This is a genomic window from Pseudomonas sp. CFII64, assembly GCF_000416235.1.
Taxonomy (GTDB): domain Bacteria; phylum Pseudomonadota; class Gammaproteobacteria; order Pseudomonadales; family Pseudomonadaceae; genus Aquipseudomonas.
Map to the genome: position 1 here is coordinate 56,616 of NZ_ATLO01000015.1, position 47,086 is coordinate 103,701.

35 protein-coding genes (1 of these 35 running past the window's edge) are annotated in these 47,086 nt (G+C 59.8%); 19 read left to right on the forward strand and 16 right to left on the reverse strand.

Going from position 1 to position 47,086, the window contains the following annotated elements:
• Together CFII64_RS08675 and CFII64_RS08680 are read left to right on the forward strand one after the other, a co-directional pair.
• A protein-coding gene (locus tag CFII64_RS08675; protein WP_020290412.1) for a TrkH family potassium uptake protein crosses the window boundary here: on the forward strand, positions 1–236 show its 3' end. It extends 1,219 nt beyond the left edge of the window; the window shows 236 of its 1,455 coding nt (coding positions 1,220–1,455); its start codon lies off the left edge, out of view; the stop codon is at positions 234–236.
• A 197-nt stretch (positions 237–433) separates the two neighbouring features.
• Positions 434–745, forward strand: coding sequence for a DUF962 domain-containing protein (locus CFII64_RS08680; protein WP_020290413.1), 312 nt, complete (start codon positions 434–436; stop codon positions 743–745).
• Positions 746–755: 10 nt separating this feature from the next.
• Here CFII64_RS08680 and CFII64_RS08685 read toward each other — a convergent pair whose 3' ends face one another.
• From CFII64_RS08685 to recQ, 5 genes are all read right to left on the reverse strand, one after another.
• On the reverse strand, positions 756–1,583 hold the full coding sequence (locus CFII64_RS08685; protein WP_020290414.1) for a UDP-2,3-diacylglucosamine diphosphatase: 828 nt from the start codon (positions 1,581–1,583) through the stop codon (positions 756–758).
• Positions 1,584–1,698: 115 nt separating this feature from the next.
• On the reverse strand, positions 1,699–2,001 hold the full coding sequence (locus CFII64_RS08690) for a SelT/SelW/SelH family protein (protein WP_020290415.1): 303 nt from the start codon (positions 1,999–2,001) through the stop codon (positions 1,699–1,701).
• Between the two features lie 73 nt (positions 2,002–2,074).
• Positions 2,075–4,234 carry a FimV/HubP family polar landmark protein gene (locus CFII64_RS08695; RefSeq protein WP_020290416.1) on the reverse strand — a complete coding sequence of 720 codons (2,160 nt, stop codon included), beginning with the start codon at positions 4,232–4,234 and terminating at the stop codon, positions 2,075–2,077.
• A 106-nt stretch (positions 4,235–4,340) separates the two neighbouring features.
• Positions 4,341–4,775: a MarR family transcriptional regulator gene (locus tag CFII64_RS08700; protein ID WP_020290417.1), complete on the reverse strand. Its 435-nt coding sequence runs from the start codon at positions 4,773–4,775 to the stop codon at positions 4,341–4,343.
• Positions 4,776–4,892: 117 nt separating this feature from the next.
• The gene (gene recQ, locus CFII64_RS08705) at positions 4,893–7,019 is read right to left on the reverse strand and encodes a DNA helicase RecQ (protein ID WP_020290418.1); all 2,127 of its coding nucleotides are present in this window, start codon (positions 7,017–7,019) and stop codon (positions 4,893–4,895) included.
• A gap of 176 nt (positions 7,020–7,195) precedes the next feature.
• Between recQ and CFII64_RS08710 the strand changes: the two genes are divergently transcribed.
• Complete coding sequence (locus CFII64_RS08710) at positions 7,196–7,783, forward strand: YecA family protein (RefSeq protein WP_020290419.1); 588 nt, start codon at positions 7,196–7,198, stop codon at positions 7,781–7,783.
• A 10-nt stretch (positions 7,784–7,793) separates the two neighbouring features.
• The gene (locus CFII64_RS08715) at positions 7,794–8,189 is read left to right on the forward strand and encodes a YbaN family protein (protein WP_020290420.1); all 396 of its coding nucleotides are present in this window, start codon (positions 7,794–7,796) and stop codon (positions 8,187–8,189) included.
• 188 nt (positions 8,190–8,377) lie between these two features.
• Here the strand turns inward: CFII64_RS08715 and CFII64_RS08720 are convergent, their stop codons facing one another.
• A complete protein-coding gene (locus CFII64_RS08720; RefSeq protein ID WP_020290421.1) occupies positions 8,378–11,971 on the reverse strand; it encodes a retention module-containing protein in 3,594 nt (1,197 codons plus the stop codon).
• 418 nt (positions 11,972–12,389) lie between these two features.
• Between CFII64_RS08720 and CFII64_RS08725 the strand changes: the two genes are divergently transcribed.
• From CFII64_RS08725 to CFII64_RS08735, 3 genes are read left to right on the forward strand one after another with little or no spacing between them, the layout of a single operon-like run.
• Complete coding sequence (locus CFII64_RS08725) at positions 12,390–13,745, forward strand: TolC family outer membrane protein (RefSeq protein WP_020290422.1); 1,356 nt, start codon at positions 12,390–12,392, stop codon at positions 13,743–13,745.
• 24 nt (positions 13,746–13,769) lie between these two features.
• Positions 13,770–15,926: a type I secretion system permease/ATPase gene (locus CFII64_RS08730; protein WP_044901252.1), complete on the forward strand. Its 2,157-nt coding sequence runs from the start codon at positions 13,770–13,772 to the stop codon at positions 15,924–15,926.
• A gap of 12 nt (positions 15,927–15,938) precedes the next feature.
• Complete coding sequence (locus CFII64_RS08735; RefSeq protein WP_020290424.1) at positions 15,939–17,288, forward strand: HlyD family type I secretion periplasmic adaptor subunit; 1,350 nt, start codon at positions 15,939–15,941, stop codon at positions 17,286–17,288.
• A gap of 128 nt (positions 17,289–17,416) precedes the next feature.
• Here the strand turns inward: CFII64_RS08735 and pap are convergent, their stop codons facing one another.
• On the reverse strand, positions 17,417–18,913 hold the full coding sequence (gene pap, locus CFII64_RS08740) for a polyphosphate:AMP phosphotransferase (RefSeq protein WP_020290425.1): 1,497 nt from the start codon (positions 18,911–18,913) through the stop codon (positions 17,417–17,419).
• Between the two features lie 133 nt (positions 18,914–19,046).
• Positions 19,047–23,810 (reverse strand): NEL-type E3 ubiquitin ligase domain-containing protein, encoded by a 4,764-nt coding sequence (locus CFII64_RS08745; protein WP_020290426.1) that lies wholly within the window; start codon positions 23,808–23,810, stop codon positions 19,047–19,049.
• A 120-nt stretch (positions 23,811–23,930) separates the two neighbouring features.
• Here CFII64_RS08745 and mnmC point away from each other — a divergent pair, with 120 nt between their 5' ends.
• The 8 genes from mnmC (at position 23,931) to CFII64_RS08785 (ending at position 35,727) form a co-directional block, all read left to right on the forward strand.
• Positions 23,931–25,907: a bifunctional tRNA (5-methylaminomethyl-2-thiouridine)(34)-methyltransferase MnmD/FAD-dependent 5-carboxymethylaminomethyl-2-thiouridine(34) oxidoreductase MnmC gene (mnmC, locus tag CFII64_RS08750; protein ID WP_020290427.1), complete on the forward strand. Its 1,977-nt coding sequence runs from the start codon at positions 23,931–23,933 to the stop codon at positions 25,905–25,907.
• A 170-nt stretch (positions 25,908–26,077) separates the two neighbouring features.
• The gene (locus CFII64_RS08755) at positions 26,078–26,746 is read left to right on the forward strand and encodes an ABC transporter ATP-binding protein (RefSeq protein ID WP_020290428.1); all 669 of its coding nucleotides are present in this window, start codon (positions 26,078–26,080) and stop codon (positions 26,744–26,746) included.
• Between the two features lies 1 nt (position 26,747).
• The gene (locus CFII64_RS08760; RefSeq protein WP_020290429.1) at positions 26,748–29,228 is read left to right on the forward strand and encodes an FtsX-like permease family protein; all 2,481 of its coding nucleotides are present in this window, start codon (positions 26,748–26,750) and stop codon (positions 29,226–29,228) included.
• On the forward strand, positions 29,218–30,294 hold the full coding sequence (locus tag CFII64_RS08765; RefSeq protein ID WP_020290430.1) for a lipocalin-like domain-containing protein: 1,077 nt from the start codon (positions 29,218–29,220) through the stop codon (positions 30,292–30,294). The genes CFII64_RS08760 and CFII64_RS08765 overlap by 11 nt, the downstream gene beginning before the upstream one ends.
• Positions 30,295–30,445: 151 nt before the next feature.
• Positions 30,446–32,218 carry an N-acetylglutaminylglutamine amidotransferase gene (locus tag CFII64_RS08770; protein WP_020290431.1) on the forward strand — a complete coding sequence of 591 codons (1,773 nt, stop codon included), beginning with the start codon at positions 30,446–30,448 and terminating at the stop codon, positions 32,216–32,218.
• Positions 32,219–32,222: 4 nt separating this feature from the next.
• Positions 32,223–33,971 carry an N-acetylglutaminylglutamine synthetase gene (gene ngg / locus CFII64_RS08775; RefSeq protein WP_020290432.1) on the forward strand — a complete coding sequence of 583 codons (1,749 nt, stop codon included), beginning with the start codon at positions 32,223–32,225 and terminating at the stop codon, positions 33,969–33,971.
• Positions 33,972–34,106: 135 nt separating this feature from the next.
• Positions 34,107–35,309, forward strand: coding sequence for an osmoprotectant NAGGN system M42 family peptidase (locus CFII64_RS08780; protein WP_020290433.1), 1,203 nt, complete (start codon positions 34,107–34,109; stop codon positions 35,307–35,309).
• 190 nt (positions 35,310–35,499) lie between these two features.
• Positions 35,500–35,727, forward strand: coding sequence for a YheU family protein (locus tag CFII64_RS08785; protein WP_020290434.1), 228 nt, complete (start codon positions 35,500–35,502; stop codon positions 35,725–35,727).
• A 12-nt stretch (positions 35,728–35,739) separates the two neighbouring features.
• Here the strand turns inward: CFII64_RS08785 and csrA are convergent, their stop codons facing one another.
• From csrA to CFII64_RS08805, 4 genes are all read right to left on the reverse strand, one after another.
• Complete coding sequence (csrA, locus tag CFII64_RS08790; protein WP_020290435.1) at positions 35,740–35,946, reverse strand: carbon storage regulator CsrA; 207 nt, start codon at positions 35,944–35,946, stop codon at positions 35,740–35,742.
• 156 nt (positions 35,947–36,102) lie between these two features.
• Entirely contained in the window at positions 36,103–36,435 is a 333-nt protein-coding gene (locus CFII64_RS08795) for a YnfA family protein (RefSeq protein ID WP_020290436.1), read from the reverse strand.
• A 182-nt stretch (positions 36,436–36,617) separates the two neighbouring features.
• Positions 36,618–37,445: an SDR family oxidoreductase gene (locus tag CFII64_RS08800; protein WP_020290437.1), complete on the reverse strand. Its 828-nt coding sequence runs from the start codon at positions 37,443–37,445 to the stop codon at positions 36,618–36,620.
• Positions 37,446–37,550: 105 nt separating this feature from the next.
• The gene (locus CFII64_RS08805) at positions 37,551–37,928 is read right to left on the reverse strand and encodes a DUF2784 domain-containing protein (protein ID WP_020290438.1); all 378 of its coding nucleotides are present in this window, start codon (positions 37,926–37,928) and stop codon (positions 37,551–37,553) included.
• A gap of 232 nt (positions 37,929–38,160) precedes the next feature.
• Between CFII64_RS08805 and CFII64_RS08810 the strand changes: the two genes are divergently transcribed.
• On the forward strand, positions 38,161–38,319 hold the full coding sequence (locus CFII64_RS08810; protein ID WP_020290439.1) for a DUF3309 family protein: 159 nt from the start codon (positions 38,161–38,163) through the stop codon (positions 38,317–38,319).
• A 191-nt stretch (positions 38,320–38,510) separates the two neighbouring features.
• Here CFII64_RS08810 and CFII64_RS08815 read toward each other — a convergent pair whose 3' ends face one another.
• The 3 genes from CFII64_RS08815 to CFII64_RS08825 form a co-directional block, all read right to left on the reverse strand.
• Complete coding sequence (locus CFII64_RS08815) at positions 38,511–40,169, reverse strand: cation acetate symporter (protein ID WP_020290440.1); 1,659 nt, start codon at positions 40,167–40,169, stop codon at positions 38,511–38,513.
• Complete coding sequence (locus CFII64_RS08820) at positions 40,166–40,477, reverse strand: DUF485 domain-containing protein (RefSeq protein ID WP_003314526.1); 312 nt, start codon at positions 40,475–40,477, stop codon at positions 40,166–40,168. The genes CFII64_RS08815 and CFII64_RS08820 overlap by 4 nt, the downstream gene beginning before the upstream one ends.
• 280 nt (positions 40,478–40,757) lie before the next feature.
• Positions 40,758–41,606 (reverse strand): glycine betaine ABC transporter substrate-binding protein, encoded by an 849-nt coding sequence (locus tag CFII64_RS08825; protein ID WP_020290441.1) that lies wholly within the window; start codon positions 41,604–41,606, stop codon positions 40,758–40,760.
• Between the two features lie 389 nt (positions 41,607–41,995).
• On the opposite strand from CFII64_RS08825, the gene CFII64_RS08830 reads away from it, so the two are divergent.
• Complete coding sequence (locus CFII64_RS08830) at positions 41,996–43,585, forward strand: beta (1-6) glucans synthase (protein WP_052026598.1); 1,590 nt, start codon at positions 41,996–41,998, stop codon at positions 43,583–43,585.
• Positions 43,586–44,187: 602 nt separating this feature from the next.
• On the opposite strand, the gene CFII64_RS08835 is transcribed toward CFII64_RS08830, so the two are convergent.
• Positions 44,188–44,559, reverse strand: coding sequence for a hypothetical protein (locus tag CFII64_RS08835; protein WP_020290443.1), 372 nt, complete (start codon positions 44,557–44,559; stop codon positions 44,188–44,190).
• A gap of 238 nt (positions 44,560–44,797) precedes the next feature.
• On the opposite strand from CFII64_RS08835, the gene CFII64_RS08840 reads away from it, so the two are divergent.
• Positions 44,798–46,096, forward strand: coding sequence for a lipoprotein (locus CFII64_RS08840; protein ID WP_020290444.1), 1,299 nt, complete (start codon positions 44,798–44,800; stop codon positions 46,094–46,096).
• Entirely contained in the window at positions 46,089–46,901 is an 813-nt protein-coding gene (locus CFII64_RS08845; RefSeq protein WP_020290445.1) for a VacJ family lipoprotein, read from the forward strand. Before CFII64_RS08840 ends, CFII64_RS08845 begins: the two co-directional genes overlap by 8 nt.
• Positions 46,902–47,086: the final 185 nt, after the last annotated feature.

Consider the following 47,086-nt stretch of genomic DNA (forward strand, 5'->3'; position numbering starts at 1 on the left):
GCCTGATCGCGCTGGCGCTGTCGTTGCTGGGGCTGGACTGGATGACCGCCCTGACCGGCGCCGCGAGTACCGTATCAGGCGTCGGGCCGGGACTGGGCGAAACCATTGGCCCGGCGGGCAACTTCGCCAGCCTGCCGGATGCCGCAAAATGGATTCTGTCCCTGGGCATGCTGCTCGGCAGGCTGGAGATCATCACAGTGCTGGTGCTGTGCATCCCGGCATTCTGGCGTCATTGAGGTCCGCTTCGAAGGCTATTGCCGTCAGATGCAAAAAGGCGTTTATTGTCACTGTCGATCCACAGGAAGGTGTCCATCGCCTTCCCGGACAAGTCCGGTCCTACCGGGTCTTGGATTAGGTAGGAGGGGACTTGTCCCCGAAGAGGCCAGTACGTCCGACTCAGACCGAACCGCAAACAAGATCAGGAATGGCAAGCATGGAAAACACCAAACAGTTCACCCGTTTTGCCGATTTCTATCCGTACTATTTGCTTGAGCACCGCGACAGTACTTGCCGTCGCCTGCACTTCATCGGCACCAGCCTGGTGATTTTCCTGCTGGCGTTCGCCGTGGGCGCTGGTCATTGGGGATTATTGTGGCTGGTGCCTGTGGCCGGTTACGGATTCGCCTGGGCAGGTCACTTTTTCTTCGAAAAGAACCGCCCCGCCACCTTCCAGCATCCCTTCTACAGTCTGCTGGGAGATTTCGTCATGTACCGGGACATGGTGCTGGGCAAAGTGCCGTTTTAGCCAAAAAGCATCAGACCGCCGGTTCGCTGGCCGAAGCCTGTTCTTCGGTCGGCAGTACCTTCGCCGGCAGGTGCGCATCAGCCAGGCGGAACAACTCGATCGAGCCGTCCAGGTGCTCGATCAGCGCTGAACACGATTCAACCCAATCCCCGCAGTTCATGTATTCCACGCCGCCGACCTGGCGAATTTCCGCATGATGGATGTGTCCGCATACGACGCCATCCAGCCCACGCTTGACGCACTCGTGAGCGATGGCTTCTTCGAAGTCGCTGATGAAGCTGACAGCGGTCTTGACCTTGTGCTTGAGGTACGCCGACAGCGACCAGTAGCCATAACCGTATTTGGCCCGCCAGTGATTCAGCCAGCGGTTGAGGGTCAGCGTGAACTCATAAGCCGAGTCGCCCAGAAACGCCAACCAGCGGTGGTAGCGAGTGATGACGTCGAACTGATCACCATGAATCACCAGCAACCGGCGACCGTCGGCAGTGACGTGCTCGGCTTCATCCACCAACTGGATATTGCCCAGGATCAGCTTCGAGTAGCGGCGCAGGAATTCGTCGTGATTGCCGGTGACGTAAATCACCTCGGTGCCGCGCTTGCTCATGGTCAACAGGCGGCGGATCACATTGGTGTGCGCCTGTGGCCAATACATGCCACTGCGCAGCTTCCAGCCATCGATGATGTCGCCGACCAGATAGACCTTGTCGGCCTGATAGCGCTTGAGAAAGGCCGACAGATGTTCGGCCTGGCAATCGCGCGTGCCCAGATGCACATCGGAAATCCACAAGGTGCGGACGCGTTGCTTACGGCTGGGTCTAGCAAGCTGAGCGCTGCTCATGGTCAACCTCCGGCAGGGTTTTAAGGATCATGCGCCGGTTCGGTTAATCGATTGTGACTGCATCGTGGCAGTGTTGTGACAGCGCGACCCCCCCATTATCCGACGGTCTTGCGGCTCATGGAGTGACCGGGCTGCCCGGCTTGTCGTTGTGACCGAGATTGCGTTGCGGATCGATCTGGTCGCGGACCCGCTGCTTGAGAATCTTCGCCTCAGGGAAGCCGCCGTCAACCTTGCGCTCCCAAATCTGCACCTCGTCGCAGGTAATCCGGAATACCCCGCCAGTACCAGGCTGCAGAGAAACCTTGCCGAGATCGTCGGAGAACGTGCTGAGTAACTCCTGAGCGAGCCAGGCCGCACGCAGCAGCCACTGGCATTGGGTGCAGTAGGTAATGACAATTTCAGGTTTGACGGCTGACATGAATGCAAACTCCAGAACGTTGTCAGGTTTTCGCGAAGCTGCAATCGGGCGCTGCGTTGCCGCAGCGCTGATTTCAACTGATGCTGGTCAACAACTCCCGAGCCATTTGTTGATGCTCCTCGTCGGCATCTTCCATGACTTCCAGCAACAACTCCCTGGCAGACTCGAAGTCGCCGTCGTCGATCAACACTTGCGCCTGGTTGATCTTGCTCAACGGGGCTTCGTCCATATCGAGCAGGTCAAATTCCGATGAGTCGTCCATGAAGCCATCCAGGAACGCATCGTCCAGGGAATCATTGTTGGATTGCACGATGGGTTCAGCATCGTCGAAGTCACTCAGGAACTGGTCATCCTGGATCTCGAACACTTCCGGCAACTCCGTCAGGTTGGACGAAAAAGCCAGATCTTCCTCAATGACCGGCTCCTCGACCTCGGGTTTGCCGCGCAAGGGTTTCGGGCTGTCGAACGGATCGACCAGATCCCATTCGGCATCCATGGACAAGTCGTCAAGGTTCAGCTGGAATTCGTCGCCAGATTCCGGATTCAGCGCCGCTGCGGCGGTTTCGTCCAGTTGCGCGGGCTCAGGTTCAGCCAGCGGGATAGCCGCCACTGTCGCCGGTACGATCAGCGGTGCAGCAGACGCTTCCACGGATTTGAGCTGTGGATAACGGTTGCGCAGGTCCGCCAGGGTTTGCGGGTCGACGCCGTGCTCCAGCGCACTTTGCTCTTCACTGGCAAAGCCTGGCGCATCACCCTGCTCCGCCAGCAGTTCAAGAATTTTGAGGCGAATATCGGTGCGCTGTGGATCACGCTGCAGAGCGCCGCGCAAAATCCCCAGGGCTTCGGCAAATCGACCATAAGCGATGTAAATGCTCACACCATCCAGCGCATCGGGCGCCGCGTTGGCCTTGGGCGCAGCGGCAATCGGCCGAGGGGCGTTCTGGGAAATCTCCGGCTGGACAACTCGCGAGGCCATGACCGGCGCGTCATAAACCGAAGTCTCCGGGGCCTGCGCAGGTTTGATCAGCGGCGAATCTGCAGGGATTGCGCCCGCTAGATGTTGCTGCTTGCGCCGATTGCGCCGTACCGAGTAAGCCAGGGCGAGCAGCAACAACAGAACCAGGATTGCCCCCGGCAGCATCAGCGATGACAGCAATGAATCCTCTTCAGGCTCAACCACCACAGGCGGCGTAGTGCTTACGGGTAAAGGCGCGATGACCGGTGCGCTTGGCGCCGGTGCCGTGGCTCTTTCGGAGAGCTGGGTTTGCAGACCGACGATCTGCCGATCCTTGCCGGTCATTTGTTCTTGCAGCGCCGCGATCTGGCCTTTCAAATCATCCAGATTTTTGTTCAACAGTTGATTTTCAACGGCAGCGGTAGCCAGTTGTTCCGCGCTGCGTTGCACATCGGCAGGCAACGCGGCGGCATTGGCTGGCGCGGCGGGAACAGCTGCCGGCGCTGCATTGCGAGCGCTGGGCACCACGGCGGCGTCGGGCAGTAACAGGTTTTGCCCGACTTTCAGGACGCTGCCTTTACCGTTGGCGAACGCTTGCGGGTTCAACGCCTGGATGCCATCGGCCATTCGCGCCGCCGAAGCATTTGCACCATTGCCCTGCACGCGGCGGGCAATCGAATCCAGCGTATCGCCGCTGGCAACGGCGTAACGCTTGTCCTGAGAAGTCGCGGGGGGCGCGATCGGCATACGTGACTCAGGGGCTGCCTGCACCGCCGAATCTCTGCTCCGGCCGCTTGTCGCGGCCAGACCTGCCGGCGAGGTCGCCGGGTCGAGTAGCACGGTGTATTCATGCAGCAGATTGCCGTTCGGACGGACCACTTGCACAAGGAAATTCAGATAGGGTTCGGTGACCGGCTTGGTGGAAACCACGCGTATCACGCCGCGATTGCCTTTGATAATCGGGGTAAAGCGCAGATCGTTATAGAAGAAAACCCGCTCGACGCCGGCCTTGGCGAAATCTTCCACCGAGCCCAGCCTCGCAATGATGTCCTCGGCGCTCAACCCGCCGGTTTCGACCAGTTCGATGTCGGCATTCAACGGCTGATTCAGCGCGGAATGCAGGGTGATGTCACCCATTCCCAATGCCGATGCAATGGACGCATGCAGCATCGAGACCGATGAAATGGCCGCCAGCAAGGCGGTTTGGCGCAGCGTTTTGCCCATGTGACTGGCGTGACGACGATAGCCCAGCGCAGCAGCCTGAAAACTCTTCAGCATACAGACCCTTATGGAAACCAAAGCAGGCTTCTCGGCATGTTCAATATAAAGCGCAGACTTCATCGCCTGATGAGCACAAGTATGAGCGAGAAGCCGCTCGCCCGCCTCAGGATCTTTCGAGGTTAGCCTGAATTTGCGCATGAACACGCATGCAGGTGCGCAGATCTTCTTCGTCGATACCGTTGAACACCTCGATACGCAGCGCCGTGGCGATGGCTTCGATTTTTTCAATCAGCGGCAGGGCGGTGTCGCAGAGGACGATTTTCTTCGCGCGTCGATCTTCCAGTACCGCCTGACGTTGCACCAACCCTTGGGTTTCCAGGCTGTCGAGCAAACGTGCCAGGGTTGGGCCTTCAACCGCAACGCTTTGCGCCAGCTCGCGCTGCGTAGGTGGTTCCTTGAAGCGGGCCAGATGCAGCAACACCAGCCACCGGGCCTGGGACAGCCCCATGTCAGCCAATCGTCGGTCAAGCTCGGCTCGCCACCCGCGGGTGATTTGCGCAAGTTGCATACCGAAACGATGTTCATCAGTCATTGGCATAGAAAACTCATGGTTGAAACTAATTATTAGCCAGCTAACCATGGACCCCGGACGGTGGCAAGTTTCCTGCTGTGTCCTTTGGTCGCAGTACTGTCAACGCCTGGGCTGCAGCGAATCTCAGACTTCGAATTCGGACTGCAACGCAGCGCGCACGCAATACAACACACCTTCGGGAACGCGCCCGCTGAACTGTTCGGCAATGGCCGCAACCGGCGGCAGTTCGCCCTCGCCATCCAGGAAGGCATCCTGAACTTCACCCAGCAGGTCTTCCGGCAGATCAAGGGCCTGTTCAAGGGATAACTGCTGCTTGCCGATGGCCTCGGCAAGCATGGTGTAGACGTTTTTCTCCGAACATTGCAGCTGACCGGCAATCTGCATCGGGGTCATCCCGGCCCGGGCCAGACTGATCAGTTCATGACGCACGTCGGCAACCACTTTCGGCGCCTCGGCGGTGCCGCTCAGCACCTCAAGGAACGCCTGACCATAGCGCTCCAGCTTGCGCGCGCCGACGCCGCTGACCTGCGCCATGTCCGACAAGGTGTCGGGTTTGCTGCGCAGCATCTCCAGCAAGGTGGAATCCGGGAAAATTACATAAGGCGGCACGCCGTGTTCTTCGGCCAGCTTGCGACGCAAGGCGCGCAAGGCTTCCCATTGCTCGCGCTCTTCGCCACGCACCAGTTGACTGGCCGGGCTGGAGCCGCCTTTGGCAGTGGTTTGCGGTTTCAGGTCGCGACGCAACTCAAGGCTGACTTCGCCGCGCAATAAAGGCCGACAGGTATCACTCAGGCGCAAGCCGCCGTAGCCTTCCAGATCGATATCCGCCAGCCCGCGCGCGACCAGTTGCCGGAACAACGAACGCCACTCGCCTTCGGAGCGATCCTTGCCGACGCCAAACACGGCCAGGTGCTGATGGCCGAAGCTCTGCACCTTGTCGTTGGACTTGCCCAGCAGCACGTCGACCAGATGCCCGACGCCGTAGCGCTGCCCGGTGCGATAGATCGCGGAAAGCGCCTGTCGTGCCGGTTCGGTGGCGTCCCAGGTCTGCACGCCATCCACGCAGTTGTCGCAATGCCCGCAAGGTTCGGGCATGTCTTCGTCGAAGTAGGCCAGCAGGGTCTGACGACGGCAGCGGGTTTCTTCGCACAAGGCCAGCATGGCATCGAGCTTGTGTTGTTCCAGACGCTTGTGCCGTTCATCGCCTTCGGAGTTTTGCAGCATCTGCTTGAGCATCACCACGTCTTGCAAACCGTAGGTCATCCAGGCATCGGCCGGCAAACCGTCGCGGCCGGCGCGCCCGGTTTCCTGGTAGTACGCCTCCAGCGACTTGGGCAAATCCATGTGCGCGACGAAGCGAACGTTGGGTTTGTCGATGCCCATGCCGAAAGCAATGGTCGCCACCATGATCAAGCCTTCCTCATTAAGGAAGCGTTTCTGGTTGGCAGACCGGGTTTCAGACGGCAGACCCGCGTGATAAGGCAGCGCCGGATATTTGTTGTCGCAGAGAAACGCGGCAACTTCGTCGACTTTCTTGCGCGACAGGCAATAAACGATGCCCGCGTCGCTGCGCCGTTCGGAGAGAAACGCCAGCAACTGCTTGCGTTGCTGCTCCTTGGGCACGATGCGGTAAAAAATATTCGGCCGGTCGAAACTGGACAGAAACCGCTCGGCATTCTGCAAATGCAGGCGCGTAACGATCTCTTCACGGGTCCGTTTGTCGGCGGTGGCGGTCAGGGCGATGCGCGGAACGTCGGGAAACAGTTCGGCCAACTGGCCGAGTTTCAGGTATTCAGGCCGGAAATCATGGCCCCATTGGGATACGCAGTGGGCTTCATCGATGGCGAACAGGCCGATCTGCAGGTTTTGCAAAAACGCCAACATGCGCGGCTGGACCAGACGTTCCGGGGCCAGATAGAGCATTTTGACCTCGCCCAGACGAATCCGGTTGGCCAGGTCACGTTGCTGTTCGGCGCTGAGGGTCGAGTTCAACGCCGCGGCGGACACCCCCAATTCCTCAAGCGTCGCCACCTGGTCGTCCATCAAGGCGATCAACGGTGATACCACGACTGTCAGGCCGTCGCGCAACAGTCCGGGAACCTGGAAGCACAAGGACTTGCCGCCGCCGGTGGGCATCAGCACCAAGGCGTCGCCGCCGTTGGCCACGCGTTCAATAATGGCACCCTGGCGACCACGAAAGCTGTCATAGCCGAAGATGTCTTTAAGTACGCGTTGTGCCTGTTCGAGCATAAAAACCCCAGATTGTCCTGCTGCACTGCAAAGCGCGGCAGTATACCCGACCGCATAAAGGCAAAGGACAGCGGCGACACGAGCGGTCGAAATTAACCTCAAACGGCCTCGCCGCTGGCGCCCACGGCTCTCAGAGCCTAGAATTCAGCATCGTTTATTTCCAAGGTAGTCTTTCAATGTCCTTCGCTGAGCAACTAAACCGCCTGCAAGCCTTCCTCGATGCCGATGAGCTGCATGACGAGGCGCTGGACTACGTGGCCGCTCACGGCTACATGACCGCCCTGTCCATCTGTGCCGAAACCGTTCCCGAGCGTGAATGGATCGATGCCTTGTTCTCCGAGCCGCCGCATTACGAAAGTGACGCCCAGCGCGAAGAAATCGAAGCCACGCTGATCCAGTTGCAGGCGCACATCGCCCGCCAGCTGGCATCCGACGAGGAATTCGAGCTGCCCTGCGATCTCGATCTGGGCGACGAGCCTGACGATTCCGATCTGCGCGGCTGGTGCATCGGCTTCATGGAAGGCGTGTTCCTGCGTGAAAACGCCTGGTTCGAAAGTGCCGAAGAAGAAGTCAGCGAAATGCTGCTGCCGATCATGGTCGGCTCGGGCCTGTTCGACGAGCAGCCTGAGTTCGCGGACATCGCCCAGGATGCCAACCTGATGGACGACATGATCGTGCAGATCCCGGAAGCCCTGACCGCGCTGTACCTGCTGTGCCAGGCGCCGGACGAGAAACCGGCGATCCTCAAGCCTCGCCACCACTGAGTCGGCGCCTATGGCGCAAGATTCACCCCGCACGAGTCGTAACCGGTTCGTGCGTTATGCCCTTCAAGCCATCGGCTGGGTGAGCGTGACGCTGGGTGTGATCGGCATATTCCTGCCCATCCTGCCCACCACGCCATTTCTGCTGCTGGCCGCCGCCTGCTTCGCCCGAAGCTCGCCGCGCTTCTATCACTGGCTGGTCAATCACAAACGACTCGGCCCGTGGATCCGCGATTACCTCGAAGGCAACGGCATCCCCCTCAGAGCCAAGGTCTACGCCATCGGCCTGATGTGGATCAGCATCGGTTTTTCCTGCTACCTGATCGCCCTGCCCTGGGCCCGTGGCTTCATGCTGACCAGCGCGGTGCTGGTGACAATTTATATCGTGCGGCTGAAGACGCGGGAATAAAGCACCGTAGGTTCGGATTTCCAACACATGGAGTGCGGTGAGCCAATTAAAGATCCCAGGCTCGCAATATCCTGCCTTTGTGGGAGAGGACTTGTCCTCGATGGCCAGCCCAGACGACCTTGATCCACCTGAACTACCTGCAGTGCTGAATTTACCGCCTTCGAGGACAAGTCCTCTCCCACAAGGCGTTAGACCGTATCCGTCTTCATTGAATGATCCCCCAGCATTCCGGTAATGATCGACGCGGTGTCTGCGCCGCCAGCAATCATGCCGCCAGAGCCGGGTGTCACGCCGTACTGGGTTGCCAGATCGACCCCCGCCAGATCAATGGTCTGGGTCGGCGCCGCGCCTGCTCCGGGTCCCACCTCGATGCTCGACACCAGATCCGCGCCGCTGCCGGTCACCTTGAAATGCAGATAATCCTCCAGTGAATCCCCGGTAGCGGTTATGCCCTGCAGCAATTGCGAAAGGTCCAGTGTGTCGCTGCCGATGGAGAAATCCGTGATTTGATCATGACCGCTGTCACCCGCCAGCCATTGAAAGGTGTCGGCACCCAGCCCACCGGTCAGCGTGTCGTCACCGGCAGCTCCGATCAGCACGTCGTTGCCCTGCCCGCCGTTGATCACGTTGGCTTCCCAGTCGCCGGTCAGATGATCGTCATGGTTAGATCCGATGAGGTTCTGGATGTTGATCAAGGTGTCGGTGCCTGCGCCGCCAGTGTCCTGCGGTTCTGTCGAGGCGCTGGTGACGGTGACGCCGGAAGTCGCCAAAGCATAACTGGCGGTATTGTTGCCCGCACCGCCATCCATCACGTCGTTGCCCGGCCCGCTGAACAGCACGTCATTACCGTTATCGCCGTACAGGTCGTTATTCCCGGCACCGCCGTAGAGCACATCGTTGCCGTCGCCGCCCGACACGCTGTCATCGCCCGCGCCGCCAATCAGCACGTCGTCGCCTTGGGTGCCCTGCAGAGTGCAACCTTCCTGATAATCAATGCTGACCACCGCCGAGTCGCTGCCGCCATGGGCATCGTTGACGGTGTAGAGGCTTTCGTAAGTGGGCGTGGTATCGACACCGCTGTAGTCGATGGACAGGTTCAGCGTGTAGTGCTCGCCGGTATCGCTGACACCGGGATCGGGTTGGTTGACCAGCAGGATGCGATAAACCCCGTCTTCAGTGGCGGTGAATGTGCCGTCGGCTTCCAGTGACTGAAACGCGCCCTGGTCCAGCTGCCAGAGCACGCCAATCGAATCGTTGGCGTTATGCACATCAACCAATACCGATTCACCGGCCTTCAACTCGACGCTGTATTGATCGTGAGCATTGGCCGGCGCACCGCTGAAAGCGCCCAGGTATCCGGTCAGGACCACCATGGCGGTGATCGCGCTGTTGCTGAAAAAGTCGCTGCGTTCCAGGGTTTTCAGTTGGTTGCTGACCTTGTCGCGGGTGCCGTCGAAGTCGATGGTCTTCAGGTGACTGGCGGAGAAATCTTCACCCCGCGCCTGCCAGCCGGTGTTGAACACTGTCGGCGTGGCGCTCAACGGGTCGCCGTTGGCGGAAACGTCATTGGCCAACAGCAGCGCCGCAGGCACTTCGATGCTGGACGACAGCACGTTGGTGATCACGTGGTCGGCCACGGCGGTCGGACCTTGATCCGCAACCGGGCTGCCGGGAACATGAATCAGCAGATTGGCACCGGCCAGGTCGCCGTCGTTATCGCTGATGACATAGCTGATCTGTTCGGTCAGCGCCGCACCGCCCACAGCACTCGCCGGGGTGTACGTGAACGCCCCGCTGAGCACATTGACCACCAGCGTCCCGCCGTGATCGCTGACGACGGTGAGGTTGCCGGTCGTGGCGTTGAAACTGCCGTGATCCGTGCCTTGTGCGGTCACCGCGCCGGTTTTTGGATCGTAGGAATAGACCGTTTGGTCGACGGTGATCGACTGGATAAATCCACCGTCGGCACCGAATGCGCCACCGCTCAGCAGGCTGCCGCTGGTGCCACCTTGGACTGTACCGGTGAGCACCGCGCTCAACTGGCCGAGATCGGTGACGATGACCGCGCCACCAGTCCCTTGGGCATTGTTGTTATGGGCGATAGGGTCAAGATAAGTCCCGCTGATGTCGGTGCCCAGGCCAATGGCGTATGCATCAATGCCATGGCTGTCGAGAAAGCTCACCCACGCGTCATGCTCGCCGGGGTCGATGCCGTCGCCCTGTTGCGGGTTGGGCTGGCTATTGGGGTTGGTGTGGGTTGGCGACAAAGTTGGATTGCCGTCCGAGAAGAAGTAGGCAAGGTTCTGCGCTCCGGCGAGGCTGCCCTCGGTGACAAACGCGGCTTGCGCGCCCGCCAGCGCCGCATCGTAGTTGGTGCCATTGCCTGCATCCAACGCGTTGATCAGGCTCTTGGCCGTGGCGACGTCAACCCAGACATCACTTAATACACCGGCCTGGCTGTTGAACGAGACGATCTGCACTTTCACGTCGCCCATGGCGGCGTAGTTGTCCAGCAATTCACTGATGGCCTGCTTGGCCAACTCCAGGCGGGACAAGCCGTTGACCCCGGACGGGTCTTTCATGCTCTCGGAATTATCGATAATCAGCAGCAGGTTGGTGCAGACCGGCTCGGTGGTGACGGCAACTTCAATGTTCGCGGCCTGGGGCAAATCATCGACGATGGTGATGTCCAGCGTGCTGGTCGCCGAATCGTTATCAACGTCGGTGGCAATCACAGTGATCTGCTCGCCGGTGGTGTTGGCGCCCTCCCCGTCGGGATGCGGCGTCGAGCCGTTCAAGGTGTAGCTGTAGCGCACCTCTCCGGTGTCGGGGTCATAACCGATGACGCTGAAGGTGTTACCCAACGCGGTGGTGACGGGTTGCGAAAAATCAGCGACCACACCGCCACTGACCACGACAATGCCGCCCACGGTCAGGTTCTGCAGCCCATCCACGGCCGTCACCTTGAAACTGCCGGTCTGCGTCAGAGTATCGCCATCACTGGCCGAGCCCGACGGCAGGTTCGCTTCATTGAGGGTCAGGGCACCGCCGGAAAGCTCGACGCCGTGGTCGGCTGGCGGTTCTACCGGGGGCTCAACCGGTGGTTCGGGCGGGGTAACCGGCGGTTCTGTTGGCGGTTCAACCGGTGGCTCGGTCGGGGGCGTCACCACGGGCGGTTCGATGGGCGGCTCTACCGGCGGCTCAGGAGGTTGAGCAGGCGGCTCGATGATCGGCGGCACGACCACCGACGGCGCATCAGGCGAACCGTTGCGAAAGCCTTCGATGCGGCCCTCGGGAAACTCCGGCACATCGGTGAATCCGGCCGTCGGGAAGCCGATCACCGGGGTCACCACGCCACCGGTTTCCGTCAACAGCACAGCCGAATGACCGCCACCCAACGCGCCGGGCGTACCGCCGGGATTGTCGGGACCGGTAGCCGGCGCGTCCGCGACCTGCGTCGGGTCGGCACCGGCGGCAATGGCTTGCTGCAACTGCTGGACTTCGGCGAGCTGGGCGATGGTCGGCGTTATCGGGTCCGCAGTGTCGACATGGGTGGCGTGATTGGCAAGGATCTGCGCCGTCAGCGGCAACTGGCTGTCGCGCCCAAGCGTCAGCTCGCCACCGGCTGCCAGATGCACCGCCACCGCACCATTGGCGCCGGTCTGCAGTTGCTCCCCCGCAAACAGCCGATCGCCTGGCTGCAAGACGCGTCGTGTGCCGTCCTCCGCGACGGCAAAAACTTCCCCTACCACTTGTCGCACCGTACCGATGAGCCTGGCCATATTCCCTCCATTAATCACAACAATCAGGTCCGTAAACCTTACAAATTCGCTTGAAAATGCTTCTGGCACGTTACGAAAACTGGCTTGAATTTCCATATCGACAAAATACTGACACTCGTAAAATTCAGATATTTGCTTTAAAAATCAGCCAATTCCAGCCAGTCAAAATATCGCCATTAATCCGTAATTCTTAATTTAGGCACCTTAAGCACCTGTATTTACTGGATCAAGCCAACCAACAATCGCTGCTCTTTGAAAAAACGCATAAGTTTTTTTTGGCATAAGGCTTATGAAAAAAACGTCTTGGCAACGCCCAAAGTTGTTCTTAGCTGTGATGTTACAAACCTGATACGGTTTCCATCGCAGAAAACGCCATTTTAATGGCGAAACGAACATTACTACTTAGGGAGAAGTACTCATGCGCGATTTGACCCCGCTCTACAGTGCAGTCGTGTTGGCGGTGGCCTGTGCCCAAGCGCAAGCCATGTCCTTGACCGATGCGATCCAAAGCACCATCAACAATCACCCGGAAATCCACGCCAGCAAGAACAATCGACTGTCTGCCGATGAGGATGTGAACGTCGCCAAGGGCGGGTACTTGCCCACCGTGGATCTGATCGCCGCGTATGGTCGCCAGCGTGTCGACAATCCAACCACCCGCGCGCTGTACGGCCACGAAGACAAATCGCTGAACTACACCCAGTCGGAGCTGCGCCTGCGCCAGTTGTTGTTCGATGGTTTCAATACCCCCAATGAAGTCGGACGCACCAAAGCGGTGGTCAACTCCCGCGCCTATTACGTACAAGGCACTTCGGAAAGCCTCGCCCTGCGCGCGATCGAGGTGTATCTGGAAGTCCTCAAGCGCCGGGAACTGCTGACCCTGGCCAAGAACAACCTGCAAGCCCACTTGCGCATCAACGATCAGATCGGCTTGCGCAGCGACCGCGGCGTCGGGACCACCGCCGACCGTGACCAGTCGCGAGCGCGCCGGGCATTGGCCGAAAACAATTTCTATACCGCGCAAGTCGACCTCGCCGACGCCGAAGCGAACTTCTTCAGTGCCGTGGGACGCGTGCCGGACGAGCTGGAATCCCCGCCGTCGATCAAGGGTGAAGTGCCGCTGAGCCTGAGCGATGCGCAGAAAAGCATGCTGGTCAACAACCCGTACCTGAAGTCGGCTCAGGCCGATGTGCAGGCCGCCGAGAAACAATACGAGATCGCCAAGTCGCCGTTCTACCCACGCTTTGACGCCGAACTGGCCGTCGGCGCCAACGACAACCTGCAAGGCGAGGAAGGCCACGACAACGAATGGCGCGCCGCCGTGGTGATGAATTACAACCTGTTCAACGGCAACCGCGACAAGGCGCGCATGCGTTCCGATTCCTACAAGACCGGCCAGGCCATGGATATCCGCAACAACGCCCTGCGCATGCTCAACGAGAACATGTCACTGGCCTGGAACGCCATGAACAACGCCCGCCAGCAAACCCCGGTAGCACGTGAGTACGCCGAGACCACCACCCGGGTTCGTGCCGCTTATCAGGATCAGTTCGGCCTCGGGCAACGCACCTTGCTTGATCTGCTGGACAGTGAAAACGAGCTGTACAACGCCAGCCGCCGCTACACCGAAGTGCGCTACACCGAAGAGTTCGCCATGTACCGGGTGCTGGCCACCGAAGGCGAATTACTGCGCAAGCAGCGTGTGGTGCTGCCCGCTGAAGCGTTGGCGCTGACGGAAGTCAAAAGCGAAGCCCGCCTGCCCGAATTGAAATAGTGCATCCGCCCAGGGAGTACGCCCGTGACAAGCATGGAATTGCCGCACCCACTCGACCCTCGTTCAAGCTTTGACGACCCGTTGCTCGACGGCTTGTTGATCCTGTGCAAGCTGCACGACTGCACGGCAAGCCGCTCCAGCCTCAGCGCCGGCCTGCCGCTGGCGCAACAGCGTCTGAGCGCGGATTTACTCCCGCGCGCCGCTGCCCGGGCGGGCTTGCAGGCGCGCTGGTTGCGCCGCGAGCTGAACACCATCGACCCCTTGAGCCTGCCGGTCCTGTTGTTGTTCGAAGGGCAGAGCTGCGCGGTATTGCGCAGCTGGGGCGAAGACGGCCGAGCGCTGATCCTGCCGTGCGAGAGTGATGGCGGTGAGCAATGGGTCACCCGTGACGAACTAGGCCAACGCTACAGCGGCCAGGCGTTGTTCGCCCGCCCGCGCCATGAGCTGGAAGACCTGCGTGCGCCGCTGGTGCCACGGGTCAAGGCGTGGTTTCGCGACACCCTGAAACTGTCGCGCTGGCTCTACAGCGATGCGATTCTCGCCAGCCTGTTGATCAACGTGCTGGGCCTGATGGTGCCGCTGTTCGTCATGCAAACCTATGATCGCGTGGTGCCCAATCAGGCCTTGTCGACACTGTGGGTGTTGGCCATCGGCTTGTTGGTCGGCACGCTGTTCGAACTGGCGTTGCGCTTGATTCGCGCGCATTTGCTGGATCAGGCGGGCCGCAAAACCGACGTAATCCTGTCCGCGACGCTGTTCGAACGCATCACCGGCATGGCCATGAAAGCGCGCCCCGCCACGGTCGGCGGTTTCGCCCAGAGCATTCACGATTTTCAAGGTCTGCGGGAATTTCTCACTGCTGTCACCTTGACCAGCATGATCGACCTGCCCTTCGCCGCGTTGATGCTGGTGGTGATCGGCCTGCTCGGCGGCTGGCTGGTGTTGATTCCGTTGCTGGCCTTTCCGCTGACGATTCTGTTTGCCTGGCTGATCCAGATTCGCCTGCGCGACACCGTGCAAAAAAGCCTGAGCCTGGGTGCCGAACGCCAGGCGCTGCTGATCGAAACCCTCGGCGGCCTGGAAACCCTCAAGGCCTGCGGCGCCGAAGGCCAGCGCCAGCATCAGTGGGAAACCACCCACGGCGCGCTCACCCAACTGGACAGCCACGCCCGCAATCTTGCTGCGCTGGCCAGCAATGGCACGCTGTTCGTGCAGCAGTTTTCCGGCATGGCGACCATCGTCGCCGGGGTGTACAGCATCGTCGCCGGTAACCTCAGCGTCGGTGCGCTGGTGGCGACGTATATGCTCGGCAGCCGGGTCCTGGCGCCGCTGGGGCAGATCGCCGGATTGATCACGCGCTACCAGCAAGCGCAACTGACCATGAAAAGCACCGACGCGTTGATGTCCCTGCCTCAGGAACGTGACGCCGCCCAGCGCTCCCTGGAACGCACGCCATTGCTGGGCGCCATCAGTTTCAGCCAGGTGAGTTTTAGCTATGGCAAGCAAGGCCCGCAAGCGCTGTCCGGCATCAGCTTCAAGGTCCGGCCGGGTGAGCGGATCGGCATTATTGGCCGCAGCGGTTCGGGAAAAAGCACCCTGGCGCGGCTGATGATGGGTTTCTATGAACCGGACGAGGGCCAGTTGTTACTCGACAATCTGGACCTGCGCCAACTGGACATCGCCGACCTGCGCCAACAGATCGGTTATGTCGCCCACGACCTGCCGCTGCTGGCCGGTAGCCTGCGCGACAACCTGACGCTGGGCGCGCGCTACATCAGTGATTCACGAATGCTGGAAGTCGCCCGCATCACCGGCGTCGACGAGCTGGCCCTGCGTCACCCGCAAGGTTTCGACCGGCCGGTAGGCGAGCGCGGCCAGCTGCTTTCCGGCGGTCAGCGTCAGGCGGTGCTGTTGGCCAGGGCATTGCTGCTGGACCCGCCGATCATGCTGCTGGATGAACCCACCAGCCACATGGACAACGGCAGCGAAGACGTCCTGCGCCAGCATCTGTACGAATTGATGCCCGGCAAAACCCTGCTGTTGGTCACTCACCGCATGTCGATGCTGACGCTGGTCGACCGGCTGGTGGTGATAGACAGCGGCAGGATCGTCGCCGATGGCCCCAAGGACGCGGTCATCGAAGCATTGCGCAAAGGCCAGATCGGCTCAGCCTCGGTTTAAGGAGCAGCACTTATGTCAACCATTCAAACCCCGCGTTATTTCAACCCGCGCCTGCGCGATGACCTTGAGTTCATGCCTTACCGGGCCGGCGCCTTGAATCAGGATGCATCGAGGACTTCCCGGGTGACCGTCTGGGTCATTGCCGCGCTGATGGTCACTGCGCTGGTCTGGGCAAAATTCGCCGTCCTCGAAGAAGTGACCATGGGCGAAGGCAAGGCGATTCCGTCGAGCAAAGTGCAGGTCATCCAGAACCTGGAAGGCGGCATCGTCACCGAGATTTTTGTCCGCGAAGGGCAGATGGTGAACAAGGGCGAAACCCTGCTGCGCCTGGATGACACGCGCTTTCGTTCGAACAAGGGGGAGAGCGAAGTGGACCGCTACACCTTGACCGCCCAGGTTGAACGCCTGTCCGCCGAGGCAGAAGGCCGGCCTTTCAAACTTTCCGATGAGGTCATCGCCAAGGCGCCACAGGTGGCGGCGGACGAACTGGCGCTGTATCAATCCCGGCAACGCCGTCTGGCCAGCGAGCAACGTACGCTCAACGAACAGTTGCGCCAGAAAACCCAGGAACTGGCGGAGTTTCGTTCCAAGCAGGATCAATACCGCAACAGCCTTGGCCTGGTTCAGGAGGAGTTGAACATGTCCGCGCCGCTGGTGGGGTCTGGCGCGGTTTCGCCGGTGGAAATCCTGCGCCTGAAACGCAGCGCCGTGGAAATTCGCGGTTCCATGAACGCCACGACCCTGGCCATTCCGCGCGCAGAATCGGCGATCAACGAGATCAAGAGCAAGGTCCAGGAATCGGAATTCGCCTTTCGCTCCGACGCGTCAAAGGAGCTCAATGAAAAACGCGCAGAATTGTCCAAGATCAGCGCCAACAGCATCGCCATCGACGACCGCGTGACGCGCACCACGGTGGTCTCTCCGGTGCATGGCATCGTCAAGATGCTCAAGGTCAACACCATCGGCGGCGTCGTCCAGCCAGGCAGCGATCTGGTCGAAATTGTACCGTTGGAAGACAACCTGTTGATCGAAGCCAAGGTCCGTCCGCAAGATGTGGCTTTTCTGCATCCCGGCCAGAAAGCCATGGTCAAGTTCAGCGCCTATGACTACACCATTTATGGCGGCCTGCCGGCCAAACTGGAACTGATCGGCGCCGACACCATTACCGACGACAAGGGCAACAGCTTCTACCTGATCCAGGTGCGCACCGATCGCAATCACCTGGGCAACGACGCCAAACCGCTGCTGATCATCCCCGGCATGATCGCCACCGTGGATATCATCACTGGCGAGAAAAGCGTGATGGATTACCTGCTCAAACCGGTCCTCAAAGCCCGGACCGAAGCGCTGCGGGAGCGGTGAGGAAGATCTCCAGCGCCGGGTTTGTGGGAGCGAGCTTGCTCGTGAAGGGTTTCAGGCGCTGCAGATGGGCGCCCGAGCCGACGCCCTCCCGGCTGAAGCCGGTCCTACGGGATCGCAGCCTGCTCTGGTTATTTCTTCTTGTCCCGCGCAAACGCCGCTTCCAGCGCCTCATTCAGGGTGCGTAACACTTTGACCCGGGCCCAGCGTTTGTCGTTGGCTTCGATCAAGGTCCAGGGGGCGATTTCGGTGCTGGTGCGGTCGACCATGTCGCAGACCGCATCGCGGTATTGCGGCCATTTCTTGCGATTGCGCCAGTCGTCGTCGGTGATCTTGTAACGCTTGAAGGGGATTTTCTCCCTGGCCTGGAAACGCTCAAGCTGGGTTTTTTCGTCAATGGCCAGCCAGAATTTGACCACCACAATCCCGGCGTCGGTGAGCTGTTCTTCAAAGTCGTTGATTTCGCCGTAGGCCCTTAGCCAGTCCGCTTCGCTGCAAAACCCTTCCACGCGCTCGACCAACACCCGACCATACCAGGAGCGGTCGAAAATGGTGAATTTGGGCTTTGCCGGAATCTGCCGCCAGAAACGCCATAGATAAGGCTGCGCCAGCTCATCCTCGGTAGGCGCAGCAATGGGCACGATGTTGTACTGACGCGGGTCAAGCGCCGCCGCGACCCGGCGAATCGCCCCGCCTTTGCCCGCAGCGTCGTTGCCCTCGAACACCGCCACCAGCGCATGTTTGCGCATGCGCTTGTCACGGATGTTGCCGGACAGCCGCGCCTGCTCGGTGATCAACTGTTCTTCGTAATCGTCCTTGCTCAGGTTCAACGTCATGTCGAGGCTGCTCAACAAGGTGATATCGCCATGACCGGGCGGCAGAGGCGGCACGGTGACGACCGTTGATTCGGCTTGCGGCGTTTTCAATGCTGCCTGCAAACCTTCAAGCAACAAACGGCCGACCGTCAGGCTGCGGTAGTACGGGTCGACGCCCTCGATCACATGCCAAGGCGCGTAGTCGCGACTGGTGCGCCGCAGCACACGCTCACCGAAGCGCACGAATTTGTCGTAGGTCTTGGATTGCTGCCAGTCCAGCGGGCTGATCCGCCAGCTGTGCAGCGGATCATCCTTGAGTTGTTTGAGGCGCGATTTCATTTGCTTCTTGGACAGATGAAACCAGAACTTGAAAATCACCGCGCCTTCATCGCAGAGCATTTTTTCCAGACGTTCGGAGCCATTGATCGCCTGATCCAGCACCGCGTCCTTGAACAACCCATGCACGCGACCTTGAAGCATCTGGCTGTACCAGTTGCCGAAGAAAATCCCCATGCGACCCTTGGCCGGCAACTGGCGCCAATACCGCCAGGCCGTGGGATGGGCCAATTCCTCATCGGTTTGCTGATCAAAGGTCCGCACTTCGATAAAGCGCGGGTCCATCCATTCATTCAGCAGCTTGACCGTTTCACCTTTGCCCGCGCCTTCGATGCCGTTGATCAGCACGATAATCTGGCGACCTGCCTGCTCGTGGAGATCAAACTGAGCGTCGAGCAATGCTTCACGCAAGGCGGGTACTTCGGCGTCGTAGGTTTCTTTGGCGATGACGTGACCGATTTCAGCGGATTCGAACATGAGCGGCTCTCTTGAGAAGGTCTGCGGCTAATGTAGACCAGCTTGATGTGCTGGCGATCCTCGTGGATCAATTAAAAGGCCCGTCGTTTTGAATGACGGGCCTGTGCTGCAACAAACGCTGGGCCGCGCGCGCTTACCCGTTTTTACGCAGGGTGTCGGTGATGTGCGCCAACAGGGCTTTCTGTGCAGCGGTCAGCCTGGCGATCAATGCCCGGCCCTGACGGTCGAACTCATCATGGTCCACAGGCGGATTGCCACGTAGCGCCACCAAGTCGCTGTTGGCCGCCGCCAGGGCGGCGGGGTCGTTTGCGGCATGCGCGGCATTGAGTCGCTCATAAAGGGCGCTGTGGCGACGAAGGTTTTCGGTCATGTCGATTGGCGGATGTTCCAGCAGGGCTTCCTGCTCGGCCCTTATGGGTGCGGTCACACGCTGCAGATCAGCTTGATATTCAACCTGCAGACGCTCGCTCCAGCGGCGGTCCGCCAGGGCGTATTCAAGAAACTCCACCCCCGCTTCGCGCTGCCTGATGACTCGCGCGGCATCGAGAATGTTGCGGTGTTCCACGGCAGCGACACGGTCCCAGACCATGCCGACGGGTTGTCCCGGCAGGTTCAGCTCGGTGGCCAGACCAATGCGATAGGCCATGCGCACTTCGGCATGATCAACACGTGCCCCACGCGCTTCGCGAGAGGCAATCTCGACATCGGCAATGACCTGAACTTCATTGAGGCGAAACAGGCTGCGAATCACGCTTAACAACGCCTGGGTCCGCTGCGCCTCAGGCACATTCTGCAATGCGGCCTCGGCATACACCGCGACCTGGACATCGCTGAAGATCAACCGAGCTCCGTCCTGGCAGGTCTGATCAGCACCGAACAGCCGATCATTGGCCATGATTTCCAGGTCAGCGCGCAGCTGGTGATTATTCCCGGCGGCTTCAAGCACGCGCATGACATCGCTGGCGAGTTCTGCATGGACCCGTATGAAATCGCGGCTTTCCCTCAGCCTTTGCAGCAATATCAACAGATTCGGCGCGTCACCGGTCTGTTCCACGCGCTCCCAGGCGGCACGGATTCTGGAGTTGAATTCAGGGCGGCCTTCTACGATCCAGATATCCACGCTCGGGACCGGCACAGGAGGAACCGAATGGTCAACGTTATGGCTGTGCCAGGCGACCTCTTCGTCCGATGAATAGTCTTCGCTTTCAGCTTCCGAGGTGGTCGGGGTACGCGCCATGTTGCTAATGCTGTCAGGGTAGCCGTATTCCAGCTCATACATATTGCTGTTGCGCTGGTTCATCCAGCATTCGAGCAGCTCAGCATGATCGAAGGGATTTTCACTGCCGTAGACCGTCATCAGGAACCGGGGGCCCTGCTCGTTATCAATCAGAAACCGCGGCAAGTGGACAATCTGGTTACGGCTGATATCCAGCACCTCCAGAGGAAGATCGTCGGTCCACACCGGCCATTGTGTGAGTTGCATGTTGGCCATATACAGCCGTCGGGCGTGAAGGCCAGCGGTATGCGTCAACTCACCCAGCGTATTGCCGGAGATGTCCAGCATGGAAAGTTCCGGCAGGCTCATGAACACGTCCATCGCGGCTTGATCGATGATCAGCCCGGTATCCTCGAAGGACAGCTCGCTCAATCGAGGCAATGCGCTTAATCCCTGCGGCACATGGCTCAACCCGGGACCGAGTATGTCCAGCCGCGTCACGCGACTGAAGCGTTGCAAAAACCGGCTCATCTGTTGGTCGGTAGCGGTGATGTTATCCAGCGTGATTCTGCTGATCGCTTCGTAGTGCCCGGGAAGGTCCGGCAAGTCTTCCAGCAAAGCCAGATCCACCGATTCCAGCACCAATCCGCGGACGTTAAAAAGCGAGCCCATGTGACTGCTGCGCCAGGCGTTACCGACAGCCTGAGCGATTGAGCGCCGCGCTGCCGCCTGCGCTGCGCCGCCGGCTTCCACCCAGCCTTCCAGCGTCGAACGCAGCACGTCAAATGCCTGCTGGTCTTCCAGCGTGGCGCGCATCAAAGCCTGCACGTCATAACCGTTGTCGACCAGCCTGCCGGAAACGTAGCGCTCCATATCAGCGATCTCGGGATACAAAATGCGCATGGTTGCCTCCAGCTCCCGTACTGCGAGGTCGTATCGCTCGACCGCTTGCAAATCCGCAGGAAGCCGGCCGCGACCGCTCATTTCATAACCGATCCGGCCATCGTCCAGTCGTTTCGGCCAGCGCGCGCCGGGCTTGAGCGCCCACTGCTCCAGTATTTTGGAGATACGCGGACGGTCTTCGAAAGCGGCACCAATAATGCGACTGCGCAATGCCGGCGCATTGCCGATGGCGTCGGGAAACCCTATGGCATGCCGCGACGCCTCAGGCAACGCTTGCAGGGCGGCGGCAAAGAAATTGTCCTGCCCCGCGCTGCCTGGACTCAGTTCAATGCCTTCGCTATCGACCGCCTGGAAGACCAGGCCACGTTTAATGAGTATCCCGCGCTGCGGCGCCTGCGGGTTGCCAAGAGACGCCAGCACGGGACCGCCCAGCGCAGCGTCATGCACTTCCACTCGCAAGTCGCCCGGCCAGCCTGGCAAGTCTCCCAGCAAGGCCAGGGCCACCTTGAGCGTGTCGGGGTTATCCGCCCTGGAGGTCAGACAAAAACCTTCCAGCGCACGATCAAGCCGAGTTTCCTGGATATAACCTCGTGCCCTGCCCGCGATTTCCAAAGGCAAGCGCTGGCCAGCCCTCATGCTGGCGATTTGTTCGGCCGTGGCCTGAGACAGCAGTTCCCCAGCGGTCGTCGACGGCAGCGACGGGAAGTCGTGTTTGATCAGGCTGACCAACGGGTCGCTGCTCACGTCCAGGCGCTGGTACAGCAGATCGAACAACCACGCGGAACGACCTTCGGCGAAGCGGGCGATTTTCGCTGCCAGATTCTCCGGTGTGCGGGGCAGCGAACGGCCAAAGAGGCGATTTTGCCCACCCTCACCCAACCCTTCGATGATCGCTTGCAGGAGCTGGCCATCGGCGATCTGGCCTTGAGTCAGCTGCAACGGCTCAAGGCTCGGCACACGATTGGGATGGGCCAGCGGTAGAGTGCTCGCGCCATATTCAGCGATTTTCAGCCCTTGGCTATCGAGCACATGAATAGGCCGTCCAACAGGCCAGCCCGGCAATGCAACCAATAGTTCCAGCTGCAACTGCGCGTCGGCCGAGGCGTAAGCGCCGACATCATTGATGCGCCGGTGAAACGTAAGGACGTCCTTGTCCAGTGCTGCCCGCTGGATGATATCGGCCGCGCCCGGCAAAGGTGCGTCGGTCAGCCGAGTCGCGTGGCCGAAGGGCGTCAGCTCCGGCGGCGCCAAACGTATCTCGCCACCTGGCAGTCGGGTCGGGACCATTTTCTCGATAAAGGACGAAGGCTTGAGGAGCGGCATTTCGGGTGCTTGCCCAGCCTTGACCAGCGCGCCAAACGCAGCCATGAACGCGAGGTTTTCCGCGACGCTGCCCAAATGTTCCAAGGCCTCCTCCATGTCGGAGTGATGCCAGGCGTCGATTCCCTGAAAGGTTTCAGTCAGCAATTGCGCACCGGCCACGACCATCATCGCTTCGCCCAGCAACGGCACGAACAGCGCCGCAAGGTTCACCACGTTCAGGCCCACGGAGAGATATCCCGACAATCGGGCCCGACGCGACGCTTCATCTTCATCGCCGGTCGGCACTGCCAGCACACGGGAATCGTCCTTGATGCGCAGCATATTCTGGAAATAAAAATGGCTGAACAGGTCGTAAGGCATTTCGTCGAGTGCAATGTCCAGATCAAAATCGCTGTCGACTTCGCGAACATGCATCAGGCGCGGAATAAGGGCGTTGTCATCGGGATCAAAGCGCAATCGGCCCGGCGCGACGCGATCAGCCACCTTGCTGTAGAACGCCGCCTTGCTGCGTTGCGCGATAAAACGGTTCATGAAGCGTTTGCAATAAGTCGGCGTAAACCTGCGATTCAACAGCCTCTTCAACTCATCGAATGAGCTGAACTCCTTCAGGCTCTGGCCCAAACCGTCAGGGATGTAGATCACGCAGGTTTTTGCACCCTTGATGGTAAAAATCAGAATGTCACGCACGCTAAAGCCGCAGATTGTCAGGCAGCCGTAATCCAGTGTGCCGCTTCTGGCGCGCTCGGGAAGCGCCAGCAGGTGCTTATAGAATGTTTCGGAAATGTCTTTGCGCAGGTAGGCAATGTGCGCCTGAACCTTCAACGCGTTGAGCGCCTTGCGGCCGCACAGATCGGTGATCTGTGCGCTGCTTTGCATGTCACTCCTCTCTGAATCGCCGGTTGACGGGCCAAGCACTCGGTCCAGATGCCGCTGATATTGGCGGCCCAGGTCCAGCTGGCGACAGACACGCATGAATCTGGCCGGGTCGATATTCATCGGATGGCGCGGGTACTCGTCGTAACTGCCGTAACGCTGGTCGGTGACCGGCCTGACCTCGACAATCCGCATGCGCCCTGATTTATGCGGCGCATCGACTTCTTCCTGATGGAAATTCTGTAGCGCTGCGTGCAGCAATGTTTGCAGGCAAACCTCAGGCGGTGCGAGTTGCGGCTGACCAAAGGCGCCGCGCTGGTAGATGTCTTTGAAAACGTAAGCGTTGTCGACGTCCAGTCCCGGACCAAACTCATCGTCCAATGCCTGCTTCAACAGCGGTCGGGCAAATTCGTCCAGCGCCTGGATTCGCGCCAGCGTCAGGCCCCATTCCTCGCGAAGCTGCTGACCGCTGACCATGTCGCGATTCAACGTTTGCCGGCTTGGCGCAGCGGCTTCTACATACCATGCAGGCAGCGTTTCGCTGATCAGTCCTTGGTGGGGATGGGCAATAATCGAGGTCATGCTCAATGTCCTTGTCGAGAAGAAAAGAAGTGAGAGCTGACCAGCCAATGCGCGGTGTCAGGGTATAAATAATTATTTGTCGTTAATATGACGCCCCCCTGCGCACAGGCCCGACCGAACATGACTGTTACCCGCCACGCCCAGATTGACTGGGATGAACAAGGCAATCCCCACTCGCGGGAATTTTGCGACGTGTATTTCTCCACTGAATCCGGCCTGGCGGAGACCCGGCATGTGTTCCTGGTGCAGAACGATCTGGCCAATCGCTTCACGGCGTTGCCCGAACATGGTCGCTTGGTCATTGGCGAAACCGGATTCGGCACGGGTTTGAATTTTCTCTGCGCGTGGCAGCTGTTCGAGGAATGCGCGACAGCCAGCGCTCGCCTGCATTTCGTCAGCGTCGAGAAATTCCCGTTGAGCCTCGTCGACCTGCAACGTTCCCTGGCGCTGTGGCCGGAACTGGCGGCATTCGCCGAACAGTTGCTCGCGCAGTACGTAGCGGTGCATGAAGGGTTCCAACGTTTTGTATTCGACGGCGGGCGCGTCACCCTGACCTTGCTGATCGGTGATGCGCTGGAGATGCTGCCGCAGCTGGACGGGCAGATCGACGCCTGGTTTCTCGACGGTTTTGCCCCGGCGAAAAACCCGGAAATGTGGACCCCGCAGCTGTTCGCCGAACTGGCCCGGCTGGCTGCGCCGGACTCGACCATCGGCACTTTCACCAGCACCGGCTGGGTTCGTCGCGCCCTGAACGCCGCAGGCTTCAAGATGAAACGCGTGCCCGGCATCGGCCATAAATGGGAGGTGCTGCGCGGCGTGTTTGTCGGCTGGCCCGAGGAGGCTCCAGCGATCCCTGCCGCAAAACCCTGGTTCGCCCGACCCGCGAAATATGCAGGTCAGCGCAAGGCGCTGGTGATCGGCGCGGGCATGGCCGGTTGCACCACCGCCGCCAGCCTTGCCGCGCGGGGGTGGCAAGTCAGCCTGCTGGAGCGGCATGCCGAGGTCGCGCAGGAAGCTTCGGGCATGCCCCAAGGCGTGTTGTATCTGAAACTGTCCGCTCACGGCACGGCGCTTTCACAATTGATCCTCAGCGGATTCGGCTACACGCGCCGCGCCCTTGAACGCCTGCAGCGCGGCATCGACTGGGACGGCTGCGGCGTGCTGCAACTGGCGTTCAACGGCAAGGAAGCGCAGCGTCAGGCGCAACTGGCCGAGGCATTCGACCCCGAGCTGTTGCAGCTTGTGGATAAGTCCGAAGCCGAAGCCCGCAGCGGCATCACGCTGACCAGCGGCGGGCTGTTTTTCCCGGAAGGCGGCTGGGTTCATCCGCCAGCGCTGTGCCGGGCCCATGCAGCGCATGCGAATATCGAGCTGCACCTGCATCGCGAGGTCGTCGAACTGCGCCGGAATGGCGATCAATGGCAGGCATGGGATGGCGATAAGCTGCTGGCCACTGCGCCGGTGGTGATTCTGGCAGGCGCGGCCGATATCAAGCGCTTCCCGGCCAGCGCCGATCTGCCGCTCAAACGCATTCGCGGACAAATCACCCGTTTACCGCAGACCGAGGCGAGCCAGACGTTGCGCACGGTGGTCTGCGCCGAAGGCTACGTCGCCCCGCCACGCCTGGGTGAGCATACGCTGGGCGCCAGTTTCGACTTCAAGAATGACGATTTGAGCATCACTACGGCTGATCACTTGGGCAATCTGCACTATATGCAGGAAATATCCGACGATCTGCTTGAGCGGCTCGGCGCACCGAGCCTGGCGCCAGAAGACCTGCAAGGCCGCGCGGCCTTTCGCTGCACCAGCCCGGATTACCTGCCCATCGTCGGACCGCTGGCGGACAAGGAAGCGTTCACCCAGACCTACGCGGCGCTGAGCAAAGACGCACGTCAGGTGCCGGACGCGCCCTGCCCCTGGCTGGAGGGTTTGTACATCAACAGCGGCCACGGCTCGCGCGGGCTGATCACTGCACCGCTATGCGCCGAACTGCTCGCCGCCTGGCTGACCGACGAACCCTTGCCGCTGCCCCGCAGCGTCGCCGAAGCCTGCCACCCGAACCGCTTCATGTTGCGGGAGTTGATTCGGGGCAATTGAAAACACCGACGGGATCCGTAGGACCGGCTTTAGCCGGGAGGGCTGGAATTCAAACAACGAAGCCGCTGTGAATGGACTGGCCTCCTCCCGGCTAAAGCCGGTCCTACGCAATGCGTTGCGAAAAGCCGCTATCCTGCCCCTTCTCTCCCGTCCTGGAATCGAGCCCGCCGATGCTTGAGGTAAAAAACGTCTTCAAGAGCTACGCCACCGCCCAAGGCCCGCTGGCTGTGTTGCGCGGAGTTGATCTATGTCTGGAAAACGGCAGCAGCCTGGCCTTGATGGGGGAATCCGGCAGCGGCAAAAGCACGTTGCTGCATCTGGTGGCCGGGCTGGATCAGGTGGACAGCGGGCTGATTGCAGTCGGCGGCCAGCGCCTGGACCGCATGAATGAAGCACAGCTGGCGAATTGGCGGCGTACCGAGATCGGTCTGGTGTTCCAGCAGTTCAACCTGATCGGCAGCCTGAAAGTCGAGGACAACCTGGCGTTTCAGGCGCGGCTGGCCGGGCGCTATGCGCCCAAGTGGCAGGCGCAACTGGTGGAACGTCTGGGCCTTGGCGACTTGCTCAAGCGTTATCCCGAGCAACTTTCCGGCGGACAGCAGCAGCGCGTGGCAATCGGCCGCGCGCTGGCGTCGCGTCCGGGTTTGCTGCTGGCCGACGAACCCACCGGCAACCTCGACGAAGCCACCAGCGATGAAGTCCTGCACTTACTGCTGGAGCTGCTGCAAGACAGCCCGACCAGCCTGTTGATGGTCACGCACAGCCCACGGGTTGCCGAGCGTCTGGCGCAGAAAGTGGTGTTGCATCTGGGTCGTCTGGCGGCCGGGAGCGAGGGCTGAGATGCGGGTTTTCTACTGGACGCTGCGCGCCCTGCTCAGCCATTGGCGCCGCCATCCGGTGCAGTTTTTCAGCGTCTTGACCGGCTTGTGGCTGGCCACCGCGCTGCTCACCGGTGTGCAGGCTCTCAACAGTCAGGCGCGCCAAAGCTACGCCCAGGCCAGCCAGTTGATCGGCGGCGAGCCACAGACCAGTCTCGCCACCGCCAACGGCGCGCCATTTTCTCAGGATCTGTTCATCAGCCTGCGTCGTGCCGGCTGGCCGGTTTCCCCGGTCGTGCAAGGTCGAATCACGCTGCAAGGGCTGGAAGAACGCCGTGTGCAGGTGATGGGTATCGAACCGGTTTCCCTGCCCGCAGGTTCGGCGCTTGCCGGGCAAACTCTGGACATGACACAGATCGTCGCCTTCTTCACGCCGCCCGGTCGCACCTGGATCGCGCCGCAAACCCTTGAGGCGCTGGGCCTGCACGAAGGGCAACAACCCTTGACCCTCGACGGGCAAGTCTTGCCGCCATTGCACAGTCAGATTGGCATGGCGCCGGGCGTGCTGTTGATGGACATCGGCTTCGCACAACCGCTGCTCGGTCTATCCGGGCAGATTTCGCGGCTGTTGCTGGACAAACAATTCGCCGCTGGCAACCCAGTGCCGCCGCCTGAATTGAGCGGCCAATTACTGCTGAAAAAAAGCGGCGAAGAGAACAATCTGGCGCGCCTGACCGAAAGCTTCCACCTGAACCTGGATGCGCTGGGTTTCCTGTCGTTCGTGGTCGGCCTGTTTATCGTCCACGCCGCCATCGGCCTGGCCCTGGAGCAGCGGCGCGGGCTGCTGCGCAACCTCCGGGCCAGCGGGGTCAGCGCTCGCTTGTTGATTGCCTCACTCAGCGTCGAACTGGGCGTTTTGGCGCTGCTCGGTGGCGTGTTGGGCGTAGCCAGTGGCTATTGGCTGGCGAGCCTGCTGTTGCCGGATGTGGCGGCCAGCCTGCGCGGGCTGTACGGCGCGGAAGTGGCTGGCCAACTGACGCTTAGCCCGTGGTGGTGGCTGAGCGGTCTGGGCCTGAGCGTGCTGGGTGCGTTACTGGCCGGCGCCAATAGTTTGCTGCGTGCCGCACGCATGCCCTTGCTGGCCTTGGCAAATCCCCAAGCCTGGCATCAGGCGCACAGCCGCTGGCTGCGTCGCCAGGCGTGGGTTGCCAGCGCCGCAGCCGTCATCGCTCTGGCTGCGTTGATCCTCGGTGACAGCCTCGCCAGCGGGTTTGTGCTCATGGCGGCGCTGTTGCTGGGCGCTGCGCTGGGCTTGCCGGTGTTGCTCAACGCCTTGATCAACCTGCTGTTGGGCCGCAGTCGATCGGTTTTGGGGCAATGGTTTCTGGCCGATTGCCGTCAGCAATTGCCTGCGTTGAGCCTGGCCTTGATGGCCCTGCTGCTGGCGTTGGCGGCGAATATCGGCGCGGGCAGCATGACGTCGGGCTTTCGTGCAACGTTCGGCAACTGGCTCGAACAACGCCTGACTGCCGAGCTGTACGTCACGCCGCAAGAACCCGCCCAAGCGCCGCAATTGCAAGCCTGGCTGAATCAGCAACCCAGCGTCACGGCGGTGTTGCCCAATTGGCAGGTGTCGATTCAATTACAGGGTTGGCCCGCCGATGTGTTCGGCGTGATCGACCATCCAACCTACCGGCAACATTGGCCGCTGCTCGAAGCGGCGGCGGGTGATCCCTGGGAGCAACTGGCCCGACAGGACACCGTCATGGTCAGCGAGCAACTGGCGCGCCGCCTGAAGCGGGGACTGGACGATACGCTCAGCATCGCAACGCCCGATGGCCTGTGGTCGCCGCGCATCGTTGGCATCTACGCCGACTACGGCAATCCCAAAGGACACTTGCTGGTCAATTCGCAACATTTTCTTAAGCACTGGCCGCAATTGGCACCCAACCGTTTCAATCTGCGCATCGATCCCGCCGCCGTCCCGCCACTGGTGCGCGCGCTGCAGGATCGCTTTGCCCTGGACGACAACCACATCATCGACCAGAGCCAGCTCAAGGGCTGGTCGACGCAAGTTTTCGAGCGCACCTTCGCCGCGACCGCCGCGCTGAACAGCCTGACGCTAGGGGTGGCGGGCATCGCGCTATTCATCAGCCTGCTGACCCAAAGTCAAAGCCGTCTCAGCCAACTCGCGCCGCTGTGGGCCTTGGGCGTGACGCGGCGGCAGTTGATGCTGCTCAATCTGGGCCAGACCTGGTTGCTGGCGGTGCTGACCCTCGCGTTCGCCCTGCCTCTGGGCCTGCTGCTGGCCTGGTGCCTGGACGCAGTGATTAATGTGCAGGCCTTTGGCTGGCGCCTGCCGTTGCAGATTTTCCCCGCACAACTCGCGCAGCTGGCGGCGTTGGCACTCTTGGCCACCCTGCTCGCCTCGGCCTGGCCGCTGTTGAAGCTCTATCGCACGCGCCCCGCCGACTTGCTGAGGACATTCGCCAATGAGACGTAACGGGCTGGTTCTGATCCTGGGCACCTTGCTAATAGCCGCCTGCGACCAGCCGGCCGCGCCGGAAGAGGGTTTTGCCGGGCTGGCGGACAAGGCGGAGCAGTTTGCGCAGGTAACACCGGGGCGGCCGTTCGTCTTCCCGGCTGATCATGGCCCGCATGCTGGCTACCGGATTGAATGGTGGTACATCACCGCCAACCTCAAGGACGATCAGGGCCAGGCCTTCGGCGTGCAATGGACGCTGTTTCGCAATGCGCTGCGCACCGGTGAACCCGGCAGCGGCTGGAACGACGGCACGATATGGATGGGCCACGCAGCGGTGACTTCGGCGACGCACCATTTCGCCGCCGAACGCTACGCCCGAGGTGGCGTCGAGCAGGCCGGCGTCAACGCAGCGCCGTTTGCAGCCTGGATCGATGACTGGGCATTGCGCAGCACGGCATCCGGGCCAGATCCGCTGGCGTCCATGCAGCTGACTGCCAAAGATCCACGCTTCGCCTATCGATTGACGCTCAAGGCGCAAAAGCCGCTGGTGCTGCAAGGTGATCAGGGCTTCAGCCAGAAATCCGAGCAAGGCCAAGCGTCGTATTACTACAGCCAGCCGTTTTTCCAGACCGACGGCGAGCTGCAAATCGACGGCAAGAACTATCAGGTCAGCGGCCCGGCCTGGCTGGACCGCGAGTGGAGCAGCCAGCCGCTGACCGCCAATCAAACCGGCTGGGACTGGTTCTCCGTGCACCTGGACGACGGCGCGGCACTGATGCTTTACCGCATGCGCCAGAAGGATGGCGAGCCGTACCTCACCGGAACCTGGATTGCGGCCGACGGCAGCACGCAGTTGCTGCATGCACGGGACATCAGCCTGTCGCCTCTGCAAACCACGCACGTCGCCGGACACAGCATGCCGACCCGCTGGTCAGTGAAAATCCGGGACAAGGGCCTGGAAATCACCACTACCGCGCTCAATCCCAAGGCCTGGATGGATTTGCGCATCCCGTATTGGGAAGGTCCGGTAACGGTCAGCGGCAGCCATCAAGGGGTTGGGTATCTGGAGATGACGGGGTATTGAATTCAGAGCCTCGCTCCAACGAGTCAATAGACTTATCCCAAATCATCGCCTTATAACCGATTGATCTAAAACTACCCTGTTTCACATAGGTCAGTTTCTGGGTGGTCGTATTTTCCGGCCACCTTCCCCAACGGAAAACCGGTAAGGACTTATGTGCGGATTAGCAGGTGAATTGCGTTTTGATCATCAACCGGCGGATCTCGCCGCGGTTGAACGAATTACCCATGAGCTGGCGCCTCGCGGCCCGGATGCGTGGGGGTTTCATAGCCAGGGGCCGGTTGCCCTTGGTCATCGTCGATTGAAAATCATGGATTTGTCGGACGGCTCTGCGCAGCCGATGATCGACAGCCATCTGGGCTTGTCCCTGGCCTTTAACGGCGCGATCTACAACTTTCCGGAATTGAGGACCGAGCTGGAAGGCTTGGGTTATCAGTTCCATTCCGGCGGCGACACTGAAGTGCTGCTCAAGGGCTATCACGCCTGGGGCGTGGACATGCTGCCCAAGCTCAACGGCATGTTCGCCTTCGCCATCTGGGAGCGCGACAAGCAAGAGCTGTTCATCGCCCGCGACCGTCTGGGCGTCAAGCCGCTGTACCTGTCGCGCACCGACAAACGCCTGCGCTTCGCCTCGACGCTGCCCGCGCTGCTCAAGGGCGGCGACATCAGCGGCATGCTCGACCCAATCGCGCTCAATCACTACCTGAACTTCCATGCCGTGGTGCCTGCGCCGCGCACGCTGTTGGCCGGTGTTGAAAAATTGCCGCCAGCCAGCTGGATGCGTATCGACGCAACCGGCAAGACCGAGCAGAAAGTCTGGTGGCGCCTGCCTTACGGGCCGCATGCCGACGAAACCAGCCTGACCCTGGAAGACTGGCGCGACCGGGTGCTGGACAGCACGCGCGAAGCCGTGGCGATCCGTCAACGGGCAGCGGTGGATGTCGGCGTGCTGCTTTCCGGCGGCGTCGATTCAAGCATGCTGGTCGGCCTGCTGCGCGAAGTGGGGGTTGAAGATCTTTCGACCTTCTCCATCGGCTTTCAGGATGCTGGCGGCGAGCGTGGCGACGAGTTCCAGTATTCGGACCTGATCGCCAGGCATTACGGCACCCACCATCATCAATTACGGATTCAGGAAAGCGAGATCATCGAGCAACTGCCTGCGGCGTTTCGCGACATGAGCGAGCCGATGGTCAGCCACGACTGCATCGCGTTTTATCTGTTGTCGCGCGAAGTCGCCAAGCATTGCAAGGTGGTGCAGAGCGGCCAGGGTGCTGACGAGCTGTTCGCCGGTTATCACTGGTATCCGCAAGTGGACGGCGCCAGCGACCCGGTTGCCGCCTATCGCGACGCCTTCGTCGATCGCAGCTATGACGAGTACAAGGCCACCGTGCAGCCAAAATGGCTGACCGCTAATGACGCCGCCGGTGATTTCGTACGTGAGCATTTCGCCCAGCCAGGCGCCGATGCAGCGGTGGACAAAGCCCTGCGTCTGGACAGCACGGTGATGCTGGTCGACGACCCGGTCAAACGCGTGGACAACATGACCATGGCCTGGGGCCTGGAAGCGCGGACGCCGTTTCTGGATTACCGTCTGGTGGAGCTGTCGGCGCGCATTCCCGGCAAATTCAAGTTGCCGGACGGCGGCAAGCAAGTCTTGAAAGAAGCCGCACGCAAGGTCATTCCTTCCGAGGTCATCGACCGCAAGAAGGGTTACTTCCCGGTGCCGGGCCTCAAGCATTTGCAAGGCGATACCCTGAACTGGGTGCGCGAATTGCTGCTCGACCCGAGCCAGGATCGCGGCCTGTTCAACCCGACCATGATCGACAAACTGCTGACCGACCCTCAAGGCCAGTTGACCCCGCTGCGCGGCTCGAAACTCTGGCAGTTGGCGGCGCTGAACCTGTGGCTCAGCGAACAAGGACTTTGATCTGATGAAACAGAATTCGACGGCTTACAGCCAACGCCTGTTGCGCGGCCAATCGCCCTCGTATGAACGTCTGCAAGCTCGCCTGGCCGAAGATGGCAGCCCGGTCGATGCGCAACCGCTGGCGCTGCATTGCGGCTGGGGTCGGCTATTGATTGGTCACACCTATCCGGACCCGGCGAGCCTGGCCAACGAGTTGCTCAATGAAAAGCCCGGCGAACGCGACATCGCGCTGTACGTCGCCGCGCCGCAGCAAGTGCTGGCGCAGTCGCCGCAACAGTTGTTCCTCGACCCGTCCGACACGTTGCGCCTGTGGTTCAGCGATTATCGGCCGGCACAGCGGGTGTTTCGCGGCTTCCGCATTCGTCGGGCGCAGAACAGCAACGACTGGCAGGCGATCAATAACCTGTATCTGGCGCGCGGCATGTTGCCGATTGATCCTGAACTGCTCACCCCGCGTCATCAGGGCGGACCGGTGTACTGGATCGCCGAAGATGAAAGCAGCAATGCGGTGATCGGCAGCGTCATGGGCCTGAATCATCAAAAAGCCTTTAACGATCCCGAAAAAGGCAGCAGCCTGTGGTGCCTGGCCGTTGATCCGCAGTGCACGCGGCCCGGTGTCGGCGAAGTGTTGGTGCGGCATCTGGTCGAGCATTTCATGAGTCGCGGCCTGAGTTATCTCGACCTGTCGGTGCTGCATGATAACGAACAGGCCAAGGCGCTTTACGCCAAACTGGGTTTTCGCAACCTGCCGACCTTTGCCATCAAGCGCAAGAACGGCATCAACGAATCGCTGTTCCTCGGCCCCGGTCCGTTGGGGGATTTCAATCCCTATGCGCGGATCATCGTCGAAGAAGCGCACCGACGCGGCATTGAAGTTCAGGTCGACGACGCCGAGGCCGGGCTGTTTACCCTGGCCTACGGCGGCCGGCGGATTCGTTGCCGGGAATCTCTCAGCGACCTGACCAGCGCCGTGAGCATGACGTTGTGTCAGGACAAGAGCATGACCCACCGGGCGCTGAAAGCTGCCGGGCTCAACCTGCCCGCCCAGCAACGCGCGGGTGAAACCGAGGCGAATCTGGCGTTCCTCCAAGCACACCGGCAAATCGTCGTCAAACCGCTGGATGGTGAGCAAGGCCAGGGCGTGGCCGTCAATTTGCGCACCCCGGAAGAAATGCAGGACGCCATTGAGCGCGCCCGTCAGTTCGACTCGCGGGTGATTCTCGAAAGCTTCCACGAAGGCCTGGATCTGCGCATCGTGGTGATTGGTTTCGAAGTGGTGGCGGCAGCGATTCGGCGTCCGGCAGAAGTGGTCGGCGATGGTCGACATACCATTGGGCAGTTGATCGAGGCGCAAAGTCGCCGTCGTTCAGCGGCTACTGGCGGTGAAAGCAAGATTCCGCTGGATGAAGAAACCGAACGCACGGTACGCGACGCGGGCTTTACCTATGACAGCGTCCTGCCTCTGGACCAGCACCTGGCCGTGCGCCGCACTGCCAATCTGCACACCGGCGGCTGCCTGGAAGACGTCACCGGAATCTTGCATCCAGTGCTCAACGACGCCGCGATCCGCGCAGCGCGGGCGCTGGACATTCCGGTGGTCGGCCTGGACCTGATGGTCCCGGCGGCCGATCAAGCCGAATACGTTTTCATCGAAGCCAACGAGCGTGTTGGCCTGGCCAACCATGAACCGCAACCCACGGCAGAACGCTTTGTCGATCTGCTGTTCCCCCATAGTTTGCCTGTGCATTCGTAATCTGTAGGGCCGGATGTATCCGGGAGTGCGTCGTGCCAGGCATCCATGATGTCTGGCTGAGCCACCCTCCTCGCGGATAAATCCGCTCCTACGCAGTCTGTACGCGTAAGGCCCCCGCATTTCAGGAGTACCCCGATGACCACTGCAAAAAAAATCCCCGAGCCGGATCTGAATTACCTGCAGAAAGTCCTGTTGGAAATGCTCGCGATCCCAAGCCCCACCGGCTTTACCGACACCATCGTGCGCTATGTCGCCGAGCGTCTTGAAGAACTGGGTATCCCGTTCGAACTGACCCGGCGCGGGACCATTCGCGCCACCTTGAAAGGCAAGCAAAACAGCCCCGATCGGGCGGTTTCTGCGCACCTGGACACCATCGGCGCTGCTGTGCGCGAAGTGAAAGACAACGGTCGCTTGTCGCTGGCGCCGATTGGTTGCTGGTCGAGCCGTTTTGCCGAAGGCAGCCGGGTCAGCGTGTTTACTGACAGCGGCGTGATCCGGGGCAGCGTGCTGCCGCTGATGGCTTCCGGGCATGCGTTCAACACCGCAGTGGACGAAATGCCGATCAGCTGGGATCACGTCGAACTGCGCCTGGATGCCTACGCCACGACCAAGGCCGATTGCGCATCGCTGGGTATCGGCATTGGTGATTTCGTGGCCTTTGATCCGCTGCCGGAATTTACCGAAAGCGGCCACATCAGCGCTCGCCATCTGGACGACAAGGCAGGCGTAGCGGCGTTGCTTGCGGCGCTCAAAGCCATCGTCGACAGCGGCGCCGAACCGCTGATCGATTGCCATCCGCTGTTCACCATCACCGAAGAAACCGGCACCGGCGCGGCGGGCGTATTGCCATGGGACGTCAGTGAGTTCGTGGGCATCGACATTGCGCCGGTTGCGCCGGGCCAGCATTCCAGCGAGCACGCCGTCAGCGTCGCGATGCAGGATTCGGGCGGTCCGTACGACTACCATTTGTCCCGACACTTGCTGCGCCTGGGTGCTGAAAACGAACTGCCGGTGCGCCGGGACATGTTTCGCTATTACTTCAGCGACGCCCATTCGGCGGTTACTGCCGGGCATGACATCCGCACCGCGCTGCTGGCCTTCGGCTGCGACGCGACCCACGGCTATGAACGCACGCACATCGACAGCCTCGCCGGTCTGAGCCGCTTGCTGGGCGCCTACATGCTCAGCCCGCCGGTCTTCGCCAGCGATGCGAAACCGGCGTCGGCGTCGCTTGAAAAATTCAGCCATCAGATCGAACACGACGCGCAAATGGAATCCGACACCCGCGTTCCAGCGGTGGACAGTCTGATTGGGCAGAACCGGGAAGAGGTCGAGTAGTCCACTGGCTCTTCGCGAGCAAGCTCGCTGCCACACAGACTGCACAGGTGCACGAATTGTGGGAGCAACCTTGCTTGCGAAGGTGGTATCTCATCCGTAGAAGATTCCCCGTCGCGCAGCAGCACCGGTCGCCGCTCGCTCCAACAGCGCCTGTGCACTATCATCGCCGGGAATTGATGCGAGAACTCTCATGCTGATCCCCTACGACCAACTCGAAGCTGACACCCTCACCCGCCTGATCGAAGATTTCGTGACCCGCGAAGGCACCGACAATGGCGATGACACGCCCCTGGAAACCCGCGTGTTGCGCGTGCGGCATGCGTTGAACAAAGGTCAGGCGGTGATTTTCTTTGATCTGGAAAGCCAACAGTGCCAGCTGATGCTCAAGCATGAAGTGCCCAAGGAATTCTTCGACTGAAGCGCCACCGGCTCAAGGACAGCGTTCTCCCGCGATTTCCTCGCGCTGCTGCGACAGCCGCTGGGCAATGCGTCGGTACACTTCGGCTCGATGAACCTTGATGTGGCTGGGCGCGGTGATACCAAACCGTACTTGATTGCCCTGGATGGCCAGGATTTGTACGGTGATGTCATCGCCGATAGAGAATGTTTCGCCAACTTCCCGCGTCAGTATCAGCATTTTCCTACTCTCTTGAAGTTAAAGAGAATCAGGTTGCATGGGCGTCTTATGCCCATCAATACACAGGCGGAAAATCAGTCATGTCCTTCAAGGCTGCCGGAAAAGCTTGCAGGAAACGTCCTACACTCGATAGAAAAACGCTTGTTCAGTTCAGGGTTATGGCGCAGACCAGCGCGGACCCAACAGGATGATCGTCGCGCCAATCACACACAATGCGGCACCGAGCCAATCAGTAATCAAAGGTCTGACCCGCTCGATAACACCCAGCCAGGCGATGGACGCAATAATGTAGATCCCGCCATACGCCGCATAAGCGCGCCCGGCATAAGTTGCCTCCACTCGAGTGAGCAACAGCGCGAACAACGTCAGGCTGATCAGCCCCGGAATAATCCACAGTGCACTTTTACCCAGACGCAGCCACATCCAGAAGGCATAGCACCCGGCAATTTCAAACAAGGCGGCAAGGAAAAACCACAGGTAGTTGAGCACAGGATAATCTCGTCGAAGGTCGCCAGCGAATGGCGGCAACCCTATCAGAAAGCGCCGAGCCTAGAAATCAGGATGCACAAACCTGTGCAGGAGGGGACTTGTCGCCGAAAATTCAGGCAGGCGACATTGCAATCTGACTTATCCGTTTACCCTGAAAATCGCCTTCGGGGACAAGTCCCCTCCTACATTGGTTTCCCTGTTTGATGGCGACGCATTTTCTCCGACATCGTCGCCATTTCGTCATACAGCAACTGCGGATTCTTGCACTTGAGTTGCCAGGCCATGCGCCCTTGTTCGTGGGGCAGGATCATGAATTCACCTTGGGCGACCTGCTCGAAAATGTAGTTGGCGATTTCACTGGCCGTGATCGGCGAACTCTCCAGCAACTTGCCGACCTGAGCTTTCATGGCCGGCGTTGGCCCTCGGAAGGAGTCCAGCAGGTTGGTCTGGAAAAACGACGGGCAGACCACATGCACGCCGATTTCCTGTTGGCGCAATTCAATCAACAGACTTTCTGACAAGGCCACCACTCCGGCCTTGGCAACGTTGTAGTTGCTCATGGCCGGGCCCTGCATCAAGGCCGCCATGGAGGCAATATTGATGATTTTGCCCTTGCTGACTTCCAGCAACGGCAGGAACGCCTTGCAGCCCTTGACCACTCCCATGAGGTTGATCGCGATCTGCCAGTCCCAGTCTTCCAGGGACAGCTCGCTGAAAAAGCCACCGGAGGCAACGCCCGCGTTATTGACGATGATATCGATGCCGCCGAGCTTTTCTTCGCAGGCCTGGGCGAAAGCGGTCAGCTGGCTGTAGTCGCGGACATCGCAGCGCTGTACGAAGCTCTCATTACAGGCCTCACCGCCCGCCTCGCGGATCAGTTTGAGCGTCTCCTGCAAACCCGCATCGTTGACATCGGACAATGCCAGACGCCAGCCTTCACGGGCCCAGCGCAGCGCGATTTCGCGACCCAGGCCAGAGCCGGCACCAGTGATCATGATGCGATTTTGCATAGGGAAACGCCTTGTCTTTGCGAAGAAGATAAGCCGCAGTGTAACCACTGCAAACGCCAATCCGACCCACCATCAAGGCGCTGAATGACTGAGGCAAACCCTGGGTTACAAGGATATTCGGCGCGCCCATCGACGGCTGGCCAGCCAGCTATAAACCAGCACATTGCAGAGCACGACGATGCCGCCCAGCCACAGTTGAAGCTGCGACGTCAGGCCTGCGGGATAGATCAGCGGGATCAGGTAATGCTCGATAAAGCCGCCGTCATAGCCTTGCGTGCCGGCCCGGCTGCGCAACGCGTTCTCCAGCGGGGTCAACGGGCAGTAGAGATGGCAGAACTCCACCAACGCGCCCCACACCAATGCCGGAACATGCAGGATCACCAGCCAGCGCCAACGCAGCACCAACAGCCCGCCAAACAATACGAACACAATGAACAACAGATGCACCACGACGACGGCGTCGGCGGCCAGGCGAAAAAACATGGGTAAATCCTGCGGTGGCGTGGCTATAAAAGCGCGATCTTTCAAACCCGGTTAAAGTTCAATAATCCACTGATAAATATAAATATTTTATTATTTTCCGGCTTTCTTGAACCTGGCATGGACTTTTTCTGAAACACGACAGTCGGAGTATTTAAGCAGCACAAACTTTACGCCGGTTTGGCAAAAGCTTGAACTGTTAAAGCCACTCCACGAACACCAGAAGGAACTCGTCATGGGCATCGGCACAATTCTTATCATTATCCTGATCTTGCTGTTGGTTGGTGGTCTGCCGGTATTCCCGCACTCCCGCAGCTGGGGTTACGGTCCGTCGGGCATCATCGGTACTATCCTCGTTATTCTGTTGATATTGGTATTGCTCGGAAGGATCTAACTTCCCGGCTGTCACCAAAACCCCTGCCGATCCGGCGGGGTTTTTTATTGGATTGGATAAAATCCGGGTTTGCAGTTTCAGCCAGTAAAACGCTTCGCGGGCAAGCCTCGCTGCAACGAAAGTCGCTCAAACAAAAACGCCCCGAATCATTCGGGGCGTTTTGTCTTGCGGGTTACTTCACATCAGGCCGATCAGTGCGACACCGCGCCGCTGGCGCCAAGGCCAGTCTGCGAGCGTACGAACTGCGGGTAGAACAGGGCGCGCTCGCCCTCCGCCGCTTTCGACTTGTCGGTGATGGAGAAGAACCAGATACCGACGAAGGCGATGGCGATGGAGAACAGCGCCGGGTATTCGTACGGGAAGATGGCCTTCGGATTGTGCAGGATCGATACCCAGATGGTCGGCCCGAGCACCATCAGCACCACGGCGCTGATCAAGCCCATCCAGCCGCCGATCATGGCGCCACGGGTGGTCAGGTTTTTCCAGTACATGGAAAGCAGCAGGACCGGGAAGTTACAGCTCGCCGCGATGGAGAACGCCAGGCCAACCATGAACGCGATGTTCTGGCTTTCGAAGGCGATGCCCAGGAGGATTGCCACGATTGCCAGGGCAATGGTGGTGATCTTCGAAACGCGGATTTCGTCTTTCTCGTTGGCTTTGCCGGCCTTGATCACACTGGCGTACAAGTCATGGGAAACTGCCGAAGCGCCCGCCAGGGTCAAACCGGCAACCACTGCCAGGATGGTGGCGAAAGCAACTGCCGAGATGAAGCCCAGGAACAGACTGCCACCGACCGCATTGGCCAAGTGAACCGCTGCCATGTTGTTACCGCCCAACAGCGCACCCGCTGCGTCCTTGAACGCCGGATTGGTGCTGACCAGCAGGATCGCGCCAAAGCCGATGATGAAGGTCAGGATGTAGAAGTAGCCGATGAAACCGGTGGCGTACAGCACCGACTTACGGGCTTCTTTGGCGTCGCTTACGGTGAAGAAGCGCATCAGGATGTGCGGCAGGCCAGCAGTACCGAACATCAGTGCCAGACCCAGGGAGAACGCCGAGATCGGATCCTTGACCAGACCGCCCGGGCTCATGATCGCTTCACCTTTAGGGTGAACCTTGACCGCTTCGGAGAACAGCATGTTGAAGTCGAAGTTGACGTGTTTCATGACCATCAGGGCCATGAACGACGCGCCGGACAACAGCATCACGGCCTTGATGATTTGCACCCAGGTCGTGGCGAGCATGCCGCCGAACAGCACATACAGGCACATCAGGATACCGACCAACACCACCGCAACCGCGTAGTCCAGCCCGAACAGCAGCTGGATCAGCTTGCCGGCGCCAACCATCTGCGCGATCAGGTAGAACGCAACCACTACCAGCGAACCACAGGCAGACAGGGTACGGATCTCTTTCTGCTTGAGGCGATAGGACGCCACGTCAGCAAACGTGTACTTACCCAGGTTACGCAAGCGCTCGGCGATCAGGAACAGAATGATCGGCCAGCCCACCAGGAAGCCGATCGAGTAGATCAGGCCGTCGTAGCCGGAGGTGTAAACCAGCGCGGAAATACCCAGGAAGGAAGCGGCTGACATATAGTCACCCGCAATCGCCAGGCCATTCTGGAAGCCGGTGATCTTGCCGCCTGCCGAATAGTAGTCTGCTGCTGTCTTGTTCTTCTTCGATGCCCAATACGTGATGTACAGGGTAAGGCCGACGAAAATGACGAACATGACGATCGCCGAAACGTTCAGCGGTTGTTTCTGCACAGCGCCAGTCAACGCTTCTGCCGCCCAGAGGGACGGCGCGAAGGCGGCCAGGCCGAATACTGCCAAGAGGCGCCGGATCATTGCTGAGCCTCCTTCAGGATCGCGTTGTTCAGGTCATCGAATTCACCGTTTGCGCGGCGAACGTAGATCGCGGTCAATATGAAAGCAGACAGGATCAAACCGACCCCGATAGGCATTCCCCAGGTGATCGTTGATGTCGGGCTTAACTTGGCCCCCAGAATGTGGGGTCCATAAGCAATCAAAAGGATAAAGGCCGCATACAGGCCAAGCATGATCGCCGAGAGAATCCAGGCGAAGCGCTCTCTTTTTGATACCAGCTCCTTGAAACGGGGGCTGTTTTGAATCGAGAGGTAAATGCTGTCGTTCATTGTTTTTGTCCTCGCAGCACAGATGAGATGTCACGCATTCACTTTAGTCAGGTCTGGCGCGCACTCCAGACGACCTTAGTATTAGAACGACACTGTAGGACCGACTATTGGGACCGGCTTTAGCCGGGAAGGCTGCATACCGGCGATATAGATATCGTGAATGTTTCGACCCCTTCCCGGCTAAAGCCGGTCCCACGGGAAAAATGCGCTCACGCAAAGCACAAAAAAGCCGCCCGGTCGTTGAACCGGGCGGCTTTGGCGTTACGTCAATCGAGGCGGCTTATTTGCCAGTCCACTCCTTGACGCGGTCCGGGTGCTTGGCGACCCAGTCCTTGGCTGCCGCTTCAGGTTTGGCGCCGTCCTGAATGGCCAGCATCACTTCGCCGATTTCATCCTTGGAAGCCCACTGGAACTTCTTCAGGAAATCGACAACTTCCGGTGCCTTGGTGGCCAGTTCTTTACTGCCGATACTGTCCACGGTTTCAGCTGCACCGTAGACACCTTTTGGATCTTCCAGAAACTTCAACTTCCACTTGGCGAACATCCAGTGTGGCACCCAGCCAGTCACCGCGATGGATTGCTCTTTTGGATAGGCCCGGGTGAGCTCCGCGATCATGCCCGCGCCCGAACTGGCTTGCAGTTTGTAGCCATCCAGACCGTAGTCCTTGATGGCCTGATCGGTCTTGATCATAACGCCCGAGCCGGCATCGATCCCGACAATCTTCTTCTTGAAGGAGTCATCGGTCTTGAGATCTTCGATGCTCTTGGCTTTCACGTACTCAGGCACGATCAGGCCAATCTTGGCGTCCTTGAAGTTGGAACCGTAGTTCACAACGTTGTCTTTGTTCTTGGTCATGTACTCGCCATGAGTGACCGGCAACCAGGCCGACAACATCATGTCCAGTTTGCCGGTCGCCACGCCCTGCCACATGATCCCGGCCGCAACGGCTTGCAGTTTTACGTCATAACCGAGCTTCTGCCTGATGACTTCCGCGGCAACGTTCGTCGTGGCAACGCTATCGGACCAACCGTCGACATAGCCAATGCTCACTTCTTTGGCCGAGGCCAGCGTGGAACTGACAGCAAGCGCCAAAGCGGCACTCACGCCCAGGATTTTTCGCATCTTCATCGTTACTTCCCCGGTAGTCCTGCGCCCGACGGCGGTCGGGCATCGTTGACGTTGTTATTAAGGTTGCAGGTCGCGCCCAACTTTGGAGCACCGCGCACCTTTCACGCTTCAACCACTGTTGCGAACGATGACCAGCACCGTGTCGACGCCTTGATAATCAACCGTGGCGATGATGGAACGTGCTCTGTCAACGACGTCAATGCATCGGGAAACGACATCACACGGCCATCAGCGACATCCATGTCGTAAAACGCGCTTTGGTCCGTCCGGAAATTGCATGTCGAAGGTATCGCGGTGAGCCCGGGGGAAAATTGCGGCAGTCAGCTGGCGTCGCCGCCGCTGGCAAACCCAGTGCTAAGATGCGGCCTTCGCCCCATTTCGGCCCGATCATGCCCGCCACTTCCCGCTCATTCCTTGTGCCCTATCTGTTCGCTTGCCTGCTTGGCGTGATTGCCATGTGCAGTTACTGGTACGCGATGGGCAAGCCGGTGATTCTCCCGGACGCCGCCACCCCGACTCATAAGCTGCAATGCGCGTCGTACACGCCGTTCGACAAAGACCAGTCGCCGTTCGACCAGCCTTTCAAGCTGCGACCCGAGCGCATGGACGCTGACCTGGCCCTGCTTGCCACGCGTTTCGAATGCATCCGCACTTACTCGATGACAGGCCTGGAAGCGATCCCTGCATTGGCGCGCAAGCACGGGTTGAAGCTGATGCTGGGCGCCTGGATCAACAGCAATCCACAGGACACGGCCAAGGAAGTCGACGCGCTGATCGCTTCGGCCAATGCCAATCCGGATGTTGTCAGATCGGTCATCGTCGGCAACGAAGCCTTGCTGCGCAAGGAGGTCACCGGCGCGCAGCTGGCGAAGCTGATTGGTCAAGTCAAAAGCCAGGTCAAACAACCCGTGACCTATGCCGACGTGTGGGAGTTCTGGCTGCAATATCCGGAAGTCGCACCGGCCGTGGACTTCCTGACCATCCACTTGCTGCCTTACTGGGAAGACGACCCCAAAGGCATCGATGACGCACTGGCCCACGTGGCGCAGATCCGACAGATATTCGGCAGCAAATTCGCGCCCAAGGACATCGTGATTGGCGAAACCGGTTGGCCCAGCGAAGGCCGCCAGCGGGAAACCGCGCTGCCCAGTCGGGTCAACGAAGCGAAGTTCATTCGTGGTTTTGTCGCCATGGCCGAGCAGAACGGCTGGCACTACAACCTGATTGAAGCCTTCGACCAACCCTGGAAACGCGCCGCCGAAGGCGCGGTGGGCGGTTACTGGGGGCTGTTCGACGCTGATCGCAAGGAAAAAGGCGTGCTGGCCGGACCGGTTTCCAATCTGGGCTGGTGGCCGTTCTGGCTGAGCGTGAGTGGTGGAATTTTCCTGCTGACCCTGGCGTTTGCCGGCCGTGTCGCCACTCACCGCAACGCGCTGATTCTTCCGCTGCTGGCCGCACTGGCCGCTTGTTGTATCGGCACCTGGGGTGAACTGGCGCGCATCACCAGTCGCTTCTACGGCGAATACATTTGGGCCGCCTTGCTGGTGGGTTTGAATCTGCTGGTGCTGGCCCATGCGGCACTGGTGCTGTCGGCGGGTGATGGCTGGCGCAACAAGGCGCTGTCATGGCTTGAGGCGCGAGCGGGCGGGCTGGTGGCCGCGGCAGGTTTCGCGGCGGCGATCATGATGCTGGCCATGGTGTTTGATCCGCGCTACCGAAGCTTTGCGACCCCGACCCTGATTGTGCCCGCGCTGTTCTATCTGGCGCGCCCCGTGGCGGTCCCTCGTCGTGAAGTCGCATTGTTGACGTTTATCGTCGGCGCAGGCATCGCGCCACAACTGTTCCGCGAAGGCCTTGCCAATCAGCAAGCGCTGGGCTGGGCGCTGGTCAGCGTGCTGATGACCGCAGCGTTGTGGCGCTGTTTGCGAGTGCGGCAGCAGCAATCCGTTACGGCGCTGCGCGCTGCGCCATCGGTGTAACCCCGGCCACACGGAAACATATTGTGTTACCTCATCAGCACAGCGAACACCGCAAGCGGGTAACACGGAAACAAATGGTATGGATTTCTTGCCTGTCGCGCTTAGGCACTAAACCCTAAGTCTTTGTTTTTAAAGCATTTGCAAAAGTTGGCACAGCTCCTGCTATATCTCTGGCATAACAAGAATAAAAAGTGGCATACCTAATAAAAACAAGACGTAACGGCTCTGACATAACAAAAACAACGGCACAGAGACGCAGCTAACAGATTTTTTTGGAGTGGATCAGCTTTACAGAAGCGCCGTAAGGAGCTTCGCAACCGGGCAGAGAACAATAAAACTACCCTCAGGTAGCTCCCGAACTGGTTGGATCAGCCACATCGATCAAAGTGAATCAGCGCTCAAAAAAATACGTTTGCTCTTGATCCCGCATGGGGATCGCACAAGAAAGCTGGAAAGGGACCGGTCGCCAAAAACAAGAACAGACCGCCCTGAATAATAAAAATAGAGCATGCAAAACAATTAAAAGGGGAGCTCCGGCTCCCCTTTATGCTGTCTGGGGTTTGGGGTATTGAATCCAACGAAATCGTGTTTCAGAAATCTGATCAGGCCTTTTGCTTCGGCGCACGAACCAGTCGCAACCCCGCAATCACCACCGCAAAAACCCCGAGGCTTGCGCTGTAAAGCACCAGTGCCGCAATCCCCAGCAGTAATGCCAACACCGCCAGGCGCCAACCGGCAATGCCGCGTAAAAAGAACGCCACCAGCGAAACCGCCAGCGCCGACCAGGAAATAATCCCGAAGTGGATCATCCAGCCCAGTCCCGAACGAAGCTGGCACTCCCATTGCAAGGCCTCATTGGCACAGATGCCAACCCATTGCGCGTCTTCCATTAACAGGTAACGCACGCCATAGCTGGCGCCGAGCCAGATTGGCAAGGCGATCAGCAACAGAATCAGGGGCAAACGGCGAGGCATCGAGGACTCCATCCAGGTCAAAACTTTGGCGCGAAATGGCGCCCAGAATAGCCGCCTCGCCTCGCCATGCAAGGGCTGCGGGCGAATTTAACGCACCGTGCTTCGCTATTGCTGCAACAGAACGTGTATTGTCTCGAAGATTTTACGAAACTTAAGACTGTCAGTGCGGCACTTGGCACTCGATCAGCGGTCATAGCCCGCGTACCTCATCAGCACTTCGTTCCCAAGGGATTTAGTCATGCTCCGTTTTCTGCGCTTTGCTGCCGTCATTGGCGGCCTCTGTTTGAGTGCGTCCGCTATGGCGGTCAATGTCGACCCCGCCACTTATGGCTTCCCTCTGACCAACCCGTTCGAAGCGACCATCGCCACGACACCTCCGGACCTACGCCCGGATCTGCCGGCTGATGAGGATATCGACCAGGACGATTACACCCTCAATCTGCACCCCGAGCGCGAGTTCACCCTGCCGGATAACTTCTGGGCAGTGAAAAAACTGCGTTATCGCCTGGCCAAACAGGATCATCCGGCACCGCTGATCTTCCTGATCGCCGGCACCGGCGCACCTTATAACAGCACCCTGAACGAGTTTCTGAAGAAGCTTTATTACGGCGCTGGCTACAACGTGGTGCAACTGTCTTCGCCAACCAGCTATGACTTCATGAGTTCGGCCTCGCGTTTTGCAACGCCGGGTGTCTCCAAGGAAGATGCCGAAGACCTGTACCGCGTCATGCAGGGCGTTCGCGCGCAGCAGACCAAGCTGCAAGTCACCGACTATTACCTGACCGGTTACAGCCTGGGCGCACTGGATGCTGCATTCGTCGCCCACCTGGACGAAACCCGTCGCAGCTTCAACTTCAAGAAAGTCCTGCTGATCAACCCGCCGGTGAACCTTTATACGTCGATCACCAACCTCGACAAACTGGTGCAGACCAACGTCAAGGGCATCGACAACAGCACCACGTTTTATGAACTGGTCCTGGAAAAGCTGACCCGCTACTTCCGTCAGAAAGGCTATATCGATCTCAACGACGCATTGCTCTACGACTTCCAGCAGTCCAAGCAGCATTTGACCAACGAACAAATGGCCATGCTGATCGGCACTTCGTTCCGATTCTCTTCGGCTGACATCGCGTTCACTTCCGACCTGATCAACCGTCGCGGTCTGATTACGCCGCCGAAGTTTCCGATCACTGAAGGCACCAGCCTGTCGCCGTTCCTAAGGCGAGCGCTGCAATGCGACTTCGATTGCTACCTGACCGAACAAGTCATCCCGATGTGGCGTGCCCGTACCGATGGCGGCAGTCTGCTGCAACTGGTCGATCAAGTGAGCCTGTACGCGCTCAAGGATTACCTGCACACCAGCACCAAGATCTCCGTCATGCATAACGCTGACGACGTGATCCTGGGCGCCGGCGACCTGGGTTTCCTGCGCAAGACTTTCGGGGATCGTCTGACCGTTTATCCTTACGGCGGACATTGCGGCAACCTTAATTACCGCGTCAACAGCGACGCCATGCTGGAGTTTTTCCGTGGCTAAACGTCTTTTACTCATCGCCGCCCTGCTCTGCTCGGGCGCGACCTATGCCGCTGACGCGACCAACAGCAACCTTGCGGCCCACCCCGCCACCGTCGCCCGCGAGGACGATGCAGACGGCTTCACGCATCCGCTGAACGCCTTGAAGTTCAATCCGGGCCTGGACCAGCGGGAATTCGAACGCGCCACGCTCAACGCGCTGGAAGTCTACGACCCGCTGGAATCGATGAACCGTCGGGTCTACCACTTCAACTATCGCTTTGACGAATGGGTATTCCTGCCAGTCGTCAACGGCTACAAATATGTCACGCCGAGCTTCCTGCGTACCGGCGTCAGCAACTTCTTCGCCAACCTGGGCGATGTGCCGAACCTGCTGAACAGCCTGTTGCAGTTCAAGGGCAAGCGTTCGCTGGATACCACCGGTCGTCTGCTGGTCAACACCACCATCGGCATCGCCGGCCTGTGGGACCCGGCAACCATGATGGGCCTCCCCCGCCAGGCTGAAGACTTTGGTCAGACCCTGGGCTTCTACGGCGTACCCGGCGGCCCATACCTGGTCCTGCCGTTCCTTGGCCCATCGAACCTGCGTGACACTGGCGGCCTGGTATTCGACTTCGCTGCCGAATCCCAGATCAACTTCCTGAACGTCTCGCAAGTCAGCTCGGACCACCCGGAACTGTACGCCCTGCGAATCGTCGACCGCCGTTACACCACCAGCTTCCGCTACGGCCAGATGAACTCGCCGTTTGAATACGAGAAAGTGCGCTACGTCTACACCGAAGCCCGCAAGTTGCAGATTGCCGAGTAACTGAAAGGCTTTACCAGAACGGCCAACCGGAGCGATCGGGTTGGCCGTTTTTTATGGGTGAAACCAAAAGCTGTAGATACTCCATCGCCGCACGTGGATTGCTTTTGCTTCGCTCTTCCGTGCCGCGACCTGGCAGACACCACGACACCGGAGTCGAAGGAACCCGACGAAGTCGGGCCGGACGT

Coding starts and splice junctions, on each gene's coding strand:
- CFII64_RS08680 (WP_020290413.1), top strand. CDS start 434: ATGGAAAACACCAAACAGTTCACCCGTTTTGCCGATTTCTATCCGTAC.
- CFII64_RS08685 (WP_020290414.1), bottom strand. CDS start 1,583: ATGAGCAGCGCTCAGCTTGCTAGACCCAGCCGTAAGCAACGCGTCCGC.
- CFII64_RS08690 (WP_020290415.1), bottom strand. CDS start 2,001: ATGTCAGCCGTCAAACCTGAAATTGTCATTACCTACTGCACCCAATGC.
- CFII64_RS08695 (WP_020290416.1), bottom strand. CDS start 4,234: ATGCTGAAGAGTTTTCAGGCTGCTGCGCTGGGCTATCGTCGTCACGCC.
- CFII64_RS08700 (WP_020290417.1), bottom strand. CDS start 4,775: ATGCCAATGACTGATGAACATCGTTTCGGTATGCAACTTGCGCAAATC.
- recQ (WP_020290418.1), bottom strand. CDS start 7,019: ATGCTCGAACAGGCACAACGCGTACTTAAAGACATCTTCGGCTATGAC.
- CFII64_RS08710 (WP_020290419.1), top strand. CDS start 7,196: ATGTCCTTCGCTGAGCAACTAAACCGCCTGCAAGCCTTCCTCGATGCC.
- CFII64_RS08715 (WP_020290420.1), top strand. CDS start 7,794: ATGGCGCAAGATTCACCCCGCACGAGTCGTAACCGGTTCGTGCGTTAT.
- CFII64_RS08720 (WP_020290421.1), bottom strand. CDS start 11,971: ATGGCCAGGCTCATCGGTACGGTGCGACAAGTGGTAGGGGAAGTTTTT.
- CFII64_RS08725 (WP_020290422.1), top strand. CDS start 12,390: ATGCGCGATTTGACCCCGCTCTACAGTGCAGTCGTGTTGGCGGTGGCC.
- CFII64_RS08735 (WP_020290424.1), top strand. CDS start 15,939: ATGTCAACCATTCAAACCCCGCGTTATTTCAACCCGCGCCTGCGCGAT.
- pap (WP_020290425.1), bottom strand. CDS start 18,913: ATGTTCGAATCCGCTGAAATCGGTCACGTCATCGCCAAAGAAACCTAC.
- CFII64_RS08745 (WP_020290426.1), bottom strand. CDS start 23,810: ATGACCTCGATTATTGCCCATCCCCACCAAGGACTGATCAGCGAAACG.
- mnmC (WP_020290427.1), top strand. CDS start 23,931: ATGACTGTTACCCGCCACGCCCAGATTGACTGGGATGAACAAGGCAAT.
- CFII64_RS08755 (WP_020290428.1), top strand. CDS start 26,078: ATGCTTGAGGTAAAAAACGTCTTCAAGAGCTACGCCACCGCCCAAGGC.
- CFII64_RS08760 (WP_020290429.1), top strand. CDS start 26,748: ATGCGGGTTTTCTACTGGACGCTGCGCGCCCTGCTCAGCCATTGGCGC.
- CFII64_RS08765 (WP_020290430.1), top strand. CDS start 29,218: ATGAGACGTAACGGGCTGGTTCTGATCCTGGGCACCTTGCTAATAGCC.
- CFII64_RS08770 (WP_020290431.1), top strand. CDS start 30,446: ATGTGCGGATTAGCAGGTGAATTGCGTTTTGATCATCAACCGGCGGAT.
- ngg (WP_020290432.1), top strand. CDS start 32,223: ATGAAACAGAATTCGACGGCTTACAGCCAACGCCTGTTGCGCGGCCAA.
- CFII64_RS08780 (WP_020290433.1), top strand. CDS start 34,107: ATGACCACTGCAAAAAAAATCCCCGAGCCGGATCTGAATTACCTGCAG.
- CFII64_RS08785 (WP_020290434.1), top strand. CDS start 35,500: ATGCTGATCCCCTACGACCAACTCGAAGCTGACACCCTCACCCGCCTG.
- csrA (WP_020290435.1), bottom strand. CDS start 35,946: ATGCTGATACTGACGCGGGAAGTTGGCGAAACATTCTCTATCGGCGAT.
- CFII64_RS08800 (WP_020290437.1), bottom strand. CDS start 37,445: ATGCAAAATCGCATCATGATCACTGGTGCCGGCTCTGGCCTGGGTCGC.
- CFII64_RS08805 (WP_020290438.1), bottom strand. CDS start 37,928: ATGTTTTTTCGCCTGGCCGCCGACGCCGTCGTCGTGGTGCATCTGTTG.
- CFII64_RS08810 (WP_020290439.1), top strand. CDS start 38,161: ATGGGCATCGGCACAATTCTTATCATTATCCTGATCTTGCTGTTGGTT.
- CFII64_RS08815 (WP_020290440.1), bottom strand. CDS start 40,169: ATGATCCGGCGCCTCTTGGCAGTATTCGGCCTGGCCGCCTTCGCGCCG.
- CFII64_RS08820 (WP_003314526.1), bottom strand. CDS start 40,477: ATGAACGACAGCATTTACCTCTCGATTCAAAACAGCCCCCGTTTCAAG.
- CFII64_RS08825 (WP_020290441.1), bottom strand. CDS start 41,606: ATGAAGATGCGAAAAATCCTGGGCGTGAGTGCCGCTTTGGCGCTTGCT.
- CFII64_RS08830 (WP_052026598.1), top strand. CDS start 41,996: ATGCCCGCCACTTCCCGCTCATTCCTTGTGCCCTATCTGTTCGCTTGC.
- CFII64_RS08835 (WP_020290443.1), bottom strand. CDS start 44,559: ATGCCTCGCCGTTTGCCCCTGATTCTGTTGCTGATCGCCTTGCCAATC.
- CFII64_RS08840 (WP_020290444.1), top strand. CDS start 44,798: ATGCTCCGTTTTCTGCGCTTTGCTGCCGTCATTGGCGGCCTCTGTTTG.